This is a genomic window from Lutimonas sp. (assembly GCF_051011215.1).
Lineage (GTDB): Bacteria > Bacteroidota > Bacteroidia > Flavobacteriales > Flavobacteriaceae > Lutimonas.
Map to the genome: position 1 here is coordinate 1 of NZ_JBPCUJ010000110.1, position 57,671 is coordinate 57,671.

Here is a 57,671-nt window from a genome sequence, read left to right on the forward strand (position 1 = left end):
GATTCTACCGTCGGTACATTTAACTATGCCGTGGTAAATAATTCAGTAGCAAATATTCGCTCTCAACCAAAACATTCTGCCGAACTGGCGACACAAGCCATTTTAGGAATGGAACTTAAAGTCCTGAAAATTAACGGAGACTTCTATCTTGTGCAAACACCTGATGGTTATATTTCATGGGTAGATCATGGTGGTGTTACCCTCATGACAAATGAGGAAATTGACAACTGGAATCAAAGTCCGAAGGTAGTTTATACACAAACTGCGGGATCTATTTACCAGTCACCAAATGATCATTTAAATAAAGTAAGTGATATCGTGTTGGGCAGCCAGCTCCAAATTTTAGAAGAAGATGCCAGCTACTTTAAAGTACAATACCCGGATAAGAGAATTGGATATCTGAAAAAAAATGAAGGAACACGCTATCATGAATGGATAAATCAAGTGCATGCCTCAGGACCTCTATTGGAATTATATGCAAAAGAACTGATAGGTATTCCTTATTTATGGGGAGGTACTTCTGTAAAAGGAATGGATTGCAGCGGGTTTACAAAAACAGTTTATCTGATGAATGGCTTGATAATTCCCCGTGATGCTTCCCAGCAGATCATGGCTGGAAAAAATATTGACAAAAATCTGAATTTCAGTCAGCTTGAAAAAGGAGATCTGATGTTTTTTGGAAAAAAAGCAACTGACAGCACCAGACAAAGAGTGACTCATGTTGGAATCTGGTTAGACAATGGTCAGGGAGAATTTATACATGCGTCTGGAAAGGTCAAAATTGGATCTATTGATCCGGCATCATCAAAGTACGACTCTTTTAACACCAATCGTTACTTAGGAAGCAGAAGGTATCTAGGTGTCTCGGACAATATGATTATCAACTTGAAAAAAGAAAATTTCGATCCGGAAATAAAATCTTAACCATTTTTAGTTCCATTCCCAGCCAAACGATGTTGTAAATACATAATCGTTGTCAGCAGCACCTTCAACCGGCTTATTGTCATAGTTATAGGAAAGACCTAAGCGTATGTAAAAGTCTAATGGTAAATCATATTTCATATCAAAGTTAAAATCAACTCTGTACCTTCCACTTTGTGAAAAACTGGGATAAAGAGCAGCAGCCGTTTGAACACTAAGATCGCCAATGGCATATTTGTTAAATCCCACACCTATATAACCTTCCGTACTATTTCTGTCTGGAGAGTCACTGGTAAAATTCTCTGTTGTATAGGCAATACCAGCATTGGCATTAAAGAACATCGAATTGTTTCGAATAAAATAATAACCCCCGCCTGCTTGATAAGTCGATCTTAAATCTAATAATTGTTCATCATTGGAGAGATATATCGCCTTTGCATTGACAAACCAGTCATTTGGCAAATAATAATCTCCACCAAGTTCAGCATCCATTCTATTGATATCAGCAGCGCCTTCCTGTCTGCTGATCACAGTTTTATAAAGACCCCTGGCACGCCATTTATAGGCCAGATATGTAGCACTCAAATTAGTTGTAATCTGTCTAAAGTCATTCGCCTTGGTTACCGTAATTCCCAGATCCATATCCACTGTCAAACGAGATAAAAAAGTACCTCCAATAGGCTCTATAAAAACAATATCATTTAAATGGAACTCCTGTTTTTCTCCCTCGACTTCAATTTCAACTATTTTATCCTTTCCTTTGACACTCGAAATTTTACTGGTAAAACGATCTCCATTGGTGATCGAAACAATAAAACTTTGATGGCTGGTAATTTCCAACACCTCACCCCATTTGATCTTAAAATCTGAATCGTCATATGAAGTACTAAAAGTTAAAATACTTCTGTCCATTTTTTCCAAGGAACCAACAAGCACATCATTATTTGAAAGCTTTAAGGTGTCTTTTTGAGCAAGAGCTGCCGATGTAATTATAACAAAAAATGCAAAGAGTAATTGTTTTTTCATGTCTTGGGGATTTTAAACAAATATAAAAAAACAACTTTTATCTAACCTTTCAACATTTGCTTTTTTTTCGAATCGTTAAAATTAAGTTCAGTTTAAAAAACAAACACTCTTTTAACTAATGTTTGCCCATAAAGATTTGTTCTTAAGAATTGATTCAAAAGTTTGCCAAACATGTGCATAAGCCGGGTCCGTATGTCCCAAATTTGAATAAGCCACCTCTCGTGCAGCCTTTCTGGCTTTGTACAATAAGTCGGCATCATGTACGATATCCGCAATCTTTAAGTTTAATACACCACTTTGCTGAGTCCCCATCAGATCGCCGGGACCTCTTAACTTAAGATCCACTTCTGCAATCTTAAATCCATCATTGGTAGACACCATTGTTTGCAGGCGCGTTTTAGCTTCTTTACTCAGTTTCTGGCCCGACATCAGAATACAATAACTCTGATCTGCTCCTCTTCCTACTCTGCCCCTTAACTGATGTAGTTGTGACAAGCCAAAACGTTCAGCACTTTCAATGATCATCACGCTGGCATTTGGCACATTCACTCCTACCTCAATGACAGTGGTAGCTACCATGATTTGAGTTTCGCCTTTTACAAAGCGTTGCATTTCGTATTCTTTATCCGCTGATTTCATTTTTCCATGAACGATGCTGATCCTGAAATCCGGCAATGGAAATTCTCTGGAAATACTTTCATAGCCATCCATTAAATCCTTATAATCCAGTTGTTCAGATTCCTGAATTAAAGGATAAACAATATACACCTGACGCCCTTTTACAATTTCATCTCTCAAAAATTTGAAAACTGCCAACCGATTATTGTCAAATCGATGAATGGTTTTGATCATTTTTCTTCCTGGAGGCAATTCATCAATGACAGAAATATCCAGATCTCCATAAACGCTCATGGCCAAGGTTCTCGGAATAGGTGTAGCCGTCATCACCAAGATATGAGGAGGTAAGTCGTTTTTCATCCACATTTTTGCCCTTTGTGCAACGCCAAAGCGATGCTGTTCATCTATAATCGCTAATCCAAGATTCTTAAAAATCACCTTATCTTCAAAAAGAGCATGTGTACCAATAATAATGTGCAAACTGCCAGATTCCAATTCTTGATGGATAACCCGTCTTTGCGCCGCTGTAGAAGATCCGGTTAATAGTCGTACGTTGATCCCTAAAGGTAAAAGCAACTCTTCAACGGCCTTAAAATGTTGGGAAGCCAGTATTTCGGTAGGTGCTATCAAAGCAGATTGAAAGCCATTATCAATAGCAATGAGCATGGTCAACACCGCCACAATTGTTTTCCCGGACCCAACATCTCCTTGTAACAATCGATTCATTTGAGCACCTGTATTAAGATCCTTTCGAATCTCTTTCAATACCATTTTTTGAGCATTGGTCAATTCAAACGGCAAATGATTTTTATAAAATGTATGAAAATGATCTCCTACTCTATCAAACACATAACCTTTGTTTTTCGTTTTATTAGTGAGGTTCTTAACAATTAATTGCAATTGAATAAAAAACAGTTCCTCAAATTTTAATCGATACCTTGCCTTGGTTAATTGCTCCTGGCTTTGAGGAAAATGAATTGAAAACATGGCCTCATTTTTAGAAATCAATTGTTGTTGATCAATGATTTTTTGAGACAAGGTTTCACCAAATTTACCTTTTGCTTCAAAATACAGTTGCTGAACCATTTTCTGCATCACCCGATTACTCACCCCTTTATTAGTTAACAATTCTGTAGATCTGTAAACAGGTTGCATGGCGGTTTTAAATCCTTTTTTATATTCGCTTAGCAATTCCATCTCGGGATGCGGCATATTAAAAACTCCATTAAAATGGGTCACTTTTCCAAAAATAACATAAGGTACATTTCCTTTAATAGAGTCCTTAATCCATTTCGCACCACGAAACCACACCAGTTCCATTTGACCTGAATCATCGGTGAATTGAGCCACCAGCCTGCTGCCTCGTTTTTGTTTTACTGTTCGTAGTCCACTAATCATACCTATCAGTTGAACTTCAGAGCTATTGGGCTGCAATTCCTTAATTTTATAAAACCGGGTACGATCTATATAGCGATTTGGAAAAAAATTTGCCAGATCTCCGTAGGTAAAAATACCCAGTTCCTTTCCAAGGATTTGAGCCCGCGATGGACCCACTCCTTTCAAATATGATATGGCTGTTTGAAAAATAATAGCGTTGTTTTTTCTTGAATACGAAAATATAAAACTTAATTCTTTTCCATATTTTTTACTTTTGATTTTTATTAAACTTTTATGACAAATTCTGATTTAAAGGAAATCCTTGATGAAAAAGTGTTTCAATACAACAATCCACGATTTATTGAAACCGATCCAATTCAAATTCCGCATCAATTTAAAAGCAAAGAAGACATTGAAATATCTGCCTTTTTAACAGCTATCATTTCGTGGGGAAACAGAAAAATGATCATTAAAAATGCCCAGAGAATAGTTGATATCATGGGGAATTCACCCTACGACTTTGTCATGGAATCAGGCCTGAAAAATCAAGAAGATTTTGTTCACAGAACGTTTAACACAATCGATTTACAGTATTTTATCAAAGCGCTTCGACATATTTATCAACACCATGGTGGCTTAGAGAATGTGTTTAAGGCAAATGCCCTTCCCGGTGATCTGCAGCATAGTATTCATCATTTTAAAAAAGTGTTTTTTGAAATTGACCATCCTTTAAGAACTCAAAAGCATGTTTCTGATCCTAAAAAGGGATCTGCAGCAAAAAGAATCAATATGTTTTTAAGATGGATGGTACGATCTGATGCTGCCGGGGTTGATTTCGGTATATGGCAGGAACTATCGCCTTCTATGCTTTCCTGTCCCTTAGACGTTCATTCGGGAAATGTAGCCCGTAAACTGGGACTCTTACAACGAAAGCAAAATGATGCCAGGGCCTTATATGAATTGGATCAAAACCTCAGAAAAATGGATGCAAAAGATCCCGTCAAATACGACTTTGCACTTTTTGGAATGGGGGTATTTGAAAAGTTCTGAGACACTTCGAAACAAGACCTGCCTATTTTTATCTTAATCATAGGAAGCTCACTTAAACTGAAGTTTATTTGACTACCTTTGCGGCCTAAAAATCAATTACTGATGCGTTTACATAGAAATTTAGTATTTGCTGTAATATCGGCACTCGACCTTATCTATAATGAAAAAGAATATGCAGATAAAGTGGTCCAAAAAACCTTGAAGCTGGATAAGAGATGGGGAGCACGTGACAGAAAATTTGTTGCAGAAACGATCTATGATATGGTGAGGTGGAAAAGGCTTTACAACGAGATTGCCGGAACCAAAGGTCATTACACAAGGGACAATCTGTGGAAAAACTTTGCAGTATGGGCCACCTTAAAAGGAATTTCTCTGCCCGACTGGAGGTATTTTACAGGAACACCTACCCGAAGAATCAAAGGAAAGTTTGATGAATTGCAAAGTATCAGAAAATTCCGTGAATCTATTCCTGACTGGATGGATGAGGTTGGTTCGGCCGAGTTAGGTAAAAAATGGGATACAGAACTTACTGAATTAAATAAGCAAGCCAGGGTTATCCTGAGGGTAAACAGCTTAAAAACGTCACGAAAAGAACTTCTAAATTTATTACGTGAAGAAGAAATAGATACAGAAGAAGTGCCAAATGTGCCGGATGCTCTGGTACTGGTTGAACGAAAAAATGTATTTCTTACCCAGGCCTTTAAAAAAGGGCTGTTTGAAGTTCAAGATGCCTCTTCACAATTAGTGGCTCCTTTTTTAGATGTAAAACCAGGTCAACGAGTCATTGACACCTGTGCAGGAGCTGGAGGAAAAACCTTGCACCTGGCATCTTTAATGGAAAACAAAGGTCAGATTATTGCCCTGGATATTTATGGACATAAACTGGCAGAGTTAAAGAAAAGAGCCAAAAGAGATGGAGCTCATAATATTGAGACCAGGACCATTGAAGGAACCAAGACCATCAAGAAATTGAAAGGAAAGGCAGATCGGGTACTCATTGATGCGCCATGCAGTGGAATTGGTGTTTTAAAAAGAAACCCTGATTCAAAATGGAAACTAAACGCTGACTTCCTGGATAGAATAAGGAACACACAGGCAGAAATTCTTGACCAATATGCATCCATGGTAAAAACAGGTGGTAAACTTGTGTATGCAACCTGTTCGATACTTCCATCGGAAAACGAAAACCAGGTCAAGGCATTTTTAAAAAATCATTCAGAATTCAAATTGATAAGAGACAAAAAGGTTTCTCCTGCTGCCTCTGGCTTCGATGGTTTTTATATGGCCTTGTTAGAAAAGAACCCCCTCTTAAAAAACAAGGTAGGTCTTGTTTGGTAATCCAGCTACAATTCCTTTTTAAACCAAGATTGATGGCGTTTACAAAAGGCTCGCTTGTAATTACTTCTACTGACGCATCAAGTCTGAATGCGATGAACATTTTATTGAATATTATTAACATTGACTGTTATATTACAAGGACAATTGATTAAATTTGCACTTTTCAAAATCCAAAGATAAAACGCGTCTAATGATCTACTTTTTTACCCAGAATCAAACAATATTTGCTGTTTCTTCACCTTCAAAAATTGATGAGAATACCATTGAAAAATTAACCTGGCTTTTTGGTAATGCCAAAAAACTACCTGAAACATCAGTCAGTGGTAGTTTTATCGGGCCCAGAAAAGAGATGATCAGTCCCTGGAGTACAAATGCTGTGGAAATAACCCAGAACATGGGGATTTCGGGCATTACAAGAATTGAAGAATTTTTTAAGACTGATGAAGAACAGCCTTTATTTGACCCAATGATTCAACATCATTACAATCAACTGGATCAGGAACTTTTTACAGTAGATATTGAACCTGAATCTATTCAGGACATTGAAGACATAGCTGCATATAATGAATCTGAGGGATTAGCCCTGAGTGAAGATGAGGTACATTATTTAAATGACCTGGCAGATAAACTTGGACGGAAATTAACAGATTCTGAAATTTTTGGTTTTTCACAGGTAAATTCAGAGCATTGCAGACATAAAATATTCAACGGAACATTTGTTATTGATGGAAAAGAGCAACCTCATTCTCTTTTTAAAATGATTAAGAAAACCTCTGTTGAAAATCCAAACACCATTGTATCAGCTTATAAAGACAACGTTGCTTTTATAGAAGGTCCGGTGATCGAGCAATTTGCACCAAAATCATCCGACAAACCAGATTTTTATCAAAATAAAAATATAAAATCGGTGATTTCTTTAAAGGCGGAAACCCATAATTTCCCAACGACCGTAGAGCCATTTAATGGAGCTGCTACTGGTTCGGGAGGTGAAATTCGCGATAGACTGGCCGGTGGAAAAGGATCCTTGCCACTGGCAGGAACTGCTGTATATATGACACCTTATTCAAGGTTGTCCCAAGACAGACCCTGGGAGAATATGACCGAAAGAAAATGGCTTTACCAGACGCCAATTGACTTGTTGATCAAGGCATCCAACGGTGCATCAGATTTTGGAAATAAATTTGGACAACCATTGATTTCCGGTTCGCTCTATACTTTCGAACATGAAGAACATAAAAGGAAGTTAGGTTTTGATAAAGTAATCATGCTGGCTGGAGGAATTGGCTATGGGAAAGCAGCGGATAGTTTAAAAGACAAACCAAAGGAAGGTGATAGTATTATTCTTTTGGGAGGCGATAATTATCGAATCGGAATGGGAGGCGCTGCAGTTTCTTCCGCAGATACGGGAGAATTCAATACAGCCATCACCTTAAATGCCGTTCAACGATCAAATCCTGAGATGCAAAAAAGGGTGGCCAATACGATCCGTGGCATGGTTGAAGGAGAAGAAAACAATATCGTATCCATCCATGACCATGGTGCAGGCGGACATTTAAATTGCCTATCGGAATTGGTGGAAGAAACCGGAGGATTGATCAACTTGGATGCTCTACCAGTTGGGGACAAAACCTTGTCTTCCAAAGAAATCATTGGGAATGAATCTCAGGAGAGAATGGGCTTGGTGATCAATGAAAAAGATTTAGACTATCTGCATAGAATCGCAGACAGGGAACGGTCTCCTATTTATGATGTAGGCCAGGTAACTGATGATTTCAGATTTACGTTTAAATCTGAAAAAAGCGGTGAAAAACCTATGGATTTTGATTTGGCAGACATGTTTGGCAGTTCGCCTCAGACAATAATGAAGGACAAAAGTCTAGACAGAAAATATGCAGCACTAAGCTATGATACCCAAAAGATTTATAAGGATACTGAAAATCTGCTTCAACTCGAAGCAGTTGCCTGTAAAGATTGGCTGACCAACAAGGTAGACCGATGTGTTGGAGGTAAGGTGGCAAAACAACAATGTGCCGGGGCTTTGCAACTCCCTTTAAATGATGTTGGCGTGATGGCCCTGGATTTTCAAGGGAAAAATGGCATTGCTACTTCTATAGGGCATGCAGTTGCAAGTTCTTTGATCGATGAAAGAGCCGGATCCAAAAACGCCATTGCCGAAGCTTTAACAAATATCGTTTGGGCTCCTTTAAAAGACGGATTACAATCAGTTTCGCTGTCAGCAAACTGGATGTGGCCTTGTAGAAATGAAGGAGAAGATGCCAGATTATACAATGCCGTAGAGGCAGTATCAGAATTCTCAATTGCTCTTGGAATCAACGTTCCAACAGGAAAAGATTCGCTATCCATGAAACAAAAATACCAGGACGAAGAAGTAATTGCTCCTGGAACAGTGATTATCTCAGCAGCAGGAGAATGTTCAGACATACAGCGTGTCATAGAACCAGTTTTCAAATTAAGTACGACAAATAAAATATACTACCTGGATTTTTCGAAAGATGCATTCCATTTGGGAGGATCCAGTTTTGCACAGATTCGAAACGGAGTTGGAGCTCAGACCCCAACCGTTGAAGATGCTGCTTATTTTAAAGCATGTTTCAATACGGTTCAAGATCTAATTAAAAGAGATTTAATATCGGCAGGACATGATATTTCAGCTGGAGGTATGCTTACCACACTTCTTGAAATGTGTTTCGCGGAAAACAATGTAGGTGCTGAAATTGATTTGAGTCAAATAGATGAAAAAGATGCTGCCAAATTACTTTTTTCAGAAAAAAGCGGCGTTATTATTCAAAGTAACGGATCCTCTGAAGTAGAAGAAATTCTAAACCTCAATAAAATAAGCTATACAGAAATAGGGAAAGCCGTACAAAGTTCTGCTCTTGAAATAAAGAATTTTGATCTTCAATTTGATATCCCTACCTATAGAGACTTTTGGTATACAACATCCTATTTATTAGACAAAGAGCAAACCGCACATAATTTAGCCCAAGATCGATTCAATAATTATAAGAATCAGCCATTACACTATATTTTCCCTCAAAACTTTACGGGTAAACTTCCCGCTATTGACGCTACAAAACCAAGACCAAAAGCGGCAATTATCAGGGAAAAAGGATCCAATAGTGAAAGAGAAATGGCCAATGCCATGTATCTGGCAGGTTTTGATGTGAAAGATGTACACATGACAGATCTTATCAGCGGACGCGAGAATTTAGAAGACATTCAGTTTATTGGAGCCGTTGGAGGTTTTTCCAATTCAGATGTTTTGGGTTCTGCCAAAGGATGGGCCGGAGCCTTTTTATACAATGAAACAGCTAATAAAACACTTAAAAAATTCTTTGAAAGAGAGGATACCTTGTCTGTAGGTATCTGCAATGGCTGTCAATTATTTGTTGAATTAGAAATGATCAATCCCGATCATGCATCCACACCTAAAATGCTTCACAATGATTCTCACAAACATGAAAGTGCCTTTACATCTGTACAGATTCAAAAGAACAATTCAGTGATGCTCTCCAGTTTAGAAGGTTTAAAACTGGGGGTATGGATATCGCATGGAGAAGGAAAGTTTAGTTTCCCTTACGAAGAGTCCAAATACAATATTGTAGCCAAATATGGGTATGAGCAATATCCTGCCAACCCGAATGGGTCTGATTACAACACTGCCATGATGGCTAGTGATGACGGAAGACATTTGGTGATGATGCCCCATATTGAAAGATCGATTTTCCAATGGAACTGGGCGAATTATCCAGAAAACAGACAGGATGAAGTGAGTCCTTGGCTGGAGGCATTTGTCAATGCCCGCAAATGGATTGAATTGAAATAAATCTGTTCCTTGCTAAATATAATGCCGGTTCTTTAAAAAAGAACCGGCATTTTTTTGTAATTGAAACTGCGATTGTCGTACTAAAAATCAAACGATAATTTATGAGCCTGGTCCTTCACTTCATTTTTGGTTTCTCCACTTCCTTCTTAGGAATGGTATTTCCCAGCATGTTAAATATGACCACGGTTAAAATTAGTCTGGAACGAGGTAAAACCAAGGCCAACTATTTTGCTTTTGGAGTGGCAACCACGGTGATCGTGCAAGCTTATATTGCGGTCTTTTTAAGTGAATATCTAATGAAACATCCAGATGTAATTGATGTACTTCAAACTTTGTCTTCTGTGATTTTTGCCGGATTAGCCGCCTATTTCTTTTTGGCCTTTAAGAAAGATAAACAAAAGGACACATCGATAAAAAAGGACTGTAGAAATACATTTTTAATTGGTCTTTTACTGTCTGCTGTAAATATGTTTTCCATCCCTTTTTATTACGGAGTAACCACATTTTTAGGAAGTCAGGGCTTGTTTCAATTAAAAAGTTCACATGTGTTCTTATTTGTTGCAGGATCTGCCATTGGCAGTTTTATGATTTTATGGGTGTACCCCCATTTTATTCGAAAAATTTCTAAAAAAGAACGGAACCAAAAATACAATATGAATTTGATTCTTGGTTCTCTTACTGCAGCATTTAGTCTGTTAACGCTCGTAAGAATGATCTGATCAGGTTTTTTGCTTTTTCTTTCTGGCCGCTGGAAAAAGTACATTGTTCAATATCAAACGATAGCCAGGTGAATTCGGATGTAAATCCAGTTCAGTTTTAGGGTCCCCTACCCGATGCTGATAGTCCTCGGGATCATGTCCTCCAAAAAAAGTAAACATTCCCTTTCCTTTCACGCCGTGAATATATCTTGCCTCCCCGTTGGCATTGTTCTGCCCCATGATCATAACAGTGGGTTTAACCAAAGTAGATTCAAAGGCCGTTGTTTGCCCCATAAAACCCTTCACAAGTAAGGTATGATTCTGACATAACATACTTGGCACCATGTCCCATTTGGCAGAATATTCCTTCAACTCAAAATAGTCTTCAGTTTTTAATATTTTTCTTTTTCTTGTCGTGTCAATATTTGAAAATTCATAAACCACCGGATTCCTTTCCAGCATAAAATCCTGAAACGCAAAAGTTGGTTCGTAAGAGATCTTATCCTGATAGGAACTTTCTGATGGATCCCCATCAAACATTACTTCACAAATATCAATTCCTTCAGCCGACAAGGCAATATCAAAACTATCTGTGGCTGAACACATGGCAAACATAAAACCTCCTCCAAATACATAGTCTCGAATTTTTAAAGCAACATCCAGTTTCTGTTGAGAAACTTTTGCATACCCCATATCTGCAGCTCTTTTCTCTGCATTTACCTTAGATTCAATATACCAGGGAGCCGTTCTGAAAGCTCCGTAAAACTTTCCGTATTGTCCTGTGAAATCTTCATGATGTAAATGCAACCATTCATAGAGCAATAACTTATCAGATAAAACCTCCTGGTCATAGACTACCTCATAGGGAATCTCTGCGTATTGCAGTACCATGGTAACCGCATCATCCCATGGTTGTTTGTCTTTCGGTGAATACACCGCTATTTTAGGTGCTTTCTCAAGAATTACAGCCTCCATATTTTGAGAAGGACTGGCAATAAATTCTAATATTTTTACAGCTGCTGCCTCAGACACTGGTTCAAAAGACACGCCTCGAATTGTACATTCCCGTCTGAATTCTTCACGATCTTCCAGTAAAAAAGATCCTCCCCGATAATTTAACAACCACTGTACCTTCATCCCTTTTTCCAAAGACTGAAACGTAATTCCATAGGCCTTTAAATGGTTCTTCTGAGAGGAATCATCCATAGGAATTAACAAGTAAGAAGCAAAAACAGGAGAACTAATTAGAAAAAAAAACAAGCAAAAATAAAATGGATGCTTTAGGAGTCTTTTTCTAATACACATGAAAACTATTGATTTGTTTGTTTAAAATGGAACATCGTCATCACTGTCAACATTTCCAAAGGCATCATTTGCGCTGGTAAAATTACTTGGAGATATTTGACCGGCATTCATTGACGACTGGAATTCAGTCTCAAAACCTTCATCCAGATTGGCAAATTTAGCCAGTCTGCCAATAAATTTCATTCTAATATTCTCCAATCCACCATTTCTATGTTTGGCAACAATAAATTCTGCCTGACCATCACAAGGGGTTCTCTCATCATCATCCCATTCGGTAAGACCATAATACTCTGGACGATAAATAAAAGATACGATATCAGCATCTTGTTCGATCGCTCCAGATTCACGAAGATCAGAAAGCAATGGTCGCTTGCTGCCTCCCCTTGTTTCCACGGCTCTTGATAACTGAGACAAAGCAATCACCGGCACATTTAATTCCTTGGCAAGGGCTTTTAAGTTTCGCGAAATAGTTGAAATTTCCTGTTCACGATTCCCACCCCCTTTCGCAGAGGATCCGGCCGTCATTAGTTGTAAGTAATCAATGACCACAATTCTCACATTGTGCTGAGAAACCAATCTTCTGGCCTTTGCCCGAAGGTCAAAAACTGAAAGAGACGGCGTATCATCAATAAAAATTGGGGCATCTGATAATTTCTTTACCTTTACATTTAACGCCTCCCATTCATAGGTTTCCAGATTTCCTTTTCTCAACTTTTCAGAAGAAATACCAGTTTCACTGGATATCATTCTTGTTATTAACTGTACCGAAGACATCTCCAAAGAGAAGATCGCAACAGCATGGTCAAAATATATGGCCATGTTCTTTGCCATAGACATTACAAAGGCTGTTTTACCCATACCAGGTCTGGCAGCCAGAATCACTAAATCCGAAGGTTGCCAGCCAGATGTCAGTTGATCAAGCTTGCTAAATCCTGTAGCAACCCCACTCATTCCTTCCTGATTTGAAATTTCTTCAATTTTCTTCAGGGCCTGGGTCACAAGATTATGGGCAGCTTCAGAACTTTTTTTCAAATTCCCTTGCGTAATATCAAAAAGCTTTGTTTCCGCTTCATCCAGTAAATCAAACACATCCACCGTCTCATCGTATGAATTCGTAATGATCTCGCTGGAAATGGTAATCAGCCTTCGCTGAATATATTTTTGAAGGATGATCCTGGCATGAAATTCAATATGTGCTGCAGAGGAAACCTTTTGACTCAGGTTAATCAAATAAAAGTCGCCACCAATGGCTTCTAATTTCTCATCTTTTTTTAACTGATTTGAAACAGTTAATAAATCAATAGGTTCTGAATTTTCAAAAAGCGAAAAAATTGCATTGTAAATAAACTGATTGGCAGGCTTGTAAAAGGCATCCGCATGTAAAATATCAATAACATCATCAACCCCCTTTTTATCAATCATCATAGCACCTAAAACGGCTTCTTCCAGATCCAAAGCCTGAGGCGGAATCTTACCTTGCTCAAGGTTGATGATTGTCCCTTTACCTTTATTGTTATATCCTACTGATTTTGCTGATTCCATGTGGCAAATGTAAATGATTAGCAATGCAAACCTTCTCTAAAGTCTCATTTAAAGTTAACAATTATTGTTAACAATAGAATCCTTGTTAATAAAAGGAGCTGCAATCACAGTATTCCGGAAATTGATCATTGATCTGACCTCAATACTCCTCTAATTTCAAAAACTTAATAAATTAATTTGCAATTCTTTAGCAATTTCTGACTTCTCTTATTAAACCAAAACAAAGACAAAAGTAAATTGTAATTGTTGTTAATAATTTGTTTTTTTGTTCAGAATTATTGGCTGCAATGTATAAAGAAAAAAGAAATATTCTATTATCCGTTTTCCTTTTTTTACAGATAGGATTGATCGCACTCCTCTCTCAATATCCATCCTTTATTGACGGTTATTATGTCAATGGAATATACCCCTTGATATCTAAGACGTTGCGCTTGCTTACAGGCTGGATTCCTTTTTCCATAGGTGACATAATTTATGCCCTGCTTATTTTGCTGATCCTTCGCTTTATACAGCAACTCATCTTTCCCAAAACAAAAAAGCGCAAAACAATACTCTTAGGATTTGTAGCAGGCATCTCCCTTTTTTACTTTTTCTTTTATTTGTTCTGGGGATTAAATTATTCGCGTAGTCCCATCTCTAAAAGCTTGGCTCTTGAAAAAGAAGATTTTAATATTGTAGCACTCGAATCAATCACAGAACAAATACTTTCTAAAACCGCTAAGCTTCATACGTCATTGGCAGATCATGATACAATGGCCGTTGAAATTACTTATTCAAAAAATAAAATTCTCCAGTTGACTAAAACGGGTTATGATAATCTAAGCAAGCAACTACCAGAATTTTCATACAAACGCCCTTCCATCAAAAAATCTCTTTTCAGCCTTCCCCTGACATATATGGGTTTTGCGGGGTACTTTAATCCTTTGACTGGTGAAGCCCAGGTAGATCATCTGATTCCAAAAATAAACCTTCCTTTCACCTGTTCACATGAGGTTGCCCACCAACTTGGAATTGCCTCTGAAAGTGAAGCAAACTTTATTGGTTTTCTTGCCAGTCAGGCCCATGATGATCCTTATTTTCAATATGCGGCATATCTGTTGGTATTGCGTTATGCCTTGATGGACATTCGGCGGTATGACAAAGATCTCTTTCTGGTGTATTTAGAAAAAGTACCTAAGGGGGTCTTAAAAAACATGCGTGAGTCTGATGAGTTCTGGCGACAATACGAAAACCCTCTTGAACCTCTTTTTAAATTGTTTTACGATAACTTCTTAAAATACAACCAACAGGAGCATGGATTAAAAAGTTACAATCAGATCATGGGCCTGCTCATTTCCTATCACAAATCCTATCCATTAAATTTTAATTGATACATTTGAGTATTCATTCAAATTTTCGAAGTCAATATGAGAAAACTTTACACCCTTATTTTAATTTTTTATGGCTTTGGTCTTTATGGCCAGGAATATTTTCCAAAAAATGATGGGGTCAAAACAGACAATCAAAATTATATAGCTTTTACAAATGCTACACTTCATCTAAGCCCAGGCGAGGTCGTGAACAATGGTACGCTCTTAATTCAAAAAGGCAGGGTCATCAATTCAGGAAGAAATATCAAAATTCCAGAAGGAGCGATTCAAAAAGATTTGCAAGGAAAGCACATTTACCCGTCATTTATAGAGATCTTCTCAAGTTTTGGGATCTCCGATAAAAAAAGCAGTCAAAAGAAAAGCGAGGAATCTTTTTATGACACAAAAAGAGAAGGCTATTATTGGAACGAGCATATTTCTCCTGAAATATCATCCTTTGACCATTTTGAATTTGATGATGAAAAAGCAAAAGAATTACGAAATGCAGGTTTTGGACTCATCAATACCCATCATAGTCAAGGGATAATTCGCGGTACGGGAATTCTGGTGAGCCTGCAATCCAGTAAATCTGATCATGAGCGTATTATCTCATCCGCCTCCTCCCAATTCCTTTCTTTTGAGAAGAATCAATATTCGAAGCAAATGTACCCGAACTCACTAATGGGAAGTATTGCCTTGTTAAAACAAACCTATCTTGATGCCGATTGGTATGCAAAAAGTGGCCAAAAGAACGTTGATTTGTCTTTAAAGGCCTTAAATCAAAATAAAAATCTCAGTCAAATCTTTTATGCCGGAAACAAAAGCAATGCACTGCGAGCCCATCAAATTGGCAAAGAGTTCAATGTTGACTATGTCTTATTTGGTGGTATTGACGAATATGAACTCATTGAAGACATCAAGGAAACCGGCGCAACATTTATTCTACCACTTACATTTCCAAAGCCCTATGACCTAAGTAGTCCTTTTGAAGCCCAGTATATTAGCTTGGGAGACATGAGGAACTGGAATCAAGCTCCCGGTAATCCTGCTATCATGGCTAAAAATGGCCTGCGTTTTGCTTTTTCCACCTATGGCTTAGATGCTACCGATGATTTTAAAAAAGAACTCTTAAAGGCCATTGAATATGGTTTAGATAAGGAAACGGCACTGGCAGCTCTCACCACTATTCCGGCTCAAATTCTTCAAAAAAGTGATGACATAGGTCATTTAAAGCAAGGTGCTTTTGCAAATTTCCTGATTAGCTCTGGAGATATATTTGAAAAGGAAACCATCCTTTTTGAAAATTGGGTGCAAGGAGAAGCCTTTGTCATTCATGCATTGGATCAGCAAAATATTGACGGAAACTACAGCTTTCAATTAGATGATGAAAACTATGATTTAACCATAAAAAATTCAGTTTCAACAGCGAAAATCACGCTAAAAAAAGGTGACAGTATTGTAAAAAGTAAATCAAGCTATGATGACAAATGGCTAAGCATCAGCCTTGAGGTAGACAAAGAAAATAAAAAGTTCAGCAGATTACGGGCCTTGGTTACATCCCCTGAGACAATCGCAGGAAGCGCCATAGACAGTGAAGGAAACGAATCAGAATGGATTGTCAAGCCCCAGGCGGCTTCAAAAGAGAAAAAGCCTTCTGAAAACACCAAGCAAACGTATAGGTCGCCTGTTACCTTTCCGAATAATGGATATGGTTTTACAAAACGACCAACGCAAAAAACAATGCTTTTTAGGAACGTGACTCTCTGGACCAATGAAAGCCAGGGAATAATTGAAAATACTGATGTACTTGTAAAAGATGGAAAAATCAGTAAGATCGGTAATCAGCTAAAGGCAGGCAATGCAGAAGTCATCGATGGTACCGGTAAACATCTGACTTCTGGCATCATCGACGAGCACTCACATATTGCCACGATTTCCACCAATGAATCAGGGCAAAATTCAACGGCTGAAGTAAGTATTGAAGATGGATTAAATTTTGAAGACATCAATATCTATAGAAATCTTGCCGGTGGCGTTACCCAGGCTCAGATACTGCATGGTTCTGCCAATCCTATCGGAGGGAGATCTGCCATCATCAAACTGAAGTGGGGAGAATCATCTCAGGGTTTGATTGATCAAAATGCGCCTAAATTCATCAAATTTGCTTTAGGAGAAAATGTAAAACAATCTAACTGGGGCAATAACTCACGGTTTCCACAGACCAGAATGGGTGTTGAACAACTGTATATTGATTATTTTCAAAGAGCTCTTGAATATGATCAGTTAAAAAGTTCAGGTCAAACCTACAGAAAGGATATTGAAATGGAAGTTCTGGCAGAAATTCTAAATAAAGAGCGCTTTATTTCATGCCATTCTTATGTGCAGAGTGAAATTAACATGCTCATGAAAGTGGCAGAACAGTTTGATTTCAACATCAATACTTTTACCCATATTCTTGAAGGATACAAGGTGGCAGATAAAATGAAGGCACATGGCGTTGGCGGTTCTACTTTCAGTGACTGGTGGGCCTATAAATATGAAGTAAATGATGCCATTCCCTATAATGCAGCTATCATGCACAGTCAGGGTGTTGTAACCGCCATCAATTCGGATGATGCAGAAATGAGCCGAAGGTTAAATCAAGAGGCCGCAAAATCCTTAAAATATGGAGGTGTTTCTGAGGAAGAAGCCTGGAAGTTTGTTACGCTCAACCCGGCCAAACTTTTGCATATCGATGACCGGGTAGGGAGTGTAAAAGTAGGAAAAGATGCTGATCTTGTTCTTTGGTCAGGACATCCTTTATCGATTAGCAGCAAGGCTGAAAAAACAATGATCGAAGGTCGTATCTATTTTGATCTGCAAACTGATTTACTACTCAGAGAAAGTATTAAAAAAGAAAAGAATATGTTGATTAACCTCATGATACTGGCGAAAAGCGACGGAGTTGAAACTCAGAAACCAAGTAAAAAAGAAAGTCGAATCAATCACTGTGACACTGTTGATTTTTAATTTATAGACGATGAAGAATTTATACCTAACGCTATCGCTCATCCTGTTTATGGGCTCATTTCAAGCCATTGGCCAGCAAACACCGGCCCCTGCACAAACGGAAACTTTTAGCATTGTTGGTGCTACGGTTCATACAGGCAATGGTCAGGTAATTGAAAATGCCTCGCTTATCATTGAAAACGGATTGATAAAAGAAATGAATGAAGGTTCGCAAAGCAACCGGGAAGGGACGATTATTGATGCAAAAGGAAAGCATGTATATCCTGGATTTATTATTCCAAACTCAACCCTTGGTTTGGGAGAAATTGATGCCGTCAAGGCTACCAGGGATTTTGACGAATTGGGTACGATGCTGCCACACATCAGAAGCCTCATCGCCTATAATGCAGAATCCAAAGTGATTGAAAGTCTCAGGCCAAATGGGGTTTTAATTGCACAAATTAGCCCGAGAGGCGGTAGAATTTCAGGAACGTCTTCTATCGTACAACTCGATGCCTGGAACTGGGAGGATGCAGCAATCAAAGCCGATGATGGCATACATATCAACTGGCCAAAAACATATCAAAGTAAATATAAGTCCTTTGGTCAAATTGTAATTTCTGAACCTAATAAGGAATATAGTCAAGAGGTAGAATCTTTGAAACAATTCTTACGTGAATCTAAGTCCTATCAGAAGAATAAATCTACAAAAAAGAACCTTCCTTTTGATGCTGCAACGGGAATCTTCTCAGAAGATTTAAAAGTATATGTGCATGTCCAGCGACAAAAAGGTATTATCGATGCCATTACGGAATTAAAGTCTTTAGGGTTGAATCAAATCGTTTTGGTAGGTGCCGCTGAAGCCTATAAAGTCATGGAACTTATAAAAGAAGAAAATATAGCAGTACTTTTAAGAAGGACACAATCGCTTCCTTTAAATGAAGATGATGATTACGACCTTCCCTATAAGACAGCTACAACCCTGTTTCAAAATGGCATTCTTGTAGGACTGGAAAATAGCGGGGGTATGGAAAGAATGAACTCTCGAAATCTTCCATTTTATGCAGGAATGACTACAGGGTACGGCTTAAATTTTGAACAAGCCTTGCAATTGATTACCTTCAACACAGCTCAAATTCTCGGTATTGATAAGAAGTATGGTTCTTTGGAAAAAGGCAAAAGCGCCACTTTGTTTATCAGTGATGGAAATGCCCTGGAAATGAAGGGAAACATTATTTATAAAGCTTTTATTGACGGTCGAGAGATCAGTTTAAAAACCCATCAGACTGAGTTATGGGAACGTTATATGAATAAATATTCGCAAGGCGACAAATAAGAAACGAATTCATCTTGCATTTTAGTTAAACAGATCATGAAAGAAATCTCAAGCCTTCAAAATGAACTGGTAAAAGAACTGGTTCAATTACAGGAAAAATCGAGGGTCAGAAAGAAAAAAGGGCTGTTCTTAATTGAAGGACAGAGAGAGATCAAACTTGCCCTTGAAGGAGGCTATTCACTCAAACAATTATTGTTTTGCGCAGAGATTATCTCGCAGAAAGAACTGGAAACACTCATGGAACCTTATTCCACTGAACTTCCGGAAATCATCCATATTTCGCTTCAGGTATACCAAAAACTAGCGCATAGAAAAACCACGGAAGGATTACTGGCCGTGGCAATATCTAAAACATTGGGACTTCAGGATCTTCATCTAACTAACAACTGTTTGGTCTTGGTTGCAGAAGCCTCAGAAAAGCCCGGAAATATAGGTGCCCTTCTGAGAACTGCTGATGCTGCCAATTTAGATGCGGTTATTATTGCGAATCCAAAAACCGATTTGTTTAATCCTAATATCATTCGGTCCAGCGTAGGATGCATATTTACCAATCAAATTGCAACGGGCAGCACAGAGGACATTTTAAGATTGCTGAAGAATAAAGGGATTCATATCTATACAGCGGCTCTTGATGATCGGAGTTTACCTTATCAGCAAATGGATTACAAAAAGGCATCAGCCATTGTTGTAGGTACAGAAGCCACAGGACTCAGTGAAGAATGGATGGAAAATTCCACACAAAATGTGATCATACCGATGCAGGGAAAAATAGACTCATTAAACGTTTCTGTTTCAGCAGCAATTATTATTTTTGAAGCCAAAAGACAACGAAATTTCGTTCAGTCGAAAGAATGAATTTGACTTAATAACCATTGAACAGATGACGCCACAGGTATTATTTTATATTATCATAGCCATACTTCTTATTGATTTTGCCATCGACAAATTAATCAGTTATTTAAATGCCAGGCATTTTGACGATGCCATCCCTGAAGAATTAATCGATGTATACAGTGAAAAAGAATACCTGAAATCGCAGGCTTATAAAAAAGAGAACTATCAGTTTTCATTGTTTAAAAGTATCTTCACAATTCTTTTGACCTTGGCCTTCTTTCTCTTTAAAGGCTTTGCTTGGGTAGATGCCATTGCGAGATCCTACAGTTCAAATGAGGTTATTATTGGCTTGATCTTCTTTGGAATTATCATGATTGCAAGTGATATTTTGAATACGCCGTTTTCCTATTATCACAATTTTGTGATTGAAGAAAAATATGGATTTAACAAAAGCAGCAAACGCCTTTTTGTAATTGACAAATTAAAAGGATTGATTCTGAGCGCTGCTATTGGGGGTGGGATTCTGGCACTGATTATTTGGTTTTATCAAATAACGGGCAGCAGCTTTTGGATTTACACCTGGATTTTTATTGGTCTGTTTACCATTTTTATCACTCTGTTCTACTCCACTTTGATTGTTCCTATTTTTAACAAGCAAAGTCCCTTGGAAGACGGTGAATTGAAAGATGCTATTTTCAATTTTTCAAATAAGACCGGATTTAAGCTCGACAATATTTATGTAATTGACGGATCTAAAAGATCGACCAAGGCCAATGCCTATTTTTCAGGTTTTGGAGCCCGGAAACGAATTGTTTTGTATGACACACTGATCAACGATTTAAATACTGATGAAATAGTCGCGGTATTGGCTCATGAAATTGGTCATTATAAAAAGAAACATGTATTTATCAATATGCTGCTTTCTTTGATCGTAACAGGTATTACATTGTTTATATTCTCACTCCTAATCGACAATGCTCTTTTATCTTCTGCCCTATCTGTTGATAATCCTAGTTTTCATATCGGCCTTATTACCTTCGGAATTCTCTATAGTCCCATTTCTGAACTCACTGGAATCGTTATGAATGTGATCTCCAGAAAGTTTGAATACCAGGCAGATGACTTTGCCAAAAACAAATTTGACGGTGCAGCACTGATTTCATCTCTCAAGAAATTATCTAAAAACAGTTTGAGCAATTTGACACCGCATAAGACAAATGTTTTTGTACACTATTCTCATCCAACCTTATTACAGAGGGTCAGAAACCTAAACTCTTAAACAGTAAGACCTTCATTCTCAGCCCATAGCTGCCATTCAAAAAACTTGTTAATTACTGAGCTTTATAGTATTTTTAAACTATGGCATATACTGTAACCATAGAAGAAGAGAAAAAGCAGATCGCAAGCAGGTATAAAGACATGCTGAAAGACACCTATCAAACTTTATCGAATGACGATAAATTATTGATACGTAAAGCTTTTGACGTAGCAGCAGATGCCCATAAAGATCAAAGAAGAAAAACTGGAGAGCCTTATATATACCACCCTATAGCAGTTGCCAAGATTGTGGCGAACGAAATAGGTCTGGGTGCTTACTCCATCGCTTCGGCCTTACTTCATGATGTCGTTGAAGATACAGATTATACCTTCGCAGATTTGGAGCAGATTTTTGGTGAAACCATTACCAAAATCGTCAATGGGCTTACCAAAATTTCTAAACTTCAAAAAGATCAGGACGTTTCTATTCAGGCTGAGAATTTCAGGAAAATGCTACTGACCCTTAATGATGATGTACGTGTGATTCTAATCAAAATTGCCGACAGACTGCACAATATGCAAACACTTGCCTCCATGCGCGAGGATAAACAAGTAAAAATCGCTTCTGAAACGCTTTTTATTTATGCACCGTTGGCTCATCGACTGGGGCTTTACAATATTAAAACACAACTTGAGGATTTAGGGCTTAAATATACTGAAAATGAAGTATATACGGATATAAAAGAAAAAATATCTGAAAGTAAGGAAGAGCAAGAAATATATATAGATAGCTTTACCAAAATCATCAAGGATTCTCTTGACAAAGAAGGGTTTAAATACACGATTAAAGGGCGTACAAAATCAATTTATTCGATTCGCAAAAAGATGGTAAATCAGCGCGTTTCATTTGACGAAGTCTACGATAAGTTTGCCATCCGTATCGTTTATAATTCCACTTTGAAAAACGAGAAGTTTGATGCCTGGAAGATCTATTCTATCGTTACCGATCACTTTAGCCCAAATCCTAACAGGTTAAGAGATTGGATTACTCAACCTAAAACTACAGGCTATGAATCCTTGCACACTACTGTCATGGGTCCAAAAGGAAAATGGGTGGAGATTCAAATCAGGTCGAGTCGTATGGACGAGATTGCTGAAAAAGGCTACGCGGCTCATTTTAAATACAAACATGGTTCCCAACAGGAATCCGGCTTGGAAGGCTGGCTCAATAAATTAAGAGAATCTCTTGAAAATCCGGATGTCAATGCTGTAGATTTTGTAGAACAGTTTAAATTAAACCTGTATGCCAAAGAAATTTATGTCTTTACACCAAATGGCGATATAAAATCGCTGCCTAAAGGAGCTACAGCGCTTGATTTTGCTTTTGCCATTCACACAGAAGTAGGTATGCGCTGCCGGGCTGCCAAAGTAAATAGCAGGCTGACTCAAATTAGCAAGGTACTCAACAGTGGGGATCAGGTAGAGATTATTACCTCTAAAAATCAAAAACCAAAATTGGCATGGCTGGACATCGTAAAAACCGCCAGAGCGAAATCCCGAATCAAAAGCATTCTTAAGGAAGAACACAAGATTATTGCCAAAGAAGGGCGCGAAGTTCTGGAACGAAAATTACGCCATTTAAAAATTAAACTGAACGAAAAAACAATTAATGAACTGGTAAATTTTTTCAAACTTAAAACAAGTTTTGACCTATTCTATAAAATTGGAAACGGCAGTATAGACAACCAGCAACTAAAAAAATATGCGGCACAGCGTTCCAATGTATTGATGAACTTTTGGAAAAGTCGCATGAACCGGCCTTCAGCACTGAAACAAGAGGTGATCAAGGAGGAAGTTACCGCCAACTATGACATGCTGGTTTTTGGCAAAAATGAGGAAAAATTAAAATACAGCCTTTCCAAATGCTGTAATCCCATTCCTGGTGATTCCGTATTTGGTTTTGTTACCATAAAGGATGGAATCAAAGTGCATAAGCACAATTGTCCGAATGCACTTAGCATGCAATCTCAATACGCCTATAGGGTGATCTCAGCCAAATGGATCGATTCTTCACATCAGGGCTTTAAGGCTACTTTAGAAATTACCGGAGTGGACAACCTGGGGCTTATCAATGAGGTAACCAAAGTGATATCAAGCGTTCTAAACGTTAACATACACAGTATCAACATATCCGGAGAGGACGGATTCTTCCACGGAATGATTACAGTTCATATCAACAACCAGAAACATTTGAAAAATTTAATTCAAAAATTACTCAAGATCGAGGGTATTGAGAAAGTAACGAGAAACACCAATTAAAACTTACTTTTTTTACATTTAATTGGCTTAGATATGGGGATAAAATGTAACTTTGCAAAGCAAGAACCAGGATTCCATCCACATGAGCAATAATCAAAATCAGGAAACAGTTAAAAACTTCTTTACCAAGTTTTTAGAAGACAATAGTCATAGAAAAACTCCAGAAAGATTCGCGATTCTTCAAGAGATTTATGATAACGATGATCATTTTGATATCGAGACCTTGTATATCGAAATGAAGAATAAGAATTATCGTGTGAGCAGGGCAACGCTTTACAACACGATCGAACTACTCTTAGAATGTGGACTTGTAAGAAGGCATCAATTTGGCCAGAACCAGGCCCATTATGAGAAATCCTATTTCAACAAACAACATGACCATGTTATCTTGACCGATACCGGAGAGGTGATAGAATTTTGTGATCCAAGAATTGAGAATATCAAAAAATCTATCGAAGAAGTATTTGATGTGAAAATTGAAAGTCACTCGCTGTACTTCTATGGACAAAAGAACAAAACCGCTAAATAACTTATAAATATTTTTAAATGATTGATTTACTACTAGGCCTGCAATGGGGTGATGAAGGAAAGGGAAAAATCGTTGATGTACTAACCAAAAATTATGATATTATTGCCAGATTTCAAGGTGGTCCAAATGCCGGGCATACCTTAATTTTTGATGGTAACAAGCACGTTCTGCACACGATACCTTCTGGTATTTTTCACGAAAGAGCCATTAATGTAGTCGGAAACGGTGTAGTTATAGACCCGGTAATTTTTAAAAAAGAGTTAGACAATCTCGCTGAATACAATATTGATTTTAAAACAAAATTGTTAATTTCGAGGAAAGCGCATATCATTTTACCAACACATCGTTTACTCGATGCTGCTTCTGAAAAGATGAAAGGAAAGTTGAAAATTGGATCAACTTTAAAAGGCATTGGGCCAACCTATATGGATAAAACAGGAAGAAACGGCCTGAGAATAGGTGACCTTGAAATGAGCGACTGGAAAGATCGATACAAAGCACTTACCAAAAAACATCTGAACATGATTAAGTTTTATGATGTAGAACTTGATTTTGATCTTGAGACCCTTGAAAAAGAATTTTCAGCTGCTGTAGAAGCGCTAAAAGAACTTACATTCATCGATAGTGAGGAATATATAAATCAGGCACTGTCTAAAGGTAAATCAATATTGGCGGAAGGTGCTCAGGGATCTTTATTAGATATCGATTTTGGGACCTATCCGTTTGTGACCTCCTCCAATACAACTGCTGCAGGTGCCTGCACAGGACTGGGTGTTGCTCCTAACAAAATCGGAAAGGTGTTTGGAATTTTTAAGGCATATACAACAAGAGTAGGTTCAGGCCCCTTCCCTTCTGAATTATTTGATGAAGACGGAGCAAGAATGGCAAAAGTAGGCCATGAATTTGGAGCTACTACCGGAAGACCCAGACGTTGTGGATGGCTGGATCTGATCGCACTGAAATATGCGGTTCAAATCAATGGAGTGACCCAGTTAATGATGATGAAAGGTGATGTTTTATCCGGATTCGACACTCTTAAAGCCTGTACTTCTTATACCTATAAAGGTGAAGATATTTTCCACTTCCCTTATAATATTGAAGAAGACAATGTAAAAGTAAACTATACTGAGTTTGAGGGATGGCAAGAAGATTTGACTGCCATGACAGCGTCGGATCAGCTACCTAAAAACCTGAATGACTATATTGCATTTATTGAGGATTTTGTGAATGTAAAAGTAACGGTTGTTTCTGTTGGTCCGGACAGAAAACAAACAATCATGGTCTAATAAGTTCCATGAATAGTTAAAAAAAAGGTAAAGCTCTTGCAAAGATTCTTTACCTTTTTTTCATTTAGATTATATTTGTATCACTTAAATTTCAGAATAGATTTGAAATCAATCCTGCTTCTTATATTGTCTTGTTTCTTTTCCTTTTCGGGCCTCGCTCAGGGAAAAAGGATACAGATTATTCATTCCGACAATTCAAGCATTGATGAAGTAAGGCTTCCTGGCGCTACCATTTTATTGGGTAATGTTGTTATCAGACATGAAGGAATTAAACTTAATTGCAAGAAAGCAGTACATTATAAAAATCAAAATTTTATCAAAGCCTATGGCGATGTTGTTCTAAATCAAGGTGACAGCATCGTTCAAACCAGTCAATATACAGAGTATAATGGCAACAATCAGAAAGCACTTTCATGGGGTAATGTCATTATTAAAGACTCTAAGATGACACTGAGTACAGACACCTTGAATTTTGATCGCAATCGACAGCTCTTATACTACCGATACGGAGCAACGATTAAAGATAGTATCAACGTACTTACAAGCAATAGAGGAAATTATCATTTGGATACAAATAAATTTCAAGCCGTATCTGACGTCGTCCTCACTAATCCAGACTATGTACTGGAGTCAAATCATTTAGATTATTACACCAATAGTGGTCAGGCCTACCTCTACGGCCCTTCTACCATCACCAGTGATGACAATCTAATTTATTGTGAAAAAGGTTTTTATGACACCAAGGCCAACATCTCACATTTCACTAAAAATGCAAGAATAGAATTTGACGAAAAGGAAATCAAGGCCGACAGCTTGTTTTACAATCGAAATTTAGGTTTTGCCTCTGCAAGTAACAATATGGTGATCATTGACACGTTGAACCATGTTGTGCTCAAGGGAAACTATGCTGAGTTTTTTGAAAAAGTTGATTCTGCCTTTGTCATCAAAAAAGCGTTGGCCATTACAAATACAAATAAAGATTCTTTGTTTATTCACGGAGACACCATTTTAGCGACTGGCAAACCGGATAAAAGAATTATCAGAGCTTATCATTCGGTTAAATTCTTTAAAAGCGATCTCAGCGGAAAATGTGATTCAATCCACTCGAATCAAGGGAACGGTATAACACAGATGTTCAGATCCCCTATATTATGGTCGAAAAAGAGTCAAATTACAGGAGATACCATTCAGTTACTCAATAATACTGCTACAAATACCCTTGATAGCTTAAAAGTACTCAGAAATGCCTTTATCATAGATAAAGACTCCATTGGCTATAATCAGATCAAAGGAAGAAATCTCTATGGAAAGTTTGAAGAAAATGATCTTCGATTTGTCAATATCATTGGTAATTCTGAAGTTATCCATTTTGTTCGAGATGAAGAGCAGGCACTGATAGGCATTGAAAAGACCTCCTGCAGTGAAATACATTTTGTATTGAGAGACGGAAAAATAGAGTCATCTAAATTTATAAACCTTCCAGATGGACAGACCTATCCTCCATCAAGGTTACCTAAAAATGCACGAAAACTAAGAGGATTTATCTGGCGTGAAAGCGAAAAACCACTCTCAAAAAATGATATTTTCATAAAAGATGAAGAATGATTTTTTAAAATATCAGGCACAGACTTCGGGTCATCCTTTACTTTTGGAAATTAAAGAAGCCAAAGGGAGTTATGTATTCGATAAAAACGATAAAAAATACCTGGATTTTATCGCTGGAGTATCCGCCAACACCCTTGGACATCAACCCAAACCTGTTGTAGATGCTGTAAAAAAACAATTGGATGCCTACATGCATGTCATGGTTTATGGAGAATTTATTCAAGAGCCTCAAGTAGCTTTAGCTAAGTTATTGGCCGAACATTTACCTATATCGTTAAACTGCACCTACTTAACCAATTCGGGTACCGAAGCAACTGAAGGTGCCCTAAAGCTTGCAAAACGGGTGACAGGTCGATTCGAAATAATTGCAGCAAGGAATGCCTACCACGGGAATACGCAAGGTGCAATGAGTGTATGTGGAAAGGAAGAACAAAATGCTGCCTTTCGCCCTTTGGTTCCGGGATCCTCTTTTATTGATTTCAACAATGAAGAAGATATTCATAAGATTACTAAAAACACGGCGGCAGTCATTCTGGAAACAATACAAGGCGGTGCCGGCTTTATTGTTCCCGAAAATAAGTACCTAAAAAGAGTGAAGGAACGTTGTGAAGCGGTTGGCGCCCTATTAATCCTGGATGAAATTCAATCTGGAATAGGACGTACCGGAAGTTTTTTCGCCTTCGAACAATTCGATGTTTCCCCTGATATTCTAATTACTGGTAAAGGGCTCGGTGGCGGCATGCCCATCGGGGCGTTTATTTCATCACAAGAAATGATGATACAGCTTACGGAAAATCCAAAACTGGGTCATATCACCACCTTTGGTGGCCATCCTGTAATTGCGGCTGCAGCAGAAGCCACACTCCGCACCCTTTTTACATCAACTTTGATGGATGCTGTTCCTAAGAAAGAGGCTTTGATCAGAAGTTTACTGGTACACGATAGCATTATCGAAATAAGAGGAAAGGGATTAATGCTTGCTATACTGCTTAAAGAACCTGAACTGGCGGATTATCTTATTCTGGAAGGCCTTAAACATGGTATCTTACTATTTTGGTTATTATATGAAGCAAAGGCTGTAAGAATTACACCGCCGCTTACCATAACTGAGGATGAAATTAAACAAGGATGTGAATTGATTCTTAGTATCCTTAACAAAAGCAAAGAAACGACTTAAATGATTCCATCCACATCTCCTGCTGCATTATTAAATGTGTAAACTTTACACAATAATTTGAATTATCAATAATCATAAGCATTATTCACTGCGTATATGTTAAAATTGTTAAGCAATTCTTAATAAATAATTGATTTCAATCGTTAAATAGTTAAATGTTTCTTAATTGAGGCAAATTTAACATCATCGAATGTAACAAATACCCTAAATGTTCCGTCCTTTAATAGTATAAATGTCTAATCTATTTGTCTAATCTAAATTATCTATCATGAAAAACTTAAAATTATTAATTCTTGCACTTGGCCTTTTTACTGTAAATATTTCAGCAGCCAATATGAACCCCATCAAACCAACTGACGAATTACGCATTGAAATTGTCGAATTGATCGGTTCTAATTATATGAATGAAATGCAGGCTGACGAACAAGGTGCAGAAGCATTGTTCACCGTGAACAATAACAAAGAAATTATTATTCTTTCAGTTGATTCTGACGATGACTTACTTGAAGGTTATTTAAAAAGAAAATTAAATTATAAGAAAGTAGATCACAGACCAAGTAAACATGGTGAAATCTATTTATTACCTGTAAAGATGGTTAAGCAATTATAAGAGCCATCTAACATTTAAAAATGTAAAGCTGTCTTCGGACAGCTTTTTTTTTGATGAGCATAGCATGGTGCTCATAGCTGATTATCAACACTTTTACTACAATGTTAAGGGTATCTTAAGAAATCACACAACTTCAGCGTTGAACGTTAAATGTTTCTTAATTCATGAATTTTTAACATTTCCATATGTAACAATTATAGCATTTCTTCCGTCCTTTAAAAGTATAAATGTCTAATCTATTTGTCTAATCTAAATTATATAATTATGAAAAATTTAAAAATCTTCGTTCTAGCCCTTGGTCTTTTTACACTTAATGTATCAGCTGCAAATCTTAACCCAATTAAACCAACAGATGAGCTTCGTGTAGAAATGGTAAATTTAATCGGATCCAACTTTATGGAAGAGATGCTGGATGAGGAGTATGCTGCCGACGTGTTATTCACAGTGAACTCAAAAAGAGAACTAATCGTATTGTCGGTTGACTCTGACAACTCGCAGCTCGAAACCTATTTGAAAAGAAAACTAAACTATAAAAAAGTAAATCACAAGCCTGGAAAACAAGGTGAAATCTACTTATTACCTGTTAAAATGGTAAAACAACTTTAATCCACATTAATAAGTTATTTGAAAGGAGAAGGTTGGCCGCAAGGTCAACCTTTTTTTATTCAATAATTTTTTCCAATAAGTTTCTCACTTTCGAGCTATTCCAATTGGCCGCCCCTACTTTACTCGCTACAATACGACCTGTGGCATCAATTATATAGGTTGTCGGCAAGGAGTTAGAATCCATTTCAGGGGGTCTGTTACTTACTTGATAGTAGATAGGTAATTCGTATCCATGATCGGAGATAAAGCGCGCTACCTTGTCTGGTTCATCGTTGGCAACGAAAAGAAACACCACCTTATCACCATAAGCATCATATAATTTTTGAAAACTAGGCATTTCCGCAACACAGGGAGGGCACCAGGTTGCCCAAAAATTCACCACAACAATCTTATTCTCAAATTGACTAAAATCTATATAGTCTCCTGACATCTTTCTGAGCTGCCATTGATAGTTCTCCAATTTGATTTGCTCCTTTTTATCTATCTCCATGGAAAATACGCTGGTAGTAATCAAACTGACACCCTTGATCAACGTAGCTCTTACGGGCAAACCATAGGGAGAAAAAAGGAAAATAATAAATCCAATGAATAGTATATTGGAAAGATTCTTTTTAATGAAATTCATAAATAATGCAAAATTACTTCTTGTATAGGGCAATAAAACTGATCAATGTATCCTTCTGAGTCCAAACAGTTATGAAACTAAAAACGAAAACCAAAAGTGCTAATCCAAATAATAAACCACCATCTTCCTGCACTTCAATTCCAAGTACAAATATATGAGAAAATATAGCGCCACTAATAACTCCCATGCTTAGAATTCCTCCTAACAAAGAAGTTCTTTTGAACAACAATAATCCGGCAACAATCAATTCTATAACACCTGTTCCAATTCGACCATAAGGCTCAGCACCTAATTGCTCAAAAATATAAACACTCTCAGGCGCTGCCGTAAATTTAAAAAAAAGTGTTTGTAATAAAATGAGTGCTGCAAGTACCGAACTAATCCTTTCAATCTTCATGGGTTGTATTTTTTAAAAATTTCTTGATCAGTCGATGCATACTAATTTAACTTACAATAATTTTCAAAAAATAAAAAAACTAATACCTTGTATGTCAGTATTATAAAATAATTTATATAAATTAATTAATTAACTTATACAAGACCTTAAAAACAACATTTAAAAAGTGGTATTTAACTGGCTGGGGCTAAGGAATCTTCTAAAAGAAGGATTTCATTTCTTCTGAAATCTATTACTTTATGATCCTTCAATTTATTCATTATCAGATTCAGTGTAGGTCTTGAAGTCCCGATCAAACTGGCAATATCTTTTTGCGTATAAGGATGTTTAATTTTCATTTTACCCGTCTTTTCACAACAAAAACCATAGTCTTCACACAGTTCAGTCAAAAATTCAAGCAACCTTGTTTCCGTATCTTTAAACATCAATATCTGGAGGCGTCGTTCCAGACGCTGTATTCTAAAACTCATAAACTTATATACCTTCAGTGTAAACTTTTGATTATCTTTCATTAGCTCATGAAGCACTGGAACAGCAATCGGGCAAATACTGGTTTTATCCGAAAGAGAAACAGCAAATTCATTTCTTTTGTCCATTCCAAGTATGGCTTTTTCTCCAAAGACTTCACCCCGAGTCAGTATTGACTTGACAACTTCTCTACCATCTTCGGTGTAATAACCTATTTTCACCTTTCCCTTATCGATCAAATATACCTTCCTCGCAGCGTCTTCCTCGAAATAGATGTAATCTTTATTGTTGTATAAATTATAGCTGTGATCTTTCTTATAATCCCCATATTTATGTGGACAAAGAATTTTAAATAAGTTGATGTTTTCCAGATACCAGATGCGTCCCATAGCAGTTCTATTTGCATCTTAGACGAAAAACAATAAGATTATTACAAGAAAAGTCAATTATTCTTATATTTTTCTCAATATTTTTAGGATTCTATTAAAAATGTCTATAAAAAAAGCTCCAACAGATGTTGGAGCTTTAACTTTATGAACTAAAACAGTGGCCTGTTAAGCATTTTGTTTTTTAATCAAGTTTAGGGCTGAACCTTCATTATACCATTCTATCTGATTCTGATTATAGGTATGATTCAACATGATAAGATCTTTACTTCCGTTATCATGAACCACCTCTAATGATAATTGTTTACCAGGAGCAAACTGATCAAGATCGATAAAATTAAATGTGTCATTCTCCTGAATCAGGTCATAATCATTCTCATTGGCAAAAGTCAAGCCTAACATTCCTTGCTTTTTTAAATTCGTTTCATGTATTCTTGCAAATGACTTTACAATAACAGCTGCTACACCTAAATGTCTTGGCTCCATTGCAGCATGTTCTCTGGACGAACCTTCACCATAATTATGATCACCTACTACCACAGAATAAACATCAGCCGCCTTATAGGCTCTGGCTGCATCAGGTACAGGAATATAATCTCCTGTTAATTGATTCTTCACGCTATTCGTCTCCATGTTAAAGGCATTCACTGCACCGATTAACAGGTTATTTGAAATATTGTCTAAGTGTCCTCTAAATCTCAACCATGGGCCCGCCATAGAAATATGATCAGTTGTACATTTTCCGAAAGCCTTTATCAAAAGTTTTGCTCCCACAACCGTATGCCCGATTGCCTTAAATGGATTCAAGAGCTGTAATCTTTTAGAATCAACATTCACGACCACATTAATACCTGAACCATCTTCCATTGGCGCCACAAAACCTGGGTCATCAACTTCAAATCCTTTTGGTGGTAATTCAAAACCTGTCGGCTCATCAAACATCACCTCTTCTCCATCCTGATTCACAAGTTTATCTGTTAAAGGATTAAAATCCAATTTACCTGAAATAGCCAAGGCAGCTACCATTTCTGGCGAACCAACAAAGGCATGGGTATTAGGATTCCCGTCAGCTCTTTTCGAAAAGTTTCTATTGAAGGAATGAACGATAGTGTTTTTTGGCTTACCATCAGCACCAGCTCTGGCCCATTGTCCGATACATGGTCCACAGGCGTTGGTAAATATTTTCGCATTCAGGTCCTCAAAAATTTCGAGTAAGCCATCTCTTTCTGCCGTATATCTTACCTGCTCTGATCCTGGATTAATTCCAAACTCAGCCTTTGAAACCAATTTCTTATCAACGGCTTGCTTAGCAATAGAAGCAGCTCTCGAAAGATCTTCATACGAAGAGTTTGTACATGAACCTATCAATCCCCATTCCACATCTAAAGGCCAATCGTTGGCCACCGCTTTTTTATTCATACCTCCTACCTCTGTTGCAAGGTCCGGAGTAAATGGTCCGTTCAAATGAGGCTTTAAGGTTGAAAGATCAATTTCAATCACCTGATCAAAATACTTTTCAGGCTCCGCATATACCTCTTCATCACCTGTTAAATAAGGAGCAACTTCATTCGCTGCATCTGCAATTTCATCTCTATCTGTCGCTCTCAGGTACCTTTCCATAGAAGCATCATATCCGAAGGTCGACGTAGTAGCTCCAATTTCAGCTCCCATATTACATATGGTCCCCTTACCGGTAGCTGACAATGCTTTTGCACCCTCTCCAAAATATTCAACAATAGCTCCAGTACCCCCTTTTACAGTTAAGATACCGGCTACTTTAAGAATTACATCCTTTGGAGCAGTCCAGCCACTCAGCTTTCCTGTTAATTTTACCCCGATTAATTTTGGAAATTTCAATTCCCAAGGCATATCCGCCATTACATCCACTGCATCAGCACCTCCAACACCAATCGCAATCATTCCTAATCCACCGGCATTTACTGTATGAGAATCTGTTCCAATCATCATACCACCTGGGAAAGCATAATTTTCAAGTACTACCTGATGAATTATTCCTGCACCGGGTTTCCAAAAACCAATTCCATATTTATTCGAAACAGAAGCCAGAAAGTTAAACACTTCACTAGAAGTGTTAATTGCTTCCTGTAAATCCTTGTCAGCTCCTATTTTTGCCTGAATCAAGTGATCACAATGCACCGTAGTTGGCACAGCCACTTTTTTCTTTCCGGCCTGCATGAATTGCAATAAGGCCATCTGGGCTGTGGCATCCTGACAAGCAATCCTGTCTGGAGCAAAATCAACATAGTCTGTTCCTCTCTTAAAAGATTCCTTTGGAAGTCCATCCCATAAATGGTTGTATAATATTTTTTCTGATAAGGTCAATGGTCTGCCTACAATGCTTCTTGCGCTATCAACACGCTCAGCCATACGCTCATACACCTTTTTAATCATATCAACATCAAATGCCATAATAGTCTAATAATTAGTTCTGGTTAAAAATTTTCGTCCCCAAAAGTACAAAATATATAGGTGATTTTATAAGATATTCAATGAAAATAGCATCCTATTTATCAATATTTAAAGAAAGGTTGAAATTCTAATTATTCAACAAAATGTATCCCTAAATCTGACCTCAAATTACGAATTCCATAAAATAAAAAAAGTAAGCCAATAAGCCGGATTCTGTTATCCATCAATTGACGGACTCTCATCATTTATCTGGGCCACAAATTACTTTGCAACTCTAGCTGCTCACCCCTTGAAATCGAACGAGTAGTTCTCTCCCGATAGTATCGGATCTCCAATGTACATAGCATTGCACCGCATAGAGTTTACCTGGTTTCACTACAGCCGAACTGTACATACTTTCTGTTGCACTTGTCCTCTCCGATTCATATCGGCGGACGGATGTTATCCGCTATGCTACTCTATGGTGTCCGGACTTTCCTCCACGTGTAAAAACGCAGCGATAAGATGGCTTACTTTATAATGGCAAAAGTAGTTTATATAGTTTTCAAAAAAAAATCCCACTCTTGTAAACAAAAGTGGGAAAATTGCTATGAAAAAGAATATTACTATAAAAGTAATATAAATAAGACTGTAAAAATACAATATTTAGAATAATATCCTAATCAAATTGTTAATTTATTTTAAAAAAAAGATTGACAGAATGCCCATAAAAAAACCCACTCTTAAAAGAGTGGGAAAATTGCTATGAAAAAGAAAAAGTTACTGAATTCTAAAATCCAGCAAAACAAATATAATGAAATTTTCATTAAGAAATTTCATTATTTTCAATTTCTTCCTTATAATAAATTGATTCTTGCGAAGTTATGAAAACATATCCTTCACTTTTTCGAAAAATGATTTTTCAGAAATCGAAGGATTCGGCACAAAATTTTCATGATCTTTCACACTTTCAAAAAACGCTTTTTGATCTTTTGACAGTTTTTTCGGAGTCCAGACATTCAAATGCACTAAGATATCTCCATTGCCATATCGATCCAAGCTTGGCAAACCTTTTCCTCTTAATCGAAGAATTTTTCCACTTTGGGTACCTTCTTCAATTTTAATTCGAACCTTGCCTGTCAAAGTATCAATTTCCTTACTTGAACCTAAAGCGGCCTCTGCAAAACTAATATAAAGATCATAGTGAAGGTTGGTACCTTCTCTTTTTAATCTCTCATGTTGAACTTCCTGAATCACAACTAAAATATCTCCAGGTATCCCATCTCCGGGAGCGTCATTTCCTTTTCCTGACACCTTTAACTGAACACCATCGGTTACCCCTGCTGGAATATCGATTTCAACGGTTTCCTCTTTGGTAATTAATCCATTCGCATCTGCACCTTTTGGTCTGTGGTTCACCGTTTTACCTGAACCTTTACATGTAGGGCAAGTTGTAGCCGTTTGCATCCTTCCTAAGATGGTATTGGTCACCCTCATGACGCTGCCCTGACCGTTACAGGCCGAACAGGTATTATAGGTGACTCCTTCGGCTCTCACCTGACGTTTTACTTTGACTTTTTTACTTACGCCGTTCAGGATATCTTTCAATTCAAGTTTCACCCTAATTCTGAGGTTGCTTCCTTTTACCCTGGCCTGTCTTGAACCGCCACCACCAAAACCACCGCCAAAGCCGCCGCCGAAATGACCCCCAAAAATATCTCCAAACTGACTAAAGATATCGTCCATATTCATACCGCCAAATCCGCCTCCGGCGCCGCCGTTTTCAAAGGCAGCATGACCGTATTGATCGTATTTCGCTTTTTTCTCCGGGCTGCTTAATATCTCATAAGCCTCAGCTGCCTGCTTGAACCTCTCTTCAGCTGCGCTATCACCAGGGTTTTTATCCGGGTGATTCTGTACTGCCTTTTTTCGATAGGCTTTTTTTATTTCATTAGACGTTGCGTTCTTTTCAACTCCTAATATTTCATAATAATCCTGCTTCACAAGTGCTCTCTTTTAATTGATCAATACTATTAATTTCCTAGAACCACCTTCGGGAATCTAATGATTGTTTCCCCTAGTTTGTATCCTTTTTCGACGGTATCAATAATTTTTCCTTTTAACTTTTTTGATGGTGCAGGAATTTGAGAAATAGCTTCGTGAATCTCTGCATCAAATACATCTCCCTGCTTTACTTCCATCACCTTCAATCCTTTTTGATTTAAGGTATTTTTAAACTTATTATAAATCAATTGCATTCCTTCGAGCAAGGCTTTGTCAGAAGATTTTTCAATTTCCTTCAAACCTCTTTCAAAATCGTCCAATATTGGCAATAAAACTGTCATAAGTTCCTTATTGGCCGTACTGAACAATTCTATTCTCTCTTTTGAAGTACGTTTTTTATAATTTTCAAATTCAGCAAAAAGCCTCAGAAAATTATCTTTCTCCTTCCCTACCTCTAGTTGCAATTTCTCTACTTCCGTCATCTCAGGTGCAGTGTCAGCCTCAGCCGTATCTCCATTTTCCGTTGATTCATCAGAAACCTGATTTCCCTCAAGGTCCTGATTTTGTATATCTTTTTCTACGTCTTGTTCTTTATGTTCTTGATTACTCATATAAATACATTTTTATCCTCTTACACCATGGTAAGCAAATTACTTGCCAAGTGTTTAATTGTGTCATATTGTCACAAAAAATAACTTTGATGATTATCTAGAAGGTGTTTTCTATCCTTTCAATTTTGGCTCCTATAGAGCGTAACCTTTCATCGATGTTTTCATAACCTCGATCAATCTGGTCAATATTGTGAATAGTACTGGTCCCTTTTGCAGATAAGGCGGCAATTAATAAGGAAATACCTGCCCTGATATCTGGCGAACTCATGGTCGTCGCTTTCAAGCTGGATTGATGATCCATACCAATTACGGTTGCCCTGTGCGGATCACATAGGATGACTTTCGCACCCATGTCTATTAATTTATCTACAAAAAACAATCGACTCTCAAACATTTTCTGATGGATTAACACAGATCCTTTAGCCTGTGTTGCAACCACCAGCACTATACTGAGTAAGTCCGGGGTAAATCCTGGCCATGGTGCATCTGAAACAGTCAAGATAGAACCATCTAAATAACCCTGGATTTCATAACTTTCCTGTGCTGGAATATAAATATCATCATTTTTCTGTTGAAGGTCAATACCCAATCTTCTAAAAACATTGGGAATCTGTCCTAAATCTTTCCAACTTACATCCTTTATGGTCAACTCTGATTTAGTCATGGCTGCCATTCCTATCCAACTGCCAATCTCAATCATATCTGGCAGAATTCTGTGTTCGCAACCACCCAGCTCAGTAACTCCTTGAATGATCAACCTATTAGAACCGATACCATCTATATCAGCCCCCATACTCACCAACATTTTACACAATTGCTGAATATAAGGCTCACAGGCAGCATTGTAGATAATCGTTTCTCCTTTGGCCAATACTGCAGCCATCAATATATTCGCCGTTCCGGTAACGGAAGCTTCATCCAACAACATTTCTGTTCCATGAAGTTCCTCAGCTTCAACACCGTAAAAATATTCTTCTCGATTATACCTGAAGTTAGCACCAAGCTTCATAAATCCTTCGAAGTGGGTATCCAGTCTTCTTCGACCGATCTTATCGCCACCAGGTCTTGGAATATAGCCTTTTCCAAATCTGGTTAACAAGGGTCCTACAATCATAATAGAACCTCTTAAAGAACTTCCATCCTTTTTAAACTGAAGTGATTCCAAGTAATTTAAATCAATAGCATCCGCTTGAAATGTATAGGTATTTGGGTCTAGTTTTTCGATCTTTACGCCTAACTCACCAAGTATAAAAATCAACTTATTGACGTCCCTAATGTCAGGTATATTGCTAATGGTAACTTTCGATGCTGTTAGAAGCGTTGCACAAACGATTTGTAGTGCTTCGTTCTTAGCACCTTGAGGAACAATCTCACCTTGCAGGCGATGTCCTCCTTCAATTTTAAATATTGACATTAGCCGAAATTATTTTAGTATTTATCTTTTTCTGTAATTCTTTTTACCCTGTTTTTGATTGCTTTTCTGGTAGTTTTTTGTAGGTTTTTTTCGCAATAAATCCTTTGAATCAGAAAGCTTCTCTTTGTCATTTAGCACCAAGGCACCACCTGATAATTCGCTCAAATGACTAAAGATGACCTCATCGTCCACGGTGTCTTTATTCCAGTTTAAATAACATTTTTTCATATGATTTGCAATGGTAAACACCAAAGCGTCCTTCATTTCTCCTTCTTCCCATGAAAGCGCAGTATCAATCATGATTTGAATATTGTTCCCGTAAAATCGGTATTTTGAAGCAGATTTTGGATAATCCATGGCGCTTGGTTTAGCCTGCAAAACTTCCTTTTCAGGTTTTGGGTAAGGTGTATCAACTTCCAATTCATAATTAGACATGATAAATAGCTGATCCCATAGTTTATGCTGAAAATCTGGCACATCTCTTAAATGAGGTTGCATATTTCCCATCACATTTACAATGGCCTTCGCCATAGTGTTTCTCACTTCCTTATCTTCCAGATTCACGCAATGGTTGACAAGTTTTTGTATATGTCTGCCGTATTCCGGAATGATTAAATGCTCTCTTTCAGAATTATATTCTAAATCCATCCTTTCGATTCTTTAAATCAAGTGTTAATTAAATTTTTTATAAGCTGCAAAGTAACAATTATTTTGATGACCTCGGCAAGTAATTAACCAATTATCTTCAACTTGGCAAATTGCAATAATAACTTCTTTGTATCGCCAGATTCAAAACGGATTTCAGCCTTTTTACTATTTCCTGCGCCTTCCACTGAAAGCACTTCTCCCTGTCCAAATTTGGCATGCTCCACCATGTTTCCCTTCACCAGATTGTTGTCGAATAAATTCTGTGATCCTCCAAGGTTACTTACCTTCTTCAGGTTTTTGGGTGGCATCACCTTCATAGGTTTCATCGGAGGTTTCTTTATATTCTTCTCCACTTTCCTCGAAACAGGTTTTTTAAACCGTATCTTTTGCTTTTCCGGAATGCCAAAAATATCCTTATTAATAAATTTATTAGAAGTCATTGGTTCTTTCTTAGGCGTGATATAATCGATGAATTTCTCGTCCACCTCTTCTAAAAACCTACTGGGTTCACAATCTATCAGTTTGCCCCAGCGATAGCGCGATTGTGCATAAGATAAATAAACTTGTTTTTCAGCCCTGGTCAGCGCAACATAAAACAAACGTCGCTCTTCCTCTATTTCACTCCTCGTATTCATACTCATGGCGGAAGGAAATAAATTTTCTTCCAGCCCTACAATATAAACATAGGGAAACTCTAATCCTTTGGCCAGGTGAATCGTCATTAATGACACTCTTGGAACATCATCTTTCTCTTTGTCAAAATCGGTGGCAAGGGCCACATCCTCAAGAAAAAAAGCAAGAGAGGCATCTTCATCTTTTTGCTTTTGCTCTTCGATAAAATCTTTAACTCCATTCATCAGTTCCTGAACATTTTCAACTCTGGCCACTGACTCAGGTGTACCTTCTGATTCTATATCTCTGATCAATCTGGTTTTCTTTACTACCAGATCTGCCATCTCAAAGGCGTTTTTCGTTTGGGCCTCGATTTGAAAACTCCTGATCATATCCCTGAAATTGACGAGTTTGGCGCGAATTCCTGAATTAATATTGATCGTTACCATTTCCAACTGGCTCAGCAACTCAAAAATTGAAATCTTATGTTCATTGGCAGCGATTACCAATCTATCAATAGTTGTCTGTCCAATTCCTCTGGCCGGATAATTGATCACTCTTTTAAATGCCTCTTCATCACTGGGGTTGACCAGCAAACGCAAATAAGCCAAGGTATCTTTAATTTCTTTTCGCTGATAAAAAGACAGTCCTCCATAAATTTTATACTTAATGTTCTTTTTTCTCAGTGCATCTTCAATGGCCCTCGATTGGGCATTTGTTCTGTAGAGAACGGTAAAGCTATCATTTGGCAATTGCTTTTGCATCTGATTCTCAAAAATAGAATTGGCAACAAATCGCCCTTCGTCACCCTCTGAAAAAGTTCTCATCACTTTGATGAGTTCACCCTCATGATTGGATGTCCAGATTTCTTTATCAAGTTTGGTTTTATTCTTGTCAATAACGCTATTCGCTGCCTGAACAATCGTACTTGAGGATCTATAATTCTGTTCAAGTTTAAAGATCTTGACATCGTCATAGTCCTTTTGAAAGTTTAAAATATTCTGGATATTGGCCCCTCGAAAAGCATAGATACTCTGACTGTCGTCTCCCACTACACAAATATTTTGGTATCTGTCAGCCAAAGCCCGTACGATGAGGTATTGGGAATGATTTGTATCCTGATACTCATCCACCAGAATATACCTGAACCGATCCTGATACTTCGCGAGAACTTCCGGAAATCTCGTTAGCAACTCATTTGTTCTCAACAATAAATCGTCAAAATCCATCGCTCCAGCTTTAAAGCATCTATCTACATATTCCTTATAAATGGATCCTATCTTTGGCCTGCCGGAAACCTTGTCGGCCTCCATGACCTCGGGATTTTGATAATAAGCTCTTACCGTGATTAAACTATTCTTAAACTGTGAGATCCTTCCCAAGACTTGTTTTGGTTTGTACTTGTCTTTTTCCAGCTGTAATTCTTTAATAATCGAGGAAATCAATCGCACCGAATCCTGGGTGTCATAAATTGTAAAGTTAGACGGATATCCCAGCTTGTCAGCCTCGCTTCTCAGAATTCGGGCAAACACACTATGAAAGGTCCCCATCCAAAGGTTTTTAGCTTCACTTGGTCCTACAACCCCGGCTATTCTGCTTTTCATTTCGCGTGCTGCCTTGTTTGTAAAAGTCAATGACAGGATATTAAATGGATCTACACCATTTTGCATCAAATGGGCTATCCTATAGGTCAACACCCTTGTTTTACCGGAGCCTGCACCTGCTATGATTATCATAGGCCCTTCTCGTTGAAGAACGGCTTCTTTTTGCGCCTCGTTTAACTCATCCAAATAACTACTCACTACATCTAGGGTTTTGTTCAAAAATACAATGGATATTAAACAAGAACAATAAAAGTTATTGACATTTTGTCAAAAAAAAACCGCTTAAAAAAGCGGTTTTTAAAGATTAAAAATAGTTTAATTATTCAGGAAAATCTCAACCCGTCTATTGGCCTGACGTCCTTTACTTGTTTTATTGTCTCCTATTGGTTTTGAAGAACCATAGCCTTTAGCTTCAATGTTCTCAGCAGGAAAACCATTCTCAATTAAATAGTTTCTTACCGCATCAGCTCTTTTTTGAGACAATTCATTATTGATCTTGTCGCTTCCTGTGCTGTCCGTGTGACCTTCAACTACAAATTTTGAAGTATGATATTCCGCCAAAATTTTGTCAATTCCTTCTAAACGAATTTCTGTTTCATCTGTAAATGTATTTGCACCCGTCGTAAAATAAATTGCTCTTGCCAAATCAGTAATTTCTTTTTGAACCTCAGGTGTTACCAAAGGACAACCAGAATTTTCAACTGCACCTGCTACATTCGGACAATTGTCCTGATCATCAGGAACGCCGTCACCATCACTATCAACTACCGGACAACCTCTATTTTCAATCGGGCCGGCTTCATTCGGACATGCATCTTTTGAATCCATCACACCATCGCCATCTGTATCCGGGCAACCATTAAATTGCTCTAAACCAGCTACCTCAGGACACATATCTTCTTTATCTGGAAAACCATCACCATCGGTATCAGGACAACCATTAAACTTAGCCAGGCCTGCTTCATTCGGACACTTATCTTCAGAATCCTGGATACCATCACCATCTGTATCAGGACAGCCATTAAATTGCTCTAAACCAGCAACTTCAGGACACATATCATCTTTATCCTTGACCCCGTCTCCATCAGTATCTTTACCTTTTAAATTGAAATTTAAGCCCAGCATAAACATTTGGGTTGTCATTTCATAAGCTACTTCTGATCCAGGAATTTTTCCAAGTGGATTCACTGCTGCATTCCATGGGCCGCCAAATTCTACCGGAACAGGACTCAATAAATTACCACTTGTTTTACCGTCACTCATACCATAATGATATACAGCATCCATTCTAAAATTATCGGTAAATTCATAACTCAAACCAAACTGGAAGGCATGGGCTATAATTGCTGTTGCCGGAGTAGAAAAGAAAGCCAACTCATCTTGAATAGGATTAGAACTATAGGTATAACCGAAACGTAAAGGTAACCTCTCGATGGCCTTTAATTGAAGACCCGCAGAAACGACTGACATATTTTGCCATCCAAAACCACTAACGGCTCCCGTCGGAAATCCTGCTCCGGGACCTGATTCAGCAATCGCCCATCCATAATCTTCAAATCCTTCTGTACTTTCATAATCTACATAGCGATAATCGACCGCGATATCTACAATTCCCTTGGAATACCCAAGACCTACAGAATAAATGGCAGGATAATTCATGGTAAAAGCAACATTTGGAGCAGAAGAACCATCCAAATAATTATTTTTAAAGTCAAATTCACTAAAGTACTGAGGACTCTTGTAAGACGCTCCTATTTTAAAACCATTCAGCGAATCATAGAACAGCCCTATCTGACCACCAAAACCTGTTGTTGAAGCAGATTCACTTAAAGGGTAGCCCAAAGTTGGACTTGGAGACGACAATGGATTAGGTTCCAAGATCAATGAGGCATAATTAAATGTCGGTTGTAAACCAATGGAGAATTTTTCTGTAAATCGATACGCCCAGGTAAAACCAACCTGCAACAGCATATACTCAGAATGCAAATTTCCGAAACCCATCAGATTTTGAGGGTATAGAATCGCATTAGAATCAGTAGGATCCCAATTTGGATTTGGCATACCATCTGATCCTACAGGTAAATTGGTTTCCTGAGGAAAATCAACCCCAAAACCACTTATTCCAAAGGCAGATACACCAAAGGTATGTTTCGAATCCGCCTTTCCCCAGGCAAAAGCCAAGGCCGGCATTGGTGAGTACCCTAATTCAGACTTATCAGCTCCATAGGTTCCTGGTGCACCTTCGCCCAGCATTCCCGGAGGAAGTGATGATGAGAGTTCAGGAACACCTTCAAATGCTCCTATATCAAATTTCAATATCGATCCGTCAAAAACTGACAATGATGCCGGGTTCCATTGCATTGCGCCACTAATATCCAGCGGTTGTGCCGTGGCAGCGCCACCCATAGACATATTTACCGCACCTACCCCCTGCATAAGATGACCGGTTTGTGCCATAGCCACACTGCTTAGTAGGATTAAAAATAGTTTGATTGATTTGTGTATCATAATGATTAAATTTGTGTCGCTGTATCTAAAAGTTAAATATTTAAAGTGAGTAATAAACGAACCTGTATTTAGATTTTTTGCGCCTGTTAATTTACACCAAATTTAGTATCATAAGTTACCAATTAATGTGACAATTATCATCTAAACATCGCTTTGTAATTATAGTTACATAAGCTATATTTGAAAACAAAAATAAAAAAATGGACCTGACTAAAATTATTGAATTACTCGCTTATACCCTGCCGGCTGTTGTTACCGGATTGGTTGCTGCTTATTTTTTTAAAAGCCATATGGAAAATGAAAATAAGAGACGTAATTTTCTGCTTAGAAAAGAAAACAACAAACAAGCCTTGCCTCTAAGGTTACAGGCTTTTGAGCGATTAACCCTCTTTTTAGAACGTATCTCCTTAAACAAACTATTGATCAGAGTCAAGCCTACTGGAAAAGATCCTGAAAAATATAGTCATAAGTTAATTGGAATTGTTGAACAAGAATTCGAGCACAATCTTGCCCAGCAAATCTATGTTTCTGAAACAGCATGGAAAGCGGTGGTCACATCAAAAAACCTGATTGTAAAAATAATCCGAACAACTGCAGCTAAAAAAGAGATCGAAACCGCAGAACAACTAAGAGAAGATATCTTGAGTAATCTGGGTAAAAATGACGGTCCTACAAGTGCTGCTATTTCTTATTTAAAGATTGAAGTTAAAAAAATATTCTCCTAAACTAAAAACCTATGAACCGCTTGTTACACAAATCCATTCTTAGCATTTTCACAGTTTTATTTACTGTTTTTGTTTATTCCCAAAGACCTGAAGCTGATACCTTTGAGACCTCCAATGGAGAACTGACCGTTCAACCCGTTCTTCACGGAACACTGGTCCTAACCTATAATGATAAAGTGATCTATATAGATCCTTATGGAGGCGCAAATGCCTTTTCCGGAATTGCTGCACCGGATCTTATCATGATCACGGACATCCATGGTGACCACCTGAACGAAGGGACCTTAGATGCGGTTAAGGCCGAAGGTGTAACAATCATCGCACCTCAGGCAGTTGCTGATAAGATTTCAGAAAAATACAAAGCGCAGATAAAAATAGTAGGAAATGACGAAAGCATGAAGTTATTTGATATACATATAAAGGCTTTGCCCATGTACAACCTTCCTGAATCGGCAGACGCTAAACATACAAAAGGCAGAGGAAACGGCTATGTCTTAGAAATGGGAAAGAAAAAAGTATATATCTCAGGTGATACTGCTGGAATTGATGAGATGCGCAATTTACAGAATATAGATATTGCTTTTGTTTGTATGAACTTACCCTATACTATGGATGTAAATGAGGCAGCCAGTGCGGTTTTAGATTTCAAACCTGCCATTGTATATCCGTATCATTACAGAGGAAAACCAGATATGAGCGATACAGAAGTTTTCAGATCTCTGGTCAATAAAAATGACCAAGACATCGAAGTCAGATTGAGAAACTGGTATCCGGATTACAATTAGAACGAATTCTGTTTTTCAATAGGAGCTTTAACCAATGGTTTATTTAATGTATTACTCTAATAATATCGTGCCTGGTAATCATTTGAAAATGCTCAGCACCTAAATCAACAATCACTGCCTGATTATCCTTGTTTATCAAGGCCGAAATCTTTTCAATAGTCACGTTTTTATTGACAATTGGATAGGGTTTACTCATAATATCTTTAATGGGCTTATCTGCGATATCCTTGTCCTTAAAATACAGTCTGAATAATTGACTCTCGTCCAAAGATCCTACAAAACCATCTGCATCCTTAACAGGCAACTGGGAAATTTCATATTTTCTCATGCGTTCAATGGCATGTGACACCAACTCTTCCGTTTTTACAGAAATCAACTCACGCTCACTTTCTCCTCGCAACAAATCTGCCGCAACTTTAATCTTTTCATCCAAAAATCCTCTCTCCCGCATCCAGTCATCATTAAACATTTTACCCACATACCTGCTGCCATGGTCATGAAACAAGACTACTACCACGTCATCTGGTTTGAAATGTTTCTTTAGCTGTATCAATCCTTTGATTGCCGAACCTGCTGAATTGCCGACAAAAATACCTTCTTCCCGAGCCAGTTTTCGAGTATAAACTGCACCATCTTTATCAGTGACCTTCTCAAAGCCATCTATAATATCAAAATCCACATTCTTCGGCAATATATCTTCACCGATCCCTTCTGTGATATAGGAATAAATCTCATTTTGATCAAAAACGCCGGTCTCATGGTACTTTTTAAATACCGAACCATAGGTGTCTATACCCCAAATTTTAATATCGGGATTCTTTTCTTTTAAATATTTTCCCACTCCTGAAATCGTTCCTCCCGTTCCGACACCAACAACAAAGTGGGTTACCTTACCATCGGTCTGTTCCCAAATCTCAGGTCCGGTACTTTCATAATGTGCCGCAGTATTTGAAAGATTATCATATTGAAGCGCATACCATGAATTCGGAGTTTCCTCAGACAATCGTTTAGAAACTGAATAGTAAGATCTTGGATCATCCGGATCAACATGCGTCGGACAAACCACCACTTCTGCTCCCAAGGCCCTGAGAATATCTATTTTCTCTTTAGATTGTTTGTCGGCAATTACAAAAATGCATTTATAGCCCTTAATGTTAGCTGCTATTGCCAGGCCCATTCCGGTATTCCCCGAAGTACCCTCAATAATGGTCCCTCCTGGCTGCAACAATCCTGAAGCCTCTGCATCTTCAATCATCTTTAAAGCCATGCGATCCTTTACCGAATTACCAGGATTAAATGTTTCAACCTTGGCGAGTACCAGAGCATCTACTTCTTCAACAATGGAATTTAATTTGACCAAAGGAGTATTCCCAATGGTTGCTAAAATATTTTCTGCATAATTCATGTCGTAAAATTCTTTCGTCTAAAAATAAGAAAATTCAAGGTTCATTGAACGTCACATCGATTTCATTTGTTGTGTTTATGCAAACATCCCAGGAAAGGCATCTCTGGGTTCTTTTCGCTGAATATACAAGCGAAATACAGTCCTTAAATATCCCAAACCGTATCCGAAAAATTGCGTAAAACTTGAAAGAAGGCTCAAAAAACCAACTGCAATACTTTTATTTTTTATATATGAATCAATAATAATACACACAAAATAGAAGCTATATACATAGATACCCAGCAGCATTCCTGTAAAGGACATTAAAATGGACAACATGAATCCAAGTACAAATAAGGATGGAAGCCAGTAACTAAACTTAGCAGATCCCGGGTGCATTTTACTAAGAATGGGTCTTGCAGCACCGAAATTTCTGGTTTGCTTATAAAAGGCACCGAGAGAGGTGCGGCGCTTGTGATATACAAAAGCATCGTCTATTAACTTCGTTGAACAGTCTTTTTCCAACAGTTTGTAATTTAAATCGATGTCTTCTCCTATTCTTTGTTTTGAAAAGCCACCTGTAACAACAAACGCTTTCTTAGATATACCGAGATTGAAACTCCTGAGCTGAAACTTATTATTATCCGATTCTTTGCTTCTCAATCCCCCGGTTGTTAAAAGGGAGGTCATACTATAGTTTACGGCTTTCTGCCACGAACTGAACGATTCATGAGCCTCATCTCTACCTCCATAGGCATCAACATATCCAGCTTTCAGAGAATCATTAACGATGGAGAGGTAATTTTCAGGGAGCATGCAGTCAGAGTCAAGCATAATAAAATACGTGCCTGACGCGCGCTTCATACCATAATTACGGCTGTCACCAGGTCCTGAGTTTTTCTTGAAGCAGTACTTTATATCTATTTGGGTCTCATAATTTGACACGAGCACATTGCTTCTTTTATCAGAACCATCATCTATAACGATTACTTCAAAATCATGCTCCCCAGTTTGGGCACAGATACTTTGAAGTAGTTCTTCTAACTCTTCAGGCCTGTTGTATACGGGAATAATGATGGAAAAACGCAATACAGAATTGTTTCTGGTACTAATTTAAAACAAAATCGGGAAATTTATGACAGACGCACAACTTTCCCGATCCTTAATTTTGATTCACTGATTTTGTTAGGATTCGTCTCCGTCCATAAATCCATCCATGATCACATCACTAATTCCCATATTTGAGAACCCTCCGTCATGGAATAAGTTTTGCAATGTTACTTTTTTAGTAAGATCAGAAAAAAGAGTCAAGGTATAATCAGCGCATTCAAGCGCCGTAGCATTCCCTAAGGGAGACATTTTCTCAGCATAACTTAAGAATCCGCCAAATCCTTTAACCCCACTACCCGCTGTTGTTGGTGTTGGGGATTGAGAAATTGTATTTACCCTTACTTTGTGGTCACGTCCGAAGAAATATCCAAAACTTCTCGCAATTGACTCCAAATACGCTTTATTGTCTGCCATGTCGTTGTAGTCAGGAAATACTCTTTGGGCTGCCATATACGTCAAGGCAACAATAGAACCCCATTCGCTCATGGCATTTTTATTGTAAAGCACATTCATCACCCTGTGGAAAGACAGTGCTGAAACATCAAAACCTTTATGTGTGAAATCATAATTCGATTGAGTATAATGCTTGCCTTTTCTAACATTGATGGACATACCAATTGAATGCAATACAAAGTCTATTTTCCCTCCTAATATTTCCATGGATTTGTCTACCAATGCTTCTAAATCTTCCATCGAAGTTGCATCAGCAGGAATAATTTCTGAACCTGTGTCTTTGGCCAATTGATTAATCGCACCCATTCGCATAGCGATAGGCGCATTTGTCAATACAAATGTAGCTCCTTCTTCATGTGCTCTTTCTGCTACTTTCCAGGCAATTGAATCTTCATTCAAAGCTCCAAAAATGATTCCTTTTTTTCCTTTTAATAGATTGTACATATGTTATTGTTTAATTAATTGTTTTTTAAATCAAGGTTATCTCTAAAAAAATAACCTCGGTAAAGTTACTAGTTTATTTTAATATGTCATTTCAAGACAAAAGCTGCTTGGCATGTGCCAGAGCCGAATCAGTGATCTTACTTCCTCCAAGCATCTCTGCCAACTCCACCAATCGCTCATCTCGGTTCATTAATTTAATATTTGAAGAAACGCTTCCTTTGGAATCTTCTTTAAACACTTTATAATGGTGATGTCCTTTCGCCGCTACCTGAGGTAAATGTGTGATGGTTATTACTTGCATATTTTGACTCATAGCCAGCATTACATCTGCAATACGGTTGGACACTTCACCGGAAACACCTGTATCAATTTCATCAAAAATGATGGCTGGCAGATTCGAGTATTGCGAAAGAATCCACTTAACGGCCAACATCATTCTGGACATCTCTCCTCCTGAAGCCACCTTTTTCACCTTTTTAAAAGATTTGCCTTTGTCAGATGACATCAAAAATTCGAGCTGGTCTTTTCCATTGCTCAAAAAATCCTCACTTGCCGTCAAATTCACTTTAAATCGGGTATTCTTCATTTCAAGATTCTGCAAGGCATCTTCAATCTGAGCTGTAAACTCAGGAATCGCCTCTTTTCTCCTTTTATGTAAGCGCCTACTTAATTCATTCAGCGTTCCCTTCGCTTTTTCAATATTCGCGATGGTTTCTGCCAAGGTCTCATCGGCATTCTCAACCACTGTTATTTTTGCATGATAGGCATCTTTGATCAACAGCAATTCTTCAACAGTACTGACCCCATGTTTCTTTTGAAGGCCATACAACGTTTGCAACCGGTTCTCTACATTTTCCAGTGTTGCAGGGTCATAAACCAATTGGTCATTTTCAGAAGCAATATCGCTCAGTAAATCTTTAAACTCAATAAAAAGACTTTGCATCCTTTCTGACATACTCCCATAGGAGCTGCTGAAGGAATGAATCTTTGACAAATGATGATCTATTTCAGTAAGCTGGTTTAAAGCTCCTAAAGATTCTTGCTCAGATATGCTAAGAATGGCAGACAGACCCAATTTAATTTCTTCAACATGAGATAACTTTTCAAGATCTTCTTCCAGCTCTTCTAACTCACCCGTTTTCAGCTGAGCGCTGTCTAATTCTTCCCAAAGAAATACATTGTAGTCATATTCTTTTTTTGCCAGCTGCTGCTTCTCTTCAAAAGCCCGCAATTCCTTTAAAAGATCTTTGTATGCTCTAAATGATCCATCATAATCATGTAAAAGAGAGCCGTTATTCGCAAGTGCATCAATGATATGAAATTGATATCCCATATCTGATAATTGAAGGGTTTCATGCTGAGAATGAATATCGATTAACTGACTGGTCAATGCATTTAATACCGATAAATTGGTGGGCGTATCATTTACAAATGCCCGTGATTTACCGTTGGGCAGTATTTCCCTTCTGATGATGACCCAAGGGTCATAATCAAGATCATTCAATTCAAAAAAAGACTCCAATTGATAGGATGCCACTTGAAATTCAGCTTCAATAACACATTTCTTTACCTTATCATATACCAAACTACTATCAGCCCTTTTCCCCAATACCAGCGCCAAACCTCCCATCAGTATAGACTTTCCAGCACCAGTTTCGCCTGTTATAATTGAGAGACGATCTTTAAAATCAACTTTTAAATTCTCTATTAAAGCATAATTTTTTATGGATAAGGATACCAGCATATATTCTTAGAAATAATCATTTTTATTGAAAACAAACTTAAATAAAAACCAACAAAAAGCAGCTTGTGGTTAAATCTTAATTTCCTTCCATTTTTCATCAAATGAAGGGTAAATTCTGGACAGCACATCTCTGAGCTTTTGGGTATCTATTCGCGGGCCATCAGCAAATACATCTACAATCTCATCGCCCTTGGTATCAAAGAATACCCTGATCAAAAAAGTATTGGGTCTGTCATTGTACAGATTCTGAAGGCCTTCAATAGATCTGGCCATCACTTCCTTGGCATCTCGGGAATTATCAACCATTCTGTCCAATCCTAAAATATGGTACTCGTACATGGTTTTTCTGTATTGTTCATAGACAGGTGATAACAAGTTCTCATTTAATTGGTATCGTGTATAATTACCATCAATTCTATTCCAACCAACGCCACCTCCTTGTTGAGCAACGTTCACAACGCTTTCAGCAAGTTTAAAGAAGTTTTCACCACCCTTATACCCAAAAGTATCACCCTGATAACCTAAAATAGTATAGGCATAAAAGGTTAAAATTGACACCAGGTTTGAATCAAAGTTGTTCTCGTTATAGACCAATGGCTGAAATTCCTCATATTGGAAGGAGATATTGTTATCATTAAAGTTTAAGATAGATGTTGTGTAGGTAGAATTAAAAACCGGTCTTGAAATCTGTAATTGCAAACTTCCTCTGAAACTACTGGCCGATACGGCTTCCAGGATGTTTATCGTAATAGAACAATCGATTCTTTCGTGGGTCTTATATGCAGAAGTAGTCCATTTGGTATTGTTCATGTACTCGAAAATATCATTCTGCATGGTATCAAATATCTTTTTATTTGAAACTCCTATTTCCGCATGATTGATAAATACAACACAATTCAGCTCTTGGGCGCTAAGATTCAATCCAAAAAATAATACGATAATTAATGTAAACTTAGGCATCTATGTTCTTTAATATCTCATTAAAAATATCAGCGGCTACCTCCTGTTTTGATTTTAGATCAAAACCTTGAGTACCACCTTTTTTATCGATCAATGTGACTTTATTGGTATCTGATTTAAACCCTGCACCTTTATCCTGAAGTGAATTTAAGACGATCAAATCAAGATTTTTCGCGGCGATCTTTTTTTTAGCATTTTCAACTTCATTCTCTGTTTCCAGTGCAAAACCAACTAAGTACTGATTCTTTTTTATCTCACCAACAGAAGCTAAAATATCTTTGGTCGGGACCAAAGCAATTTCCAGCTTACTTTCTTTCTTTTTTATTTTCTGAGAAGATACAACTTTTGGCGTAAAATCTGAAACGGCCGCGGAAAAGATAGCGATGTCACTTTCCTGGAAATGGGAGTGCGTTGCTTCATACATTTGATCAGCACTAACTACATTATGCCGCTCAATATTACCTTGATTTACTTGTTCATAACTCGGACCAGAGATCAATATAACATCGGCTCCTAATTTTGCAGCTGCCTTTGCAAGTTCAAAACCCATTTTACCGGAGGAATGGTTTCCAATAAATCGCACCGGATCTATGGCCTCATAAGTAGGGCCTGCTGTAATCAACACTTTCTTTCCGTGCAGAGGCGCATTTTCAAGAAGATGTTTTTCAATAAAATCAACAATTTCTTCGGGTTCTGCCATTCTTCCTTCGCCTTCCAAACCACTTGCCAATTCACCATATGAAGGAGGAATAAATACATTTCCTCTTTTTTCAAGCGTAGAGATGTTTCCTGAAGTTGTTTCGTGCTGGTACATGTCTAAATCCATGGCCGGCGCAAAATAAACAGTAGATTTTGCCGATAAATAAGTGGCCAGCAAAAGATTATCACAAATTCCTTCAGCCATTTTAGCCAGTGTATTTGCCGTTAATGGTGCCATCACCATGAGATCAGCCCACAGTGCTAAGTCAACATGGTTATTCCATAATTCATTCTCTTCATTCTTATCATAAAAGGTAGAATGAACCGGGTTTTTAGATAGGGTCGACAAGGTAAGCGGGGTCACAAAATCTTTGGCAGCAGGTGTCATCACAACTTGCACGGATGCCCCAGCTTTAATAAAATGCCTTACCAGATAAGAAGTTTTATACGCGGCAATCCCAGCAGTAACTCCTAAAAGGATTTTCTTACCGCTTAATACAGACATAATTAGTCTAAATTATCGTTGTTAATTTCTGGAGTTCTATAGAAAATTTCTTCATCCAACCACTCCTGAACTGCAATGGCAGTTGGCTTTGGCAGACGCTCATAGAAACGTGACACTTCTATTTGTTCTTTATTTTCAAATACTTCCTCAAGACTGTCATTAAAAGTGGCAAATTCTTCTAATTTGTCAATCAATTCACTTTTCAAATCCTCATTAACCTGAGATGCTCTTTTTGACATGATTGCAATCGCCTTATAGATATTCTGAGTTGGCGCTTCGATTTTGATCTTGTCAAAAGTAATCGTGCTTTCTGGAGCTTCAGTGTTTTTGTAATCTTTCATCAGTTAATTATTTTTGTGATATTGTTGATAGTGATTCTCTCGTTTTATTCAATTCTTCCTGCAATTTTTCTCCTAAATTATCCACTTCTTTCATCTTTTCAGATTCAGGAAAAGTCTTCTTAAACTTTTCGTAGGATAAAACGGCCTCATTTAATCGTTCTTCTTTCTTAGAAAGCACACTTTGCATTCCTAATTCATAGGCAGATTTAAAGCTGTAATAAAATGTCTCTTCCTTGTATTGAGATCCTAAATGATCTTCGTTAAAAGTTTCAAAGGCTTGAATAGCAGAAGCATACTTTTCTCTGTGATAATACAATCTCGCCACTTCAAAGTCTTTAAACTCTAACTTCCTATTTAGTTCAGCATAATCTTTATTCGCTTCTTCAATCAGTTCTGATTTTGGATATTTATCAATGAAACCCTGATAAGCTGTTAATGCCTTATAGGTATCTTCCTGATCTCTACTATATACTGGAGATGCTAAATAATAACTCTTTGCACTTAAATAAGCAGCTTCTTGCACCTTTGTACTTTCAGGATAATTCGTTATAAACTTGGTGAAGTAATAAGAAGACATTGCATAATTTTCCGTCTGAAAATAACAGTCTGAAATCATATACTGAATTCTTTCCATCTGAGGCTTATTCGCATAAGGCCCCATAATTTTTTCGAACAATGAAATCGCTTTTTTATATTCCTTATCCTCATACATTTTTACAGCCAACTGGTACTTTTCAGTATTCTTCCCCTTGTTCAAAACTTTCTGGTATTCACCACATGAACCAAGGATCATGGTAAGGGCTAGTATAAACGCTAACTTCTTCAATTTTTGCATCTGGCAAAATTACTCTTTTAAAATGGAATTTGAAAAAATATTTTAGGCATACATCTATTATTCGCTAAAACTCATAAATAATTGACTTTTAGCGAACTAATTAAAAAATAAAACCTGCTACCTGTTATTGAGGTTCTTCAGCTTGATTTCCTACGAGCAATTTAACATCATTATCGAACAAGTACAAGCCTCCTTTATCATCTCCAATAAGATTGATCTTATCCAAAATGTTTCTGGCAAGTGCCTCTTCTTCAATCTGTTCTGCTACATACCATTGAAGGAAGTTATGCGTGGCATAATCCTTCTCTTTTAAAGTAATGTCCACTAGGTCATTGATCTTTTGGGATACCATTACTTCATGGTCAAAAAGTGTTTGAAACATTTCCTTGAAGGATCCAAATGACACTGGCGGCTTCACCAAGGCACTTATCTGGGCATGACCACCTCTTTCATTAATAAATTTCACTAATTTAAGCATATGCATTCTCTCTTCATCTGAATGCGCATACATAAAAGATGCTACACCCTCAAAACCCTGAATCTCAGCCCAGGAGGCCATTGCTAAATATATTTGAGAAGATTCAGCTTCAATTTGAATCTGATGATTTAATGCTTTTTCTATAATGCCTGAAACCATTTTTATCTGTTTTTAAAATCAATTACAAAGGTATTAATTTTTTGTTGCAAATCAGTGGATACTTCTACCAATGGTAATCTCACATGTTGAGAAGAAATTTTAAGGGATTCAAGCATCGATTTAACCCCAGATGGATTTCCTTCTGAAAAAATTAAATCAATACTCTCACTTAAGGCATAATACAGTTTGTATGCATTTTGACATTGACCTGTTAATCCTAATCGTATCATCTCGGAAAATTCTTTGGGCAAAGCCTGACCAATTACTGATATAACCCCAGCACCACCTGCTAAAACCAATGGGAGTGCCAGTTTATCTTCTCCTGAAATGACCAGAAAATCATCTCTTTTATTTTTCAACAATTCAAGTACCTGATCAAAATCTCCGGCAGCTTCTTTTATACCAATGATATTGGTACAATCCTCCGCCAGGCGAAAAACGGTTTCCGGCAGAACATTACTACCGGTTCGTGGCGGCACATTGTATAAAACAACAGGCAGGGGACTTGCCTCTGCAATGATCTTATAATGCTGATAAATTCCTTCTTGAGAAGGCTTGTTATAATAAGGGGATACCGATAAAACAGCCGAAAACCCATCCAGATTACCAGATCTTAATTCCGTAGCTATATCCAAGGTGTTATTTCCTCCTATCCCAATAACCAGCGGCAATCGCCCCTTGTTAAATTCAATTACCTTCGCCTTTAAAAATTCTTTTTCCTCTTTGCTCAATGTGGCTGTTTCACCTGTTGTGCCCAACACAACTAAATAATCAACACCATTCTCAATCTGATAATTCACCAGATTTTCCAGCGCTTTTACATCAATTTCATTATTTGAAGTAAAAGGTGTTATCAATGCCACACCTGTGCCTTTTAATTGTTCCATTTGCATTTCAATCGTATTACTTTACTCGATCAGTTTTAAAATTTGTAAATATTTGACAAGTTCTGCATTGAAAGTGTCAATATCATTTCCTGGTGTTTTTACCGAAATATCATTAAAGAAATTAGCCTCATCTTCAAATCCTGCAAGCAAATGTGCCTTTGACTTGAGCATAATCACTCTCGGATACAAAAGCTGAGGATCGCAATAATTAATCAACAGATCAAATTCTCTTTGCACAAATTTGTTTAAGGCTTCAGATTTAATTTTTGCCCTGTATCCAAAACTTTTTTCATCACACATTCCATAAAACTCTGGTGCAGAACCGCTTCCTTCAGTGTCATAAAGAAAAACTTTCAGGTCTTCCTTTCTTATACCCAGGCCTTCACACAACCTTTTCGTAAAGTCATATGTCTGAATCAAAGACAACTCTGACAGCAGTCCCACACGTCTAATTGACTTCAGATCAAAATCCCGATTCGAACCATGCGCCTTCCGTTGTTTTTTTATAAATTTATGCGCAGTTGTGATCTTTAAATTCAATAGTCCCATTCACCAAAATTATGCAGACAAAACTATATAAAATAATAGTATTAATAGTGATTTCATTATTATTAAACAAAATCGTAGTTTCCTGTAAAGAAAAAAACAGTGAGCTTAAAACTATTCGAGGCAATCAGATTAAAATTGGAGATGAATTGGAGCCAAACCCTGCTATTTTAAAGGAAATACAGCCATATCACGATTCCCTGCAGAGCAAAATCAACGAAGTCCTGAGTTATAATCCTCAGTCCTTATCACGGGAAGAATCTCCATTAGAAAGTTCTTTAGGAAATTTTTATGCCGATGCCTGCTATCTTGCAGTTGATACTGTCTTTTTTAAAGAAAAAAATAAACATATAGATTTTGCACTGTTTAATTATGGAGGAATCAGAACCATGATTCCAAAAGGGAATGTGAAAGTGGAAGATATTTTCACCTTAATGCCTTTTGAAAACAAATTGGTCGTAGTTGAATTACCAGGATCGACGGTACAGCTTCTTTTTGATTATTTGGCTTCAAGAAAACAGGCCCACCCCATTTCAGGCCTGAGAATTAGTTTAAAAAATGGTGCCTTGGTGCATATCAAAATTCAGGGTCAAAACTTTGATGTCACGAAAAAATATTGGGTACTTACGCATGACTACCTGCAGCATGGAGGTGATAACATGTCGTTTTTCACCCAACCACTGTCCTTATATACATCCAGTTTCAAAGTCCGTGATGCATTGATAGGAAATTTAAAACAGCAAGATACCTTGCACGCTTCATTAGATAACAGATTTGTACAAATAGATTAAATGAAAAGGAGAAAATTTTTAAAAAACAGTTTAGCGACAGGTTCTCTTGTTGGATTAGGGGCAGTTCCCTTTCAGTCTTGTGATGTCGAAAAAGAAAAAACAATTAGCATACTGCACACAAACGATGTGCACAGTCATATAGAAGTCTTTCCGACCAAACATTCAAAATATCCAAATCTGGGTGGTGTTGCCAGACGATCCTCGTTGATTGAAAGCATTCGTGCAGAAAATCCGAATACCCTCTTGTTTGATGCCGGAGATATTTTTCAAGGCACCCCTTATTTCAATTATTTCGGTGGAGAGATTGAATTTAAAATGATGAGTAAATTAGGGTATGATGCCTCTACGATCGGCAATCATGATTTTGACAATGGAATCGCGGGTCTTGAAAAGCAATTACCACATGCCAGTTTTGATTTTCTAATTGCTAACTATGATTTTAAGAACACCATTATGGATGGCAGAACAAAACCGTACAAGGTTTTTATCAAGGATGGTATACGAATTGGTGTATTTGGAATAGGAATCAAACTTGATGGATTGGTCGACCCCGTAAATTTTAAAGAGACGAACTACCTGGACCCTATAGAAATTGCTCAAGACATGAGTGAAATACTTCGTTCCAGAGAGAATTGTGATCTGGTGATTTGCTTATCTCATCTCGGGTATTATTATAAGAGAAACCCGGATCATATCAGCGACCTGGTGCTGGCCAGGAAAACCAAAAACATTGACCTGATCATTGGCGGACATACCCACACATTCTTAAAAAAACCTACGGTAACAAAAAATGCAGATGATAAAAACATGTTGGTAAATCAGGTAGGGTGCTGGGGTGTTAATGTCGGAAGAATAGATTTTGTTTTCGATCAGGGTAAAAACATTTCCAGTAAAGGCACCAGCATCATTGTTTAAACAAAAAGTTTAATCGTAGGTAAGATAGGCCGATACCAACCAATGATTGTACTTGTTTTTTGCTGCTTTGGATGCCTCAATATCAATATTGATACTATGATCTCCTTGTTTCATATCTCCCAGCTCAATTACCATCGGCTCTACTTTGGATCCGGGACACCAATTAGCTCTTGATAAATCTGACGAAGCAATTCTTTCTTCAATTTCTTTGACTTTGTATTTTTTTGCTTCAAAATCAATATACGCAGCAGAGTCTTTTTTTAACCAGACACCAGCGCTTGGGTTGAAGCGTCTAAAAGAAGCACAATCATTTCTCCAAGGGGTAAAATCCAAGAGCAATTCATCATCGATTCGAATACGATTTGACTTCTTACTAAATTCATCTCCTCCAGAATGACCTCCATGACCGGATGTTATATAATGTAATTTGACATTCCTTGCCGGTTGATCAAAACGGAAGGTATGATTCAGAGCACCTTCAGAAAAGAATTCGGGTAATGATTGTCCATTGACATAGCTGACGGTATTTATCAAAGATTTTGTTTTTACCCTTTTATTGGGTCTGTTCGAATAATGTAACGTCAGGTCCAGCAGATAGCCTTCTTT

The 57,671-nt window shown here is 37.6% G+C and carries 46 protein-coding genes, 1 other RNA gene and 2 pseudogenes (1 of these 49 running past the window's edge); 21 read left to right on the forward strand and 28 right to left on the reverse strand.

The genetic code is table 11. The features are described from left to right. On the forward strand, positions 1-924 hold a 924-nt coding region (locus ACR2MV_RS10220), incomplete at its 5' end, for an NlpC/P60 family protein (RefSeq protein WP_434021814.1). Positions 925-930: 6 nt separating this feature from the next. Here ACR2MV_RS10220 and ACR2MV_RS10225 read toward each other — a convergent pair. Together ACR2MV_RS10225 and recG are read right to left on the reverse strand one after the other, a co-directional pair. Then, complete coding sequence (locus ACR2MV_RS10225; RefSeq protein WP_434021815.1) at positions 931-1,947, reverse strand: DUF481 domain-containing protein; 1,017 nt, start codon at positions 1,945-1,947, stop codon at positions 931-933. 111 nt (positions 1,948-2,058) lie between these two features. Continuing rightward, the gene (gene recG / locus ACR2MV_RS10230; RefSeq protein WP_434021862.1) at positions 2,059-4,185 is read right to left on the reverse strand and encodes an ATP-dependent DNA helicase RecG; all 2,127 of its coding nucleotides are present in this window, start codon (positions 4,183-4,185) and stop codon (positions 2,059-2,061) included. Positions 4,186-4,236: 51 nt separating this feature from the next. Between recG and ACR2MV_RS10235 the strand changes: the two genes are divergently transcribed. From ACR2MV_RS10235 to ACR2MV_RS10250, 4 genes are all read left to right on the forward strand, one after another. Beyond that, positions 4,237-4,992, forward strand: coding sequence for a TIGR02757 family protein (locus ACR2MV_RS10235; protein ID WP_434021816.1), 756 nt, complete (start codon positions 4,237-4,239; stop codon positions 4,990-4,992). A 102-nt stretch (positions 4,993-5,094) separates the two neighbouring features. Beyond that, positions 5,095-6,330 (forward strand): RsmB/NOP family class I SAM-dependent RNA methyltransferase, encoded by a 1,236-nt coding sequence (locus ACR2MV_RS10240; RefSeq protein WP_434021817.1) that lies wholly within the window; start codon positions 5,095-5,097, stop codon positions 6,328-6,330. 190 nt (positions 6,331-6,520) lie between these two features. Further along, positions 6,521-10,177 carry a phosphoribosylformylglycinamidine synthase gene (purL, locus tag ACR2MV_RS10245; RefSeq protein ID WP_434021818.1) on the forward strand — a complete coding sequence of 1,219 codons (3,657 nt, stop codon included), beginning with the start codon at positions 6,521-6,523 and terminating at the stop codon, positions 10,175-10,177. 101 nt (positions 10,178-10,278) lie between these two features. Continuing rightward, the gene (locus tag ACR2MV_RS10250) at positions 10,279-10,896 is read left to right on the forward strand and encodes a LysE family translocator (protein ID WP_434021819.1); all 618 of its coding nucleotides are present in this window, start codon (positions 10,279-10,281) and stop codon (positions 10,894-10,896) included. Here the strand turns inward: ACR2MV_RS10250 and ACR2MV_RS10255 are convergent, their stop codons facing one another. Continuing rightward, on the reverse strand, positions 10,897-12,081 hold the full coding sequence (locus ACR2MV_RS10255) for an asparagine synthetase B (RefSeq protein ID WP_434021863.1): 1,185 nt from the start codon (positions 12,079-12,081) through the stop codon (positions 10,897-10,899). Between the two features lie 120 nt (positions 12,082-12,201). Beyond that, positions 12,202-13,722, reverse strand: coding sequence for a replicative DNA helicase (gene dnaB / locus ACR2MV_RS10260; RefSeq protein ID WP_434021820.1), 1,521 nt, complete (start codon positions 13,720-13,722; stop codon positions 12,202-12,204). 287 nt (positions 13,723-14,009) lie between these two features. Here dnaB and ACR2MV_RS10265 point away from each other — a divergent pair, with 287 nt between their 5' ends. The 12 genes from ACR2MV_RS10265 (at position 14,010) to ACR2MV_RS10320 (ending at position 29,618) form a co-directional block, all read left to right on the forward strand. Then, a complete protein-coding gene (locus ACR2MV_RS10265) occupies positions 14,010-15,092 on the forward strand; it encodes a DUF3810 domain-containing protein (protein ID WP_434021821.1) in 1,083 nt (360 codons plus the stop codon). Between the two features lie 36 nt (positions 15,093-15,128). Further along, positions 15,129-18,080, forward strand: coding sequence for an amidohydrolase family protein (locus tag ACR2MV_RS10270; protein WP_434021822.1), 2,952 nt, complete (start codon positions 15,129-15,131; stop codon positions 18,078-18,080). Positions 18,081-18,090: 10 nt separating this feature from the next. Further along, positions 18,091-19,395 carry an amidohydrolase family protein gene (locus ACR2MV_RS10275; protein ID WP_434021823.1) on the forward strand — a complete coding sequence of 435 codons (1,305 nt, stop codon included), beginning with the start codon at positions 18,091-18,093 and terminating at the stop codon, positions 19,393-19,395. 36 nt (positions 19,396-19,431) lie between these two features. Further along, a complete protein-coding gene (locus tag ACR2MV_RS10280) occupies positions 19,432-20,250 on the forward strand; it encodes a TrmH family RNA methyltransferase (protein ID WP_434021824.1) in 819 nt (272 codons plus the stop codon). Between the two features lie 25 nt (positions 20,251-20,275). Next, positions 20,276-21,508 carry a M48 family metallopeptidase gene (locus ACR2MV_RS10285; protein ID WP_434021864.1) on the forward strand — a complete coding sequence of 411 codons (1,233 nt, stop codon included), beginning with the start codon at positions 20,276-20,278 and terminating at the stop codon, positions 21,506-21,508. An 80-nt stretch (positions 21,509-21,588) separates the two neighbouring features. Further along, positions 21,589-23,805 (forward strand): RelA/SpoT family protein, encoded by a 2,217-nt coding sequence (locus tag ACR2MV_RS10290; protein ID WP_434021825.1) that lies wholly within the window; start codon positions 21,589-21,591, stop codon positions 23,803-23,805. Between the two features lie 82 nt (positions 23,806-23,887). Then, complete coding sequence (locus ACR2MV_RS10295) at positions 23,888-24,334, forward strand: Fur family transcriptional regulator (protein WP_434021826.1); 447 nt, start codon at positions 23,888-23,890, stop codon at positions 24,332-24,334. 17 nt (positions 24,335-24,351) lie between these two features. Beyond that, complete coding sequence (locus ACR2MV_RS10300; protein WP_434021827.1) at positions 24,352-25,620, forward strand: adenylosuccinate synthase; 1,269 nt, start codon at positions 24,352-24,354, stop codon at positions 25,618-25,620. A gap of 102 nt (positions 25,621-25,722) precedes the next feature. Then, a complete protein-coding gene (locus ACR2MV_RS10305) occupies positions 25,723-27,225 on the forward strand; it encodes an OstA-like protein (RefSeq protein WP_434021828.1) in 1,503 nt (500 codons plus the stop codon). Next, positions 27,215-28,402, forward strand: a complete 1,188-nt coding sequence (locus ACR2MV_RS10310) for an aspartate aminotransferase family protein (protein ID WP_434021829.1) — start codon at positions 27,215-27,217, stop codon at positions 28,400-28,402. The genes ACR2MV_RS10305 and ACR2MV_RS10310 overlap by 11 nt, the downstream gene beginning before the upstream one ends. A 268-nt stretch (positions 28,403-28,670) precedes the next feature. Further along, positions 28,671-29,012 (forward strand): hypothetical protein, encoded by a 342-nt coding sequence (locus ACR2MV_RS10315; RefSeq protein ID WP_434021830.1) that lies wholly within the window; start codon positions 28,671-28,673, stop codon positions 29,010-29,012. A 264-nt stretch (positions 29,013-29,276) separates the two neighbouring features. Then, on the forward strand, positions 29,277-29,618 hold the full coding sequence (locus ACR2MV_RS10320) for a hypothetical protein (RefSeq protein WP_434021831.1): 342 nt from the start codon (positions 29,277-29,279) through the stop codon (positions 29,616-29,618). Positions 29,619-29,673: 55 nt separating this feature from the next. Here the strand turns inward: ACR2MV_RS10320 and ACR2MV_RS10325 are convergent, their stop codons facing one another. The 12 genes and pseudogenes from ACR2MV_RS10325 to ACR2MV_RS10380 all read right to left on the reverse strand — a co-directional run. Beyond that, positions 29,674-30,243, reverse strand: coding sequence for a TlpA family protein disulfide reductase (locus tag ACR2MV_RS10325; protein ID WP_434021832.1), 570 nt, complete (start codon positions 30,241-30,243; stop codon positions 29,674-29,676). A 13-nt stretch (positions 30,244-30,256) separates the two neighbouring features. Beyond that, positions 30,257-30,640, reverse strand: coding sequence for a DoxX family protein (locus ACR2MV_RS10330; protein ID WP_434021833.1), 384 nt, complete (start codon positions 30,638-30,640; stop codon positions 30,257-30,259). A gap of 173 nt (positions 30,641-30,813) precedes the next feature. Next, complete coding sequence (locus ACR2MV_RS10335) at positions 30,814-31,497, reverse strand: Crp/Fnr family transcriptional regulator (RefSeq protein WP_434021834.1); 684 nt, start codon at positions 31,495-31,497, stop codon at positions 30,814-30,816. Between the two features lie 165 nt (positions 31,498-31,662). Further along, positions 31,663-33,924 carry an aconitate hydratase gene (locus ACR2MV_RS10340; protein ID WP_434021835.1) on the reverse strand — a complete coding sequence of 754 codons (2,262 nt, stop codon included), beginning with the start codon at positions 33,922-33,924 and terminating at the stop codon, positions 31,663-31,665. Positions 33,925-34,110: 186 nt separating this feature from the next. Further along, positions 34,111-34,440: RNase P RNA component class A (gene rnpB, locus ACR2MV_RS10345), an RNA gene on the reverse strand. Positions 34,441-34,785: 345 nt separating this feature from the next. Beyond that, on the reverse strand, positions 34,786-35,907 hold the full coding sequence (gene dnaJ / locus ACR2MV_RS10350) for a molecular chaperone DnaJ (RefSeq protein ID WP_434021836.1): 1,122 nt from the start codon (positions 35,905-35,907) through the stop codon (positions 34,786-34,788). Positions 35,908-35,936: 29 nt separating this feature from the next. Continuing rightward, positions 35,937-36,518: a nucleotide exchange factor GrpE gene (locus ACR2MV_RS10355; RefSeq protein ID WP_434021837.1), complete on the reverse strand. Its 582-nt coding sequence runs from the start codon at positions 36,516-36,518 to the stop codon at positions 35,937-35,939. Between the two features lie 97 nt (positions 36,519-36,615). Further along, positions 36,616-37,932 carry a UDP-N-acetylglucosamine 1-carboxyvinyltransferase gene (gene murA, locus ACR2MV_RS10360; protein WP_434021838.1) on the reverse strand — a complete coding sequence of 439 codons (1,317 nt, stop codon included), beginning with the start codon at positions 37,930-37,932 and terminating at the stop codon, positions 36,616-36,618. Between the two features lie 21 nt (positions 37,933-37,953). Further along, positions 37,954-38,580 (reverse strand): DUF4290 domain-containing protein, encoded by a 627-nt coding sequence (locus ACR2MV_RS10365; protein WP_434021839.1) that lies wholly within the window; start codon positions 38,578-38,580, stop codon positions 37,954-37,956. 83 nt (positions 38,581-38,663) lie between these two features. Beyond that, positions 38,664-40,994, reverse strand: a complete 2,331-nt coding sequence (locus ACR2MV_RS10370; protein ID WP_434021865.1) for an ATP-dependent helicase — start codon at positions 40,992-40,994, stop codon at positions 38,664-38,666. Positions 40,995-41,111: 117 nt separating this feature from the next. Then, positions 41,112-41,897 (reverse strand): annotated as a pseudogene (locus tag ACR2MV_RS10375) (OmpA family protein); the annotation flags it as partial. Positions 41,898-42,062: 165 nt separating this feature from the next. Beyond that, positions 42,063-43,304: pseudogene (locus ACR2MV_RS10380) on the reverse strand (OmpP1/FadL family transporter); the annotation flags it as partial. A 200-nt stretch (positions 43,305-43,504) separates the two neighbouring features. Between ACR2MV_RS10380 and ACR2MV_RS10385 the strand changes: the two are divergent. Further along, positions 43,505-44,029: a hypothetical protein gene (locus ACR2MV_RS10385; RefSeq protein ID WP_434021840.1), complete on the forward strand. Its 525-nt coding sequence runs from the start codon at positions 43,505-43,507 to the stop codon at positions 44,027-44,029. Between the two features lie 11 nt (positions 44,030-44,040). Next, positions 44,041-44,814: an MBL fold metallo-hydrolase gene (locus ACR2MV_RS10390; RefSeq protein WP_434021841.1), complete on the forward strand. Its 774-nt coding sequence runs from the start codon at positions 44,041-44,043 to the stop codon at positions 44,812-44,814. 43 nt (positions 44,815-44,857) lie between these two features. Here the strand turns inward: ACR2MV_RS10390 and ACR2MV_RS10395 are convergent, their stop codons facing one another. From ACR2MV_RS10395 to ACR2MV_RS10445, 11 genes are all read right to left on the reverse strand, one after another. Beyond that, positions 44,858-46,219 (reverse strand): pyridoxal-phosphate dependent enzyme, encoded by a 1,362-nt coding sequence (locus ACR2MV_RS10395; protein ID WP_434021842.1) that lies wholly within the window; start codon positions 46,217-46,219, stop codon positions 44,858-44,860. Between the two features lie 75 nt (positions 46,220-46,294). Next, positions 46,295-47,287, reverse strand: a complete 993-nt coding sequence (locus ACR2MV_RS10400; RefSeq protein WP_434021843.1) for a glycosyltransferase — start codon at positions 47,285-47,287, stop codon at positions 46,295-46,297. 96 nt (positions 47,288-47,383) lie between these two features. Next, positions 47,384-48,205: an enoyl-ACP reductase FabI gene (locus tag ACR2MV_RS10405; protein WP_434021844.1), complete on the reverse strand. Its 822-nt coding sequence runs from the start codon at positions 48,203-48,205 to the stop codon at positions 47,384-47,386. Positions 48,206-48,296: 91 nt separating this feature from the next. Continuing rightward, positions 48,297-49,949 carry a DNA repair protein RecN gene (gene recN, locus ACR2MV_RS10410; RefSeq protein ID WP_434021845.1) on the reverse strand — a complete coding sequence of 551 codons (1,653 nt, stop codon included), beginning with the start codon at positions 49,947-49,949 and terminating at the stop codon, positions 48,297-48,299. Positions 49,950-50,018: 69 nt separating this feature from the next. Beyond that, entirely contained in the window at positions 50,019-50,909 is an 891-nt protein-coding gene (locus ACR2MV_RS10415; protein ID WP_434021846.1) for a DUF4835 family protein, read from the reverse strand. Further along, positions 50,902-52,113 (reverse strand): bifunctional phosphopantothenoylcysteine decarboxylase/phosphopantothenate--cysteine ligase CoaBC, encoded by a 1,212-nt coding sequence (gene coaBC / locus ACR2MV_RS10420; RefSeq protein ID WP_434021847.1) that lies wholly within the window; start codon positions 52,111-52,113, stop codon positions 50,902-50,904. The genes ACR2MV_RS10415 and coaBC overlap by 8 nt, the downstream gene beginning before the upstream one ends. A 2-nt stretch (positions 52,114-52,115) precedes the next feature. Beyond that, the gene (locus tag ACR2MV_RS10425; protein ID WP_434021848.1) at positions 52,116-52,454 is read right to left on the reverse strand and encodes a DNA-directed RNA polymerase subunit omega; all 339 of its coding nucleotides are present in this window, start codon (positions 52,452-52,454) and stop codon (positions 52,116-52,118) included. A 7-nt stretch (positions 52,455-52,461) separates the two neighbouring features. Beyond that, positions 52,462-53,289 carry an outer membrane protein assembly factor BamD gene (locus tag ACR2MV_RS10430; RefSeq protein ID WP_434021849.1) on the reverse strand — a complete coding sequence of 276 codons (828 nt, stop codon included), beginning with the start codon at positions 53,287-53,289 and terminating at the stop codon, positions 52,462-52,464. Positions 53,290-53,413: 124 nt separating this feature from the next. Beyond that, positions 53,414-53,926, reverse strand: a complete 513-nt coding sequence (locus ACR2MV_RS10435) for a ferritin (protein ID WP_434021850.1) — start codon at positions 53,924-53,926, stop codon at positions 53,414-53,416. A 2-nt stretch (positions 53,927-53,928) separates the two neighbouring features. Further along, positions 53,929-54,813, reverse strand: coding sequence for a 4-hydroxy-tetrahydrodipicolinate synthase (dapA, locus tag ACR2MV_RS10440; RefSeq protein WP_434021851.1), 885 nt, complete (start codon positions 54,811-54,813; stop codon positions 53,929-53,931). Positions 54,814-54,834: 21 nt separating this feature from the next. After that, positions 54,835-55,362, reverse strand: coding sequence for a DUF6913 domain-containing protein (locus ACR2MV_RS10445; RefSeq protein ID WP_434021852.1), 528 nt, complete (start codon positions 55,360-55,362; stop codon positions 54,835-54,837). 11 nt (positions 55,363-55,373) lie between these two features. Between ACR2MV_RS10445 and ACR2MV_RS10450 the strand changes: the two genes are divergently transcribed. Both ACR2MV_RS10450 and ACR2MV_RS10455 read left to right on the forward strand, forming a co-directional pair. Continuing rightward, positions 55,374-56,150, forward strand: a complete 777-nt coding sequence (locus ACR2MV_RS10450) for a 5'-nucleotidase C-terminal domain-containing protein (protein ID WP_434021853.1) — start codon at positions 55,374-55,376, stop codon at positions 56,148-56,150. Next, a complete protein-coding gene (locus ACR2MV_RS10455; RefSeq protein WP_434021854.1) occupies positions 56,151-57,065 on the forward strand; it encodes a bifunctional metallophosphatase/5'-nucleotidase in 915 nt (304 codons plus the stop codon). A gap of 9 nt (positions 57,066-57,074) precedes the next feature. On the opposite strand, the gene ACR2MV_RS10460 is transcribed toward ACR2MV_RS10455, so the two are convergent. Beyond that, positions 57,075-57,671: the 3' portion of a PNGase F N-terminal domain-containing protein gene (locus ACR2MV_RS10460; protein WP_434021855.1), read on the reverse strand. 585 nt of this gene lie beyond the right edge of the window; the window shows 597 of its 1,182 coding nt (coding positions 586-1,182); its start codon lies beyond the right edge, outside the window — the gene reads right to left on this strand; it ends in the stop codon at positions 57,075-57,077.

Bases quoted from the DNA above. Each gene is read 5' to 3' on its own strand.
- ACR2MV_RS10435 (WP_434021850.1), bottom strand. From the start codon at position 53,926: ATGGTTTCAGGCATTATAGAAAAAGCATTAAATCATCAGATTCAAATT.
- ACR2MV_RS10355 (WP_434021837.1), bottom strand. From the start codon at position 36,518: ATGAGTAATCAAGAACATAAAGAACAAGACGTAGAAAAAGATATACAA.
- ACR2MV_RS10280 (WP_434021824.1), top strand. From the start codon at position 19,432: ATGAAAGAAATCTCAAGCCTTCAAAATGAACTGGTAAAAGAACTGGTT.
- ACR2MV_RS10235 (WP_434021816.1), top strand. From the start codon at position 4,237: ATGACAAATTCTGATTTAAAGGAAATCCTTGATGAAAAAGTGTTTCAA.
- ACR2MV_RS10365 (WP_434021839.1), bottom strand. From the start codon at position 38,580: ATGGATTTAGAATATAATTCTGAAAGAGAGCATTTAATCATTCCGGAA.
- ACR2MV_RS10340 (WP_434021835.1), bottom strand. From the start codon at position 33,924: ATGGCATTTGATGTTGATATGATTAAAAAGGTGTATGAGCGTATGGCT.
- ACR2MV_RS10320 (WP_434021831.1), top strand. From the start codon at position 29,277: ATGAAAAATTTAAAAATCTTCGTTCTAGCCCTTGGTCTTTTTACACTT.
- ACR2MV_RS10295 (WP_434021826.1), top strand. From the start codon at position 23,888: ATGAGCAATAATCAAAATCAGGAAACAGTTAAAAACTTCTTTACCAAG.
- ACR2MV_RS10240 (WP_434021817.1), top strand. From the start codon at position 5,095: ATGCGTTTACATAGAAATTTAGTATTTGCTGTAATATCGGCACTCGAC.
- ACR2MV_RS10250 (WP_434021819.1), top strand. From the start codon at position 10,279: ATGAGCCTGGTCCTTCACTTCATTTTTGGTTTCTCCACTTCCTTCTTA.
- ACR2MV_RS10385 (WP_434021840.1), top strand. From the start codon at position 43,505: ATGGACCTGACTAAAATTATTGAATTACTCGCTTATACCCTGCCGGCT.
- ACR2MV_RS10270 (WP_434021822.1), top strand. From the start codon at position 15,129: ATGAGAAAACTTTACACCCTTATTTTAATTTTTTATGGCTTTGGTCTT.
- ACR2MV_RS10285 (WP_434021864.1), top strand. From the start codon at position 20,276: ATGACGCCACAGGTATTATTTTATATTATCATAGCCATACTTCTTATT.
- ACR2MV_RS10225 (WP_434021815.1), bottom strand. From the start codon at position 1,947: ATGAAAAAACAATTACTCTTTGCATTTTTTGTTATAATTACATCGGCA.
- ACR2MV_RS10395 (WP_434021842.1), bottom strand. From the start codon at position 46,219: ATGAATTATGCAGAAAATATTTTAGCAACCATTGGGAATACTCCTTTG.
- ACR2MV_RS10330 (WP_434021833.1), bottom strand. From the start codon at position 30,640: ATGAAGATTGAAAGGATTAGTTCGGTACTTGCAGCACTCATTTTATTA.
- ACR2MV_RS10275 (WP_434021823.1), top strand. From the start codon at position 18,091: ATGAAGAATTTATACCTAACGCTATCGCTCATCCTGTTTATGGGCTCA.
- ACR2MV_RS10265 (WP_434021821.1), top strand. From the start codon at position 14,010: ATGTATAAAGAAAAAAGAAATATTCTATTATCCGTTTTCCTTTTTTTA.
- ACR2MV_RS10455 (WP_434021854.1), top strand. From the start codon at position 56,151: ATGAAAAGGAGAAAATTTTTAAAAAACAGTTTAGCGACAGGTTCTCTT.
- ACR2MV_RS10255 (WP_434021863.1), bottom strand. From the start codon at position 12,081: ATGGATGATTCCTCTCAGAAGAACCATTTAAAGGCCTATGGAATTACG.
- ACR2MV_RS10290 (WP_434021825.1), top strand. From the start codon at position 21,589: ATGGCATATACTGTAACCATAGAAGAAGAGAAAAAGCAGATCGCAAGC.
- ACR2MV_RS10335 (WP_434021834.1), bottom strand. From the start codon at position 31,497: ATGGGACGCATCTGGTATCTGGAAAACATCAACTTATTTAAAATTCTT.
- purL (WP_434021818.1), top strand. From the start codon at position 6,521: ATGATCTACTTTTTTACCCAGAATCAAACAATATTTGCTGTTTCTTCA.
- ACR2MV_RS10415 (WP_434021846.1), bottom strand. From the start codon at position 50,909: ATGCCTAAGTTTACATTAATTATCGTATTATTTTTTGGATTGAATCTT.
- ACR2MV_RS10325 (WP_434021832.1), bottom strand. From the start codon at position 30,243: ATGAATTTCATTAAAAAGAATCTTTCCAATATACTATTCATTGGATTT.
- ACR2MV_RS10425 (WP_434021848.1), bottom strand. From the start codon at position 52,454: ATGAAAGATTACAAAAACACTGAAGCTCCAGAAAGCACGATTACTTTT.
- ACR2MV_RS10450 (WP_434021853.1), top strand. From the start codon at position 55,374: ATGCAGACAAAACTATATAAAATAATAGTATTAATAGTGATTTCATTA.
- ACR2MV_RS10300 (WP_434021827.1), top strand. From the start codon at position 24,352: ATGATTGATTTACTACTAGGCCTGCAATGGGGTGATGAAGGAAAGGGA.
- murA (WP_434021838.1), bottom strand. From the start codon at position 37,932: ATGTCAATATTTAAAATTGAAGGAGGACATCGCCTGCAAGGTGAGATT.
- ACR2MV_RS10310 (WP_434021829.1), top strand. From the start codon at position 27,215: ATGAAGAATGATTTTTTAAAATATCAGGCACAGACTTCGGGTCATCCT.
- ACR2MV_RS10315 (WP_434021830.1), top strand. From the start codon at position 28,671: ATGAAAAACTTAAAATTATTAATTCTTGCACTTGGCCTTTTTACTGTA.
- dapA (WP_434021851.1), bottom strand. From the start codon at position 54,813: ATGGAACAATTAAAAGGCACAGGTGTGGCATTGATAACACCTTTTACT.
- recN (WP_434021845.1), bottom strand. From the start codon at position 49,949: ATGCTGGTATCCTTATCCATAAAAAATTATGCTTTAATAGAGAATTTA.
- coaBC (WP_434021847.1), bottom strand. From the start codon at position 52,113: ATGTCTGTATTAAGCGGTAAGAAAATCCTTTTAGGAGTTACTGCTGGG.
- ACR2MV_RS10445 (WP_434021852.1), bottom strand. From the start codon at position 55,362: ATGGGACTATTGAATTTAAAGATCACAACTGCGCATAAATTTATAAAA.
- ACR2MV_RS10390 (WP_434021841.1), top strand. From the start codon at position 44,041: ATGAACCGCTTGTTACACAAATCCATTCTTAGCATTTTCACAGTTTTA.
- ACR2MV_RS10430 (WP_434021849.1), bottom strand. From the start codon at position 53,289: ATGCAAAAATTGAAGAAGTTAGCGTTTATACTAGCCCTTACCATGATC.
- ACR2MV_RS10405 (WP_434021844.1), bottom strand. From the start codon at position 48,205: ATGTACAATCTATTAAAAGGAAAAAAAGGAATCATTTTTGGAGCTTTG.
- dnaB (WP_434021820.1), bottom strand. From the start codon at position 13,722: ATGGAATCAGCAAAATCAGTAGGATATAACAATAAAGGTAAAGGGACA.